This is a genomic window from Curvibacter sp. CHRR-16, assembly GCF_018474005.1.
In the GTDB taxonomy this organism is placed as follows: domain Bacteria; phylum Pseudomonadota; class Gammaproteobacteria; order Burkholderiales; family Burkholderiaceae_C; genus Allorhodoferax.
On the sequence record NZ_JAHCSH010000008.1, the window covers coordinates 1 to 57671 of the forward strand.

General features: G+C 54.4%; 49 protein-coding genes, 4 tRNA genes and 1 pseudogene (1 of these 54 running past the window's edge). 42 read left to right on the forward strand and 12 right to left on the reverse strand.

Features of this window, described 5'->3' with window-relative positions; all coding sequences use genetic code 11:
- The 17 genes from KIK84_RS15395 to rfaH form a co-directional block, all read left to right on the forward strand.
- Window positions 1-127 (forward strand): EF-Tu C-terminal domain-related protein (locus tag KIK84_RS15395; RefSeq protein WP_445683271.1); only part of this gene is annotated, 127 nt, incomplete at its 5' end.
- A gap of 9 nt (window positions 128-136) precedes the next feature.
- A tRNA-Trp gene (locus KIK84_RS15400) sits at window positions 137-212 on the forward strand.
- 74 nt (window positions 213-286) lie between these two features.
- On the forward strand, window positions 287-670 hold the full coding sequence (gene secE / locus KIK84_RS15405) for a preprotein translocase subunit SecE (protein WP_214124012.1): 384 nt from the start codon (window positions 287-289) through the stop codon (window positions 668-670).
- A complete protein-coding gene (gene nusG / locus KIK84_RS15410; RefSeq protein WP_214124014.1) occupies window positions 671-1270 on the forward strand; it encodes a transcription termination/antitermination protein NusG in 600 nt (199 codons plus the stop codon).
- A gap of 105 nt (window positions 1271-1375) precedes the next feature.
- A complete protein-coding gene (gene rplK / locus KIK84_RS15415) occupies window positions 1376-1807 on the forward strand; it encodes a 50S ribosomal protein L11 (RefSeq protein WP_214124016.1) in 432 nt (143 codons plus the stop codon).
- Window position 1808: 1 nt separating this feature from the next.
- Window positions 1809-2504 carry a 50S ribosomal protein L1 gene (gene rplA, locus KIK84_RS15420; protein ID WP_214124018.1) on the forward strand — a complete coding sequence of 232 codons (696 nt, stop codon included), beginning with the start codon at window positions 1809-1811 and terminating at the stop codon, window positions 2502-2504.
- 226 nt (window positions 2505-2730) lie between these two features.
- On the forward strand, window positions 2731-3231 hold the full coding sequence (gene rplJ / locus KIK84_RS15425; RefSeq protein ID WP_214124020.1) for a 50S ribosomal protein L10: 501 nt from the start codon (window positions 2731-2733) through the stop codon (window positions 3229-3231).
- A gap of 42 nt (window positions 3232-3273) precedes the next feature.
- On the forward strand, window positions 3274-3654 hold the full coding sequence (rplL, locus tag KIK84_RS15430; protein ID WP_214124021.1) for a 50S ribosomal protein L7/L12: 381 nt from the start codon (window positions 3274-3276) through the stop codon (window positions 3652-3654).
- A gap of 258 nt (window positions 3655-3912) precedes the next feature.
- Entirely contained in the window at window positions 3913-8025 is a 4113-nt protein-coding gene (rpoB, locus tag KIK84_RS15435; RefSeq protein WP_214124022.1) for a DNA-directed RNA polymerase subunit beta, read from the forward strand.
- Window positions 8026-8048: 23 nt separating this feature from the next.
- Window positions 8049-12260, forward strand: coding sequence for a DNA-directed RNA polymerase subunit beta' (rpoC, locus tag KIK84_RS15440; RefSeq protein ID WP_214124023.1), 4212 nt, complete (start codon window positions 8049-8051; stop codon window positions 12258-12260).
- 145 nt (window positions 12261-12405) lie between these two features.
- Entirely contained in the window at window positions 12406-13716 is a 1311-nt protein-coding gene (gene rsmB / locus KIK84_RS15445; RefSeq protein WP_214124077.1) for a 16S rRNA (cytosine(967)-C(5))-methyltransferase RsmB, read from the forward strand.
- Between the two features lie 19 nt (window positions 13717-13735).
- Window positions 13736-14290, forward strand: coding sequence for a DUF4390 domain-containing protein (locus KIK84_RS15450; protein ID WP_214124024.1), 555 nt, complete (start codon window positions 13736-13738; stop codon window positions 14288-14290).
- 5 nt (window positions 14291-14295) lie between these two features.
- Window positions 14296-16578 (forward strand): sensor histidine kinase, encoded by a 2283-nt coding sequence (locus KIK84_RS15455; RefSeq protein ID WP_214124025.1) that lies wholly within the window; start codon window positions 14296-14298, stop codon window positions 16576-16578.
- A gap of 16 nt (window positions 16579-16594) precedes the next feature.
- On the forward strand, window positions 16595-17275 hold the full coding sequence (locus KIK84_RS15460) for a response regulator (RefSeq protein ID WP_214124026.1): 681 nt from the start codon (window positions 16595-16597) through the stop codon (window positions 17273-17275).
- A gap of 48 nt (window positions 17276-17323) precedes the next feature.
- Window positions 17324-17399, forward strand: a tRNA-Phe gene (locus KIK84_RS15465).
- A gap of 24 nt (window positions 17400-17423) precedes the next feature.
- Window positions 17424-17499: transfer RNA gene (locus KIK84_RS15470), tRNA-Gly, on the forward strand.
- A complete protein-coding gene (rfaH, locus tag KIK84_RS15475) occupies window positions 17499-18122 on the forward strand; it encodes a transcription/translation regulatory transformer protein RfaH (RefSeq protein ID WP_250208032.1) in 624 nt (207 codons plus the stop codon). Before KIK84_RS15470 ends, rfaH begins: the two co-directional genes overlap by 1 nt.
- Window positions 18123-18163: 41 nt before the next feature.
- On the opposite strand, the gene KIK84_RS15480 is transcribed toward rfaH, so the two are convergent.
- Entirely contained in the window at window positions 18164-19900 is a 1737-nt protein-coding gene (locus KIK84_RS15480; protein WP_214124027.1) for a GMC family oxidoreductase, read from the reverse strand.
- Window positions 19901-20024: 124 nt separating this feature from the next.
- On the opposite strand from KIK84_RS15480, the gene KIK84_RS15485 reads away from it, so the two are divergent.
- Both KIK84_RS15485 and KIK84_RS15490 read left to right on the forward strand, forming a co-directional pair.
- Window positions 20025-21002, forward strand: coding sequence for a LysR family transcriptional regulator (locus KIK84_RS15485; RefSeq protein WP_214124028.1), 978 nt, complete (start codon window positions 20025-20027; stop codon window positions 21000-21002).
- A gap of 44 nt (window positions 21003-21046) precedes the next feature.
- Entirely contained in the window at window positions 21047-21535 is a 489-nt protein-coding gene (locus KIK84_RS15490; RefSeq protein WP_214124029.1) for a DUF2721 domain-containing protein, read from the forward strand.
- Between the two features lie 59 nt (window positions 21536-21594).
- Here the strand turns inward: KIK84_RS15490 and KIK84_RS15495 are convergent, their stop codons facing one another.
- From KIK84_RS15495 to KIK84_RS15530, 8 genes are read right to left on the reverse strand one after another with little or no spacing between them, the layout of a single operon-like run.
- Window positions 21595-23730, reverse strand: coding sequence for an ATP-dependent helicase (locus tag KIK84_RS15495; RefSeq protein ID WP_250208033.1), 2136 nt, complete (start codon window positions 23728-23730; stop codon window positions 21595-21597).
- 17 nt (window positions 23731-23747) lie between these two features.
- Window positions 23748-24314, reverse strand: a complete 567-nt coding sequence (locus tag KIK84_RS15500) for an energy transducer TonB (RefSeq protein WP_214124030.1) — start codon at window positions 24312-24314, stop codon at window positions 23748-23750.
- Window positions 24315-24320: 6 nt separating this feature from the next.
- Entirely contained in the window at window positions 24321-28463 is a 4143-nt protein-coding gene (locus tag KIK84_RS15505; protein ID WP_214124031.1) for a pilus assembly protein, read from the reverse strand.
- A gap of 22 nt (window positions 28464-28485) precedes the next feature.
- The gene (locus tag KIK84_RS15510; protein WP_214124032.1) at window positions 28486-29094 is read right to left on the reverse strand and encodes a pilus assembly PilX family protein; all 609 of its coding nucleotides are present in this window, start codon (window positions 29092-29094) and stop codon (window positions 28486-28488) included.
- Complete coding sequence (locus KIK84_RS15515) at window positions 29091-30392, reverse strand: PilW family protein (RefSeq protein ID WP_214124080.1); 1302 nt, start codon at window positions 30390-30392, stop codon at window positions 29091-29093. Before KIK84_RS15515 ends, KIK84_RS15510 begins: the two co-directional genes overlap by 4 nt.
- A complete protein-coding gene (locus KIK84_RS15520) occupies window positions 30389-30814 on the reverse strand; it encodes a type IV pilus modification PilV family protein (RefSeq protein ID WP_214124033.1) in 426 nt (141 codons plus the stop codon). Before KIK84_RS15520 ends, KIK84_RS15515 begins: the two co-directional genes overlap by 4 nt.
- Window positions 30815-30816: 2 nt before the next feature.
- Window positions 30817-31380 (reverse strand): pilus assembly FimT family protein, encoded by a 564-nt coding sequence (locus KIK84_RS15525; RefSeq protein ID WP_214124034.1) that lies wholly within the window; start codon window positions 31378-31380, stop codon window positions 30817-30819.
- Window positions 31381-31409: 29 nt separating this feature from the next.
- Complete coding sequence (locus KIK84_RS15530; RefSeq protein WP_349815947.1) at window positions 31410-31871, reverse strand: type IV pilin protein; 462 nt, start codon at window positions 31869-31871, stop codon at window positions 31410-31412.
- Between the two features lie 167 nt (window positions 31872-32038).
- Between KIK84_RS15530 and KIK84_RS15535 the strand changes: the two genes are divergently transcribed.
- A complete protein-coding gene (locus KIK84_RS15535; protein ID WP_214124035.1) occupies window positions 32039-33703 on the forward strand; it encodes an ATP-binding protein in 1665 nt (554 codons plus the stop codon).
- A 39-nt stretch (window positions 33704-33742) separates the two neighbouring features.
- Complete coding sequence (locus tag KIK84_RS15540; RefSeq protein ID WP_214124037.1) at window positions 33743-34435, forward strand: response regulator; 693 nt, start codon at window positions 33743-33745, stop codon at window positions 34433-34435.
- Window positions 34436-34451: 16 nt separating this feature from the next.
- Here KIK84_RS15540 and priA read toward each other — a convergent pair whose 3' ends face one another.
- Both priA and hemE read right to left on the reverse strand, forming a co-directional pair.
- A complete protein-coding gene (gene priA / locus KIK84_RS15545) occupies window positions 34452-36599 on the reverse strand; it encodes a replication restart helicase PriA (RefSeq protein ID WP_214124082.1) in 2148 nt (715 codons plus the stop codon).
- Between the two features lie 324 nt (window positions 36600-36923).
- Complete coding sequence (hemE, locus tag KIK84_RS15550; RefSeq protein ID WP_214124038.1) at window positions 36924-38078, reverse strand: uroporphyrinogen decarboxylase; 1155 nt, start codon at window positions 38076-38078, stop codon at window positions 36924-36926.
- Between the two features lie 251 nt (window positions 38079-38329).
- On the opposite strand from hemE, the gene gmd reads away from it, so the two are divergent.
- The 21 genes and pseudogenes from gmd (at window position 38330) to KIK84_RS15650 (ending at window position 57579) form a co-directional block, all read left to right on the forward strand.
- Window positions 38330-39457 (forward strand): GDP-mannose 4,6-dehydratase, encoded by a 1128-nt coding sequence (gene gmd / locus KIK84_RS15555; protein WP_214124039.1) that lies wholly within the window; start codon window positions 38330-38332, stop codon window positions 39455-39457.
- Window positions 39458-39459: 2 nt separating this feature from the next.
- Entirely contained in the window at window positions 39460-40425 is a 966-nt protein-coding gene (gene fcl, locus KIK84_RS15560) for a GDP-L-fucose synthase (protein ID WP_214124040.1), read from the forward strand.
- A 9-nt stretch (window positions 40426-40434) separates the two neighbouring features.
- A pseudogene (locus tag KIK84_RS16710) lies at window positions 40435-40614 on the forward strand (UDP-glucose 6-dehydrogenase); the annotation flags it as partial.
- 19 nt (window positions 40615-40633) lie between these two features.
- Window positions 40634-40825, forward strand: coding sequence for a hypothetical protein (locus tag KIK84_RS16715; RefSeq protein WP_250208045.1), 192 nt, complete (start codon window positions 40634-40636; stop codon window positions 40823-40825).
- 7 nt (window positions 40826-40832) lie between these two features.
- The gene (locus tag KIK84_RS15570; protein WP_250208039.1) at window positions 40833-42149 is read left to right on the forward strand and encodes a flippase; all 1317 of its coding nucleotides are present in this window, start codon (window positions 40833-40835) and stop codon (window positions 42147-42149) included.
- Between the two features lie 2 nt (window positions 42150-42151).
- Window positions 42152-43117: a glycosyltransferase family protein gene (locus KIK84_RS15575; protein ID WP_214124042.1), complete on the forward strand. Its 966-nt coding sequence runs from the start codon at window positions 42152-42154 to the stop codon at window positions 43115-43117.
- Window positions 43118-44482 (forward strand): B12-binding domain-containing radical SAM protein, encoded by a 1365-nt coding sequence (locus tag KIK84_RS15580; protein ID WP_214124043.1) that lies wholly within the window; start codon window positions 43118-43120, stop codon window positions 44480-44482.
- The gene (locus tag KIK84_RS15585; protein ID WP_214124044.1) at window positions 44475-45344 is read left to right on the forward strand and encodes an SDR family oxidoreductase; all 870 of its coding nucleotides are present in this window, start codon (window positions 44475-44477) and stop codon (window positions 45342-45344) included. Before KIK84_RS15580 ends, KIK84_RS15585 begins: the two co-directional genes overlap by 8 nt.
- 5 nt (window positions 45345-45349) lie before the next feature.
- A complete protein-coding gene (locus tag KIK84_RS15590) occupies window positions 45350-45739 on the forward strand; it encodes a cupin domain-containing protein (RefSeq protein ID WP_250208040.1) in 390 nt (129 codons plus the stop codon).
- Window positions 45723-46670 (forward strand): UDP-glucuronic acid decarboxylase family protein, encoded by a 948-nt coding sequence (locus tag KIK84_RS15595; RefSeq protein ID WP_214124046.1) that lies wholly within the window; start codon window positions 45723-45725, stop codon window positions 46668-46670. Before KIK84_RS15590 ends, KIK84_RS15595 begins: the two co-directional genes overlap by 17 nt.
- Window positions 46663-47613 (forward strand): glycosyltransferase family 2 protein, encoded by a 951-nt coding sequence (locus tag KIK84_RS15600; RefSeq protein ID WP_214124047.1) that lies wholly within the window; start codon window positions 46663-46665, stop codon window positions 47611-47613. The genes KIK84_RS15595 and KIK84_RS15600 overlap by 8 nt, the downstream gene beginning before the upstream one ends.
- Before the next feature lie 48 nt (window positions 47614-47661).
- A complete protein-coding gene (locus KIK84_RS15605; protein WP_214124048.1) occupies window positions 47662-48768 on the forward strand; it encodes a glycosyltransferase family 4 protein in 1107 nt (368 codons plus the stop codon).
- Complete coding sequence (locus tag KIK84_RS15610; RefSeq protein ID WP_214124049.1) at window positions 48765-49724, forward strand: GDP-mannose 4,6-dehydratase; 960 nt, start codon at window positions 48765-48767, stop codon at window positions 49722-49724. The genes KIK84_RS15605 and KIK84_RS15610 overlap by 4 nt, the downstream gene beginning before the upstream one ends.
- 101 nt (window positions 49725-49825) lie before the next feature.
- Window positions 49826-50224, forward strand: coding sequence for a DapH/DapD/GlmU-related protein (locus KIK84_RS17015; RefSeq protein ID WP_250208041.1), 399 nt, complete (start codon window positions 49826-49828; stop codon window positions 50222-50224).
- Window positions 50221-51402, forward strand: a complete 1182-nt coding sequence (locus KIK84_RS15620; protein WP_214124050.1) for a glycosyltransferase — start codon at window positions 50221-50223, stop codon at window positions 51400-51402. Before KIK84_RS17015 ends, KIK84_RS15620 begins: the two co-directional genes overlap by 4 nt.
- Window positions 51399-52556, forward strand: coding sequence for a glycosyltransferase family 4 protein (locus tag KIK84_RS15625; protein ID WP_214124051.1), 1158 nt, complete (start codon window positions 51399-51401; stop codon window positions 52554-52556). Before KIK84_RS15620 ends, KIK84_RS15625 begins: the two co-directional genes overlap by 4 nt.
- The gene (locus KIK84_RS15630) at window positions 52556-53362 is read left to right on the forward strand and encodes a glycosyltransferase family protein (RefSeq protein WP_214124052.1); all 807 of its coding nucleotides are present in this window, start codon (window positions 52556-52558) and stop codon (window positions 53360-53362) included. The genes KIK84_RS15625 and KIK84_RS15630 overlap by 1 nt, the downstream gene beginning before the upstream one ends.
- 17 nt (window positions 53363-53379) lie before the next feature.
- Window positions 53380-54129: a glycosyltransferase family 2 protein gene (locus KIK84_RS15635; RefSeq protein ID WP_214124053.1), complete on the forward strand. Its 750-nt coding sequence runs from the start codon at window positions 53380-53382 to the stop codon at window positions 54127-54129.
- Window positions 54126-55064, forward strand: a complete 939-nt coding sequence (locus KIK84_RS15640) for a UDP-glucose 4-epimerase family protein (protein WP_214124054.1) — start codon at window positions 54126-54128, stop codon at window positions 55062-55064. Before KIK84_RS15635 ends, KIK84_RS15640 begins: the two co-directional genes overlap by 4 nt.
- Window positions 55061-55621, forward strand: a complete 561-nt coding sequence (locus KIK84_RS15645) for a sugar transferase (RefSeq protein WP_214124055.1) — start codon at window positions 55061-55063, stop codon at window positions 55619-55621. Before KIK84_RS15640 ends, KIK84_RS15645 begins: the two co-directional genes overlap by 4 nt.
- Window positions 55622-55983: 362 nt before the next feature.
- Entirely contained in the window at window positions 55984-57579 is a 1596-nt protein-coding gene (locus tag KIK84_RS15650; protein WP_502757567.1) for a polysaccharide biosynthesis protein, read from the forward strand.
- A gap of 46 nt (window positions 57580-57625) precedes the next feature.
- Here the strand turns inward: KIK84_RS15650 and KIK84_RS15655 are convergent.
- Window positions 57626-57671 (reverse strand) — tRNA-Arg (locus KIK84_RS15655); it runs 29 nt beyond the window's last position.

The following is a 57671-nucleotide window of genomic DNA, read 5'->3' on the forward strand; positions in this document are numbered from 1 at the left end:
TGGTGACAACGTCTCCATCACTGTGAAGCTGATCGCTCCTATCGCTATGGAAGAAGGTCTGCGTTTCGCTATCCGTGAAGGTGGCCGTACCGTGGGCGCTGGCGTGGTCGCCAAAATCATCGCTTAACAAGCTCGTAGGGGTATAGCTCAATTGGCAGAGCGTCGGTCTCCAAAACCGAAGGTTGTAGGTTCGATTCCTACTGCCCCTGCCACCTGGTTTGGCAAGCAATGAAAAGTAGGCCCGCTCAATGTAGCGGGCTTGTGCGTATTGAGAGATAAGCGTTTTATGGCATCAACACAAGTTCAAACAGTACATACCTCTGCAGACAAAGCCAAATTGGCGGCTGCAGTGTTGCTCGTGCTGGCGTCTGTTTTGGGCTTCTATTGGCTACCGCAGCAAGAAGTGTGGGCCAAGTGGGCTGTTTTGTTGGTGGGCCTAGTGTTGGCTGCTGCGGCGTTTTTCTGGACACCACAAGGTGGTGCTTTGATTGGTTTTGGTCGTGAGGCTTGGAAGGAGTTGCAAAAGGTCGTGTGGCCTGAGCGCAAAGAGGCCTTCATGATGACTGCTTATGTGTTCGGTTTTGTATTGTTGATGGCCATTTTTCTGTGGGCGTCTGACAAGACCCTAGAATGGTTGATTTACGACTTGATTCTGGGATGGAAGAAGTAAATGTCCGATCTGCTGAGTAACCAATCTACCGAGGCTGCACCGGCAGCCTCCTTGTCGTCTGTAAAAACTGATTTGCGCTGGTACGTTGTGCACGCCTATTCCGGAATGGAAAAGGCTGTAGAGCGCAATATTGCAGAACGTGTTGCTCGTTCGGGCATGCAAGACAAGTTCGGTCGCATTTTGGTGCCTATTGAAGAAGTTGTTGAAGTAAAGAATGGTCAGCGGCGTACGACTGAGCGCAAATTCTTCCCCGGCTATGTGTTAGTAGAAATGGTGATGGATGATGACACTTGGCACTTGGTGAAAAACACCAGCAAAGTGACGGGTTTTGTCGGTGGAGCCAAAAACCGCCCAGCACCAATTGCTGAATCTGAAGTCATGAAAATCATGAGTCAGATGCAAGAGGGTACGGATAAGCCCAAGCACAAGATTGAGTTTGTGATTGGTGAATTGGTGCGTGTCAAAGAAGGTCCATTCACGGACTTCAATGGCTCTGTAGAAGATGTCAACTACGAAAAAAGCAAGTTGCGCGTTTCGGTGACCATCTTTGGCCGTTCCACCCCTGTTGAGTTGGATTTCAGTCAGGTCGAAAAAACCTGATGCACAACCAGTCGTTTGGCGACTTAATGGGCTGGTTGTTGGTTTCAAAGTCGTAACCCCGGGGAGCTGAGTGTTGCTCAGCGCATGTACCCGCAAGGAGTGAAAATGGCAAAGAAGATTGTCGGCTTTATCAAGCTGCAAGTTCCCGCCGGTAAGGCAAACCCATCGCCACCAATCGGCCCAGCACTGGGCCAACGTGGCTTGAACATCATGGAATTCTGCAAAGCGTTCAACGCGCAGACCCAAGGTGTTGAGCCAGGCTTGCCTTTGCCTGTGGTGATCACTGCATTTGCAGACAAGAGCTTCACATTCGTTATCAAGACCCCCCCAGCAACCGTGCTGATCAAAAAAGCAATCAAGCTGGACAAGGGTTCTTCGCGTCCTCACGCTGAAAAAGTTGGCAAGATCACCCGCGCTCAGCTGGAAGAAATCGCCAAAACCAAGATGAAAGACATGACTGCGGCCGATCTGGATGCAGCAGTCCGTACCATCGCTGGTTCTGCCCGCTCCATGGGCGTGAACGTGGAAGGAGTCTGAGATGGCTAAGCTGACTAAAAAACAAAAAGCCCAACAAGGCAAGGTCGACAGCACCAAGCTGTACGCCCTCAATGAAGCCCTGACTTTGGTCAAAGAGTGCGCCAATGCCAAGTTCGATGAATCCATCGATGTGGCTGTGCAACTTGGTGTGGATGCTAAGAAATCTGACCAAGTGGTACGCGGTGCAGTTGTATTGCCCAACGGTACTGGCAAAACCAAGCGCGTAGCCGTGTTTGCACAAGGTGCTAAGGCAGAAGAAGCCAAGGCTGCTGGTGCAGATGTAGTAGGTATGGATGATTTGGCTGCCCAAGTCAAGGCTGGTGATATGCCTTTTGACATCGTCATCGCCGCTCCTGATGCCATGCGCATTGTGGGTACATTGGGCCAAATCTTGGGCCCACGTGGTCTGATGCCCAACCCCAAGGTTGGTACCGTAACTCCTGATGTGGCGACAGCGGTCAAAAACGCCAAGGCTGGTCAGGTTCAGTTCCGTGTTGACAAAGCCGGTATCGTGCACAGCACTATTGGCCGCCGTTCTTTCGATGCAACTCAGTTACAAGGTAACTTGGCTGCGCTGATTGAAGCTTTGAATAAGGCCAAGCCAGCATCGAGCAAGGGTCAATACCTTCGCAAGGTTGCTGTGTCCTCCACCATGGGTGTGGGCGTGCGTGTGGACGTTCAGTCCATCGGCGCTTAATAGGCACGAAGGCAAAGAATGAGAGGGCGTAAGCCCTCTGTGTGGTGGGCTGGCTGCCCCAAAGTGGCCAGGTCATCCAAGACCGTTGGTGCACGCAAGTGCTTAATCCATTCCAACGCAGATGGCGCACCCGCTGCCAATGGAATGCAAATTCTGTGAACAGTTGGTCGCTGAACATAGGCGCACCGTCTTGTTGAACAAGCGGTGCATTAACTAGGAGTAGAACTTGAGTTTGAATCGCAGTGAGAAAGAAGCGGTCATCAATGAGGTGTCCGGACTCGCCGCAAAAGCTCAAACGCTCGTGATTGCGGAATACCGTGGCATTACGGTGGCCGACATGACCAAGCTGCGCTCTACCGCTCGCAGTCAAGGTGTAAGCTTGAGTGTTCTAAAGAACACTCTGGCGCGCCGTGCTGTGACTGGTACCAGCTTTGACGTGGTGGCAGACCAAATGACCGGTCCGCTGATCTATGGCTTCTCTGAAGATGCGGTGGCTGCAGCTAAGGTTGTGGCTGACTTCGCAAAGACCAACGACAAATTGGTTATTCGCGCAGGCGCATACGGCGGAAAAGCTTTGGATGTGAACGGCGTGAAAGCATTGGCCAGCATTCCTTCCAAGGAAGTGTTGTTGTCCCAATTCTTGGGCTTGTTGCAATCCCCTGTCGCCCGTACCGCACGTGTACTGGCAGCCTTGGCCGAAAAACGCGGCGAGGCAGCTGCTGCCTAATTGGCCGCAGTACAACCATCAAAACAGAGTTAGGAATACAAAATGGCATTCGATAAAGACGCATTCTTGTCCGCTTTGGACACAATGACCGTATTGGAACTCAATGACCTGGTGAAGGCCATTGAAGAGAAATTTGGCGTGAGCGCTGCCGCTATGGCTGCTCCTGCTGCTGGTGGCGCTGCTGCTGGTGGCGCTGCTGCTGCTGAAGAAAAGACCGATTTCAACATCGTTCTGACTGACGCTGGCGCCAACAAGGTTTCCGTGATCAAGGCTGTGCGCGAAATCACCGGTCTGGGCTTGAAAGAAGCCAAGGATCTGGTGGACGGCGCTCCCAAGACCGTTAAGGAAGGCGTGGCCAAGGCTGACGCTGAAGCCGCCAAGAAGAAGCTGGAAGAAGCTGGCGCCAAGGTCGAACTCAAGTAATCGACTTTGTTCCCATGAGGCAGGGTGTCGAAAGGCTCCCTGCCTTTGCTGCTTGAAAGAGCACACCCGTGAGCGAATGGTGTTTCATTCACGAGTGTCTTCTGTCTAAGACTGCGGAAGATGCCTTGGTTCGGGCAAAGTGCAATGCTTTGCTGTCAGCCAGTGGTTGGTAGCGGCCAACCGCCAAGCCAGAGGGGCACACACCCTTCAGTCTGTTGTTCAGGGACCATCAGGGTTACTGTTTTGTCCGGAGATCGCATGGCTTATTCATACACCGAGCGCAAACGAATTCGCAAAAACTTTGGAAGTCGTGACAGCGTGCTAGAGATTCCTTATCTGCTGCAAATGCAGAAGGATGCATACACCACATTCCTGCAGGCAGACGTGCATCCACGCAAGCGCATTGCAGAAGGTTTGCAGGCAGCGTTCGAAGCGGCATTCCCCATCGTCTCGCACAACGGTTTTGTCGAGATGAAGTTTCTCGAATACAACTTGGCCAAGCCAGCGTTTGACGTACGTGAATGCCAAACCCGTGGTTTGACTTTTGCATCGGCGGTGCGTGCCAAGGTGCAGCTGATCATTTATGACCGCGAATCCTCCACCCCCCAAAACAAGGTGGTGAAGGAAGTGAAGGAGCAAGAGGTCTACATGGGCGAAGTGCCTTTGATGACCAACAAGGGCTCATTCATCATCAACGGTACCGAGCGCGTGATCGTGTCCCAGTTGCACCGCTCTCCCGGTGTCTTCTTCGAGCACGACAAGGGCAAGACCCACAGCTCGGGCAAATTGCTGTTTAGCGCCCGCATCATTCCTTACCGTGGCTCTTGGCTCGACTTTGAATTCGACCCCAAAGACCTGCTGTATTTCCGCGTGGATCGCCGTCGCAAGATGCCCGTCACGATTTTGTTGCGCGCCATTGGCCTGAACAACGAATCCATCTTGGCCAATTTCTTTGTCAATGACAATTTCCGCTTGATGGACAGCGGCGCCCAGATGGAGTTCGTGGGTGATCGTTTGCGTGGTGAAGTGGCGCGCTTTGACATCACCGACAAGTCCGGTAAGGTGATTGTTGCCAAAGACAAGCGCATCACAGCGCGTCACACGCGCGAGCTGGAGCAGTCGGGTGCAACCCACATCACAGTTCCCGAAGATTTCTTGATTGGCCGCGTTTTGGCGCGCAATATCGTCGATGGAGATACCGGTGAAATCGTGGCCAAAGCCAACGAGGAGTTGACGGAAGCGCTGCTGAAGAAGTTGCGCAGCGCAGGCATCAAGGAAATTCCTTGCCTGTACACCAACGAGTTGGATCAAGGCGCTTTCATTTCCCAGACGCTGCGTTTGGACGACACGGCTGACGAATTCGCCGCGCGCGTAGCCATCTACCGCATGATGCGTCCCGGTGAACCACCGACAGAAGATGCTGTGCAAGCCCTGTTCCAGCGCTTGTTCTACAACCCTGAGACCTACGATCTGTCGCGAGTTGGACGTATGAAGTTCAACGCCAAGATGGGGCGCACAGAGTCTACGGGCCCCATGGTCTTGACCAACGAAGACATTCTGGATGTGGTCAAGATGCTAGTGGACTTGCGCAATGGTCGCGGTGATGTCGACGATATCGACCACTTGGGTAACCGCCGTGTGCGCTGTGTCGGCGAATTGGCCGAAAACCAATTCCGCACTGGCTTGGCGCGCATCGAAAAGGCTGTGAAGGAACGCTTGGGTCAAGCTGAGCAAGAGCCTTTGATGCCGCATGACCTGATCAACTCCAAGCCCATTTCTGCGGCTTTGAAGGAGTTTTTCGGTGCATCGCAGTTGTCCCAGTTCATGGACCAAACCAACCCGCTGGCCGAAATCACGCACAAGCGCCGTGTATCCGCATTGGGCCCAGGTGGTTTGACCCGCGAGCGTGCTGGCTTTGAAGTGCGTGACGTGCACGTGACCCACTACGGTCGCGTGTGCCCGATCGAAACCCCTGAAGGTCCAAACATTGGTTTGATCAACTCCTTGGCGCTGTACGCCCGCTTGAACGAGTACGGTTTCATCGAAACCCCCTACCGTCGCGTGCTGGATAGCAAGGTGACTGATCAAATTGATTACCTGTCTGCAATCGAAGAAGGCAAGTACGTGATCGCCCAGGCCAACGCGGCTTTGGATGATGCAGGTAAGCTCACCGGCGATTTGGTGTCAGCGCGTGAAAAGGGTGAATCCATTTTGGTTAGCCCAGACCGTATCCAGTACATGGACGTATCACCTGCGCAGATCGTCTCGGTGGCTGCTTCCTTGGTTCCGTTCTTGGAGCATGATGACGCGAACCGTGCGCTGATGGGGGCTAACATGTCCCGTCAAGCGGTGCCAGTACTGCGTCCTGAAAAGCCGATGGTCGGCACTGGCATCGAGCGCGTAGCCGCTGTCGACTCCGGCACTGTGGTAACTGCCTTGCGCGGCGGTATTGTTGACTACGTGGATGCCACCCGTATTGTGGTGCGAGTGAATGATGCTGAGACTGTGGCGGGTGAAGTGGGGGTGGACATCTACAACCTGATCAAGTACCAGCGTTCCAACCAAAACACCAACATCCATCAGCGTCCTATTGTTAAGCGTGGTGACACCTTGGCCAAGGGTGACGTGATTGCCGACGGTGCATCAACCGATTTGGGTGAAATTGCGATTGGTCAGAATATGCTGATCGCCTTCATGCCTTGGAACGGCTACAACTTCGAAGATTCGATTTTGATCAGCGAGCGCGTGGTGGCCGAAGACCGCTACACCTCCATCCACATCGAAGAACTCGTGGTCATGGCGCGTGATACCAAGTTGGGCGCGGAAGAAATCACACGTGACATCCCGAACCTGAGCGAGCAACAGCTCAACCGTTTGGACGAGTCCGGCATCATCTATGTGGGCGCGGAAGTGCAACCCGGTGATACGCTGGTGGGTAAAGTCACCCCTAAAGGTGAAACCACTCTCACACCAGAGGAAAAGCTGCTGCGAGCCATCTTCGGTGAGAAGGCTTCCGATGTGAAGGACACCTCGCTGCGTGTGGATCAAGGTTCACAAGGAACTGTGATCGACGTGCAAGTGTTCACCCGCGAGGGCATCCAGCGCGACAAGCGTGCGCAACAGATCATCGACGATGAACTCAAGCGTTTCCGTCTCGATCTGAATGACCAGCTGCGTATCGTGGAGTCCGATGCGTTTGACCGTATCGAAAAGCTCTTAATCGGTCGTGTGGCCAATGGCGGCCCCAACAAGCTGGCTAAAGGCACCAAGCTTGACAAGGCGTACCTGCAATCCGTGGACAAGTTCCACTGGTTTGACATCCGTCCAGCCGAAGAAGAAGTGGCAACCCAGTTAGAGTCCATCAAGAACTCGCTGGAGCAAACCCGCCACAGCTTCGATTTGGCTTTCGAAGAAAAGCGCAAGAAGCTGACACAGGGCGATGAGCTGCCAGCAGGCGTGCTCAAGATGGTCAAGGTGTACATCGCTGTCAAGCGTCGCCTGCAGCCTGGTGACAAGATGGCAGGTCGCCACGGTAACAAGGGCGTGGTCTCTAAGATCACTCCAGTGGAAGACATGCCTTACTTGGCCGATGGCACGCCTGTGGACATCGTGCTCAACCCGCTGGGTGTGCCGTCTCGTATGAACATCGGACAGGTGCTGGAAGTGCACTTGGGATGGGCTGGTAAAGGTCTGGGCCAACGCATTGGTGACATGCTTCAACGCGAAGCAGCTACTGCAGAGATTCGCTCTTTCATGGAGAAGATCTACAACGGCACCGGCCGCAAGGAAGACCTCAAGCAGTTGTCCGATGATGAAGTCCGCGCCATGGCCCAAGAGTTGACGAATGGCGTGCCATTTGCTTCTCCCGTGTTTGATGGTGCTTCTGAAAAAGAAATCGGTGACATGCTGCAATTGGCGTATCCCGACGATGTTGCCAAGGCCAAGGGCCTGACTGCCACGCGCACCCAAGCGCAGTTGTACGATGGTCGCACTGGCGATGCATTCGAGCGCACAACCACCGTCGGGTACATGCACTACCTGAAACTGCACCACTTGGTGGACGACAAAATGCACGCCCGGTCTACGGGACCCTACAGCTTGGTTACTCAGCAACCGCTGGGTGGTAAGGCGCAGTTCGGTGGTCAGCGTTTCGGGGAAATGGAAGTGTGGGCACTCGAAGCCTACGGCGCTTCCTACATCCTGCAAGAAATGCTCACTGTCAAGTCCGACGACGTTCAAGGCCGTACCAAGGTGTACGAGAGCATCGTCAAGGGTGAGCACTCCATCGAAGCTGGTATGCCAGAGTCGTTTAACGTGTTGGTCAAGGAAATCCGTTCCTTGGGCATCGACATTGAGCTGGATCGCTCTTAATCGTATTGAAGGGAAAGAGTCACATGAAATCTTTGCTCGACCTGTTCAAACAGTTCACTCCCGATGAGCATTTCGATGCCATCAAGATCGGTATGGCTTCGCCCGAGAAGATCCGCAGCTGGTCTTTTGGCGAAGTGAAAAAACCCGAAACCATCAACTACCGTACCTTCAAACCTGAGCGTGACGGTTTGTTCTGCGCCAAGATCTTTGGTCCTATCAAGGACTACGAATGCTTGTGCGGCAAGTACAAACGCCTCAAGCACCGCGGTGTTATCTGCGAGAAGTGCGGTGTGGAGGTGACCCAGACTAAAGTGCGCCGTGAGCGCATGGGTCACATCGATCTGGCTGCTCCATGCGCCCACATCTGGTTCCTGAAGTCGCTGCCAAGCCGTTTGGGTTTGGTGCTGGACATGACTTTGCGTGACATCGAGCGCGTGCTGTACTTTGAAGCATATGTAGTGACCGATCCCGGCATGACTCCGCTCAAGAAGTTCAGCATCATGTCCGAGGACGATTTCGACGCCAAATTCCGCGAATACGGCGACGAATTCCAAGCCAAAATGGGCGCCGAAGGCATCAAGGAGTTGCTGCAAGGCATTGATATCGACTCCGAAATCGAACGCCTGCGCAATGACCTGACAGGCTCTGAGCTCAAGGTCAAGAAAAACAGCAAGCGCCTCAAAGTGCTGGAAGCGTTCAAGAAGTCCGGCATCAAGCCCGAATGGATGATTCTGGACGTACTGCCCGTATTACCACCGGATCTGCGTCCGCTCGTTCCTCTGGATGGTGGTCGCTTCGCCACTTCCGACCTGAACGATCTGTACCGCCGCGTGATCAACCGCAACAGTCGTCTGCGCCGTTTGCTCGAGTTGAAGGCCCCCGAAATCATTGCCCGCAACGAAAAGCGCATGTTGCAAGAAGCCGTGGACAGCTTGCTGGACAACGGCCGTCGCGGCAAGGCCATGACTGGGGCCAACAAGCGTGCGCTCAAGTCTTTGGCTGACATGATCAAGGGCAAGAGCGGTCGTTTCCGTCAGAACTTGCTGGGCAAGCGCGTGGACTACTCCGGTCGTTCCGTGATTACCGTGGGTCCCACACTGAAGCTGCACCAATGCGGTCTGCCCAAGTTGATGGCACTGGAATTGTTCAAGCCCTTCATCTTCGCCAAACTGGAGACTATGGGTATTGCCACCACCATCAAGGCTGCCAAGAAAGAAGTGGAAGCTGGTACACCCGTGGTGTGGGATATTTTGGAAGAGGTCATCAAAGAGCACCCAGTGATGCTCAACCGTGCGCCTACGCTGCACCGTTTGGGCATCCAAGCGTTTGAGCCCATCCTGATTGAAGGCAAGGCTATCCAGTTGCATCCGCTCGTTTGCTCTGCGTTCAACGCCGACTTCGACGGTGACCAGATGGCTGTTCACGTACCTCTGTCTGTGGAAGCGCAGATGGAAGCCCGTGCTCTGATGATGGCCTCCAACAACGTGCTGTTCCCTGCCAACGGCGAGCCCTCCATCGTGCCTTCTCAGGACGTGGTGCTGGGCTTGTACTACGCTACCCGTGAAAAAATCAACGGTAAGGGCGAAGGTTTGGTGTTTGCGGACACTGCTGAGTTGCAACGCGCTCTGGACGCCCGTGAAGTCGAGTTGAACAGTCGCATCAACGTGCGTCTGACCGAGTGGGTTAAGAGTAAAGAAGACGGCGAATTCACGCCGGTGACCAAACTGTGGGAAACCACCGTCGGTCGCGCTTTGTTGTCCGAAATCCTGCCCAAGGGTCTGCCTTTCAGCAACCTGAACAAGGCGCTCAAGAAAAAGGAAATTTCCAAACTGATCAACGTGTCTTTCCGCAAGTGCGGTTTGAAGGCCACGGTGGTGTTTGCGGACAAGCTGCTGCAGTCGGGTTTCCGTTTGGCAACGCGCGCGGGTATCTCTATCTGTATCGACGACATGTTGGTGCCGCAAGAGAAGCAAAACATCATTGAACGCTCGCAAACCGAAGTGAAGGAAATCGAGCAGCAGTACGTTTCCGGTTTGGTGACAGCCGGCGAGCGTTACAACAAGGTGGTGGACATCTGGGGCAAGTCGGCTGACGAAGTGTCCAAGGTGATGATGGCCCGTCTGTCCAAAGAGCCTGTTCTTGATCGCAATGGCAAGGAAGTGCAGCAAGAGTCCTTCAACTCCATCTATATGATGGCTGACTCCGGTGCCCGTGGTTCTGCAGCCCAGATCCGCCAGGTGGCCGGTATGCGCGGTCTGATGGCTAAGCCAGACGGCTCGATTATTGAAACGCCGATTACTGCGAACTTCCGCGAAGGTCTGAACGTGTTGGAGTACTTCATCTCCACACACGGTGCCCGTAAGGGTCTGGCCGATACGGCCTTGAAGACAGCGAACTCCGGTTACCTGACCCGTCGTCTGGTCGATGTGACGCAAGACTTGGTGGTCACGGAGCAAGATTGCGGCACCTCCAATGGCTCGCTGATGCGCGCTATCGTTGAAGGCGGTGAAGTGATCGAGTCTCTGCGCGAACGTATTTTGGGTCGTACAGCCGCTGAAGATGTGCTGCACCCCGAAAACCAAGCGGTATTGGTCAAGGCTGGCGAGATGCTGGAAGAGGACCAAATCGAAGAGCTCGAAGCCGCTGGTGTGGACGAGGTCAAGGTGCGTACATCGCTCACTTGCGACACCCGTTTCGGTATTTGCGCCAAGTGCTATGGCCGCGATTTGGGCCGCGGTGGTTTGATCAACCAAGGCGAAGCCGTGGGTGTGATCGCTGCCCAGTCCATCGGTGAACCTGGTACCCAGCTGACCATGCGTACATTCCACATTGGTGGCGCGGCTTCGCGTGCAGCCATTGCATCCAGTGTGGAAGCCAAGTCCAACGGTGTCATTGGTTTCAACGCCACCATGCGTTATGTGACCAATAGCAAGGGCGAACTGGTGGTGATCTCCCGCTCCGGCGAAGTCATCATCCACGACGAGCATGGTCGTGAGCGTGAACGCCATAAAGTACCTTATGGTGCAGTGCTGACCGTCAAGGCAGATCAAACCATCAAGGCAGGTACCGTGCTGGCCAATTGGGATCCATTGACTCGCCCGATCATCACCGAGTTCGCTGGACAGGTGAAATTCGAGAACGTGGAAGAGGGTTTGACCGTTGCCAAGCAAGTGGACGAAGTTACTGGCTTGTCTACTCTGGTGGTTATCGATCCGAAGCGCCGTGGCTCAGCCAAGGTGGTACGTCCCCAAGTCAAACTGGTGGATGCTTCCGGTCAAGAAGTCAAGATTCCTGGTACGGACCACTCGGTAACCATTGGTTTCCCAATCGGAGCCTTGGTGCAGGTGCGTGATGGCCAAGACGTGGGGCCTGGCGAAGTGCTGGCTCGTATCCCAATCGAAGGCCAGAAGACTCGCGACATTACCGGTGGTCTGCCTCGCGTGGCCGAGCTGTTCGAAGCCCGTTCGCCCAAGGACAAGGGTGTGCTGGCTGAAATGACCGGAACGATTTCGTTTGGCAAGGAAACCAAGGGCAAGATTCGCTTGCAAATCACCGATCCAGAAGGTCGCGTCTGGGAAGAGCTGGTGCCCAAGGAAAAGAACATCTTGGTGCACGAAGGCCAGGTGGTCAACAAGGGTGAGTCCGTGGTGGACGGCCCAGCCGATCCGCAAGACATCTTGCGTTTGCTGGGCATGGAAGAGCTGGCTCGCTACATCGTCGACGAAGTGCAGGACGTGTACCGCTTGCAAGGCGTGAAGATCAACGACAAGCACATTGAAGTGATTGTTCGCCAGATGTTGCGCCGTGTGGTGGTCGAAAACACCGGTGATTCCAACTACATCGCTGGCGAGCAAGTCGAGCGCTCTGAAATCCTCAACACCAACGATGCGTTGCGTGCAGAGGGCAAAACGCCAGCGACTTACTCCAACCTGCTGTTGGGTATTACCAAGGCTTCCTTGTCGACCGACAGCTTCATCAGCGCGGCTTCCTTCCAGGAAACCACCCGCGTGCTGACGGAGGCTGCCATCATGGGCAAGACCGACGAGCTGCGTGGCTTGAAGGAAAACGTGATCGTGGGTCGCTTGATTCCTGCTGGTACCGGTTTGGCTTACCACGATGCCCGTAAGGCGCGTGAGTCCATGGACGATGCAGAGCGCCGTGCCATTGCTGATGCAGAAGCGGCCGAGTTGAGCCACTCAGCAGCCTTGGCTGATGACAGTGACGCGGCTGAGTAAGTACCAATCCACTGGCCTTGGCTAAGGCCAGTGTGAACCAGATCATCCCCAAGTTGTTTGCGCGACTTGGGGATTTTTTTATAAGACGCCCTTTGTTGTCACTATGAACCAGTCCGACATACCAAGCATGCTTACCGTTTCACGCATGCACGCGCCCGCCCTATCCGTGCAATTGAACGTTGTGGTTAATGTGCTATTGCAAGTGCGTGCGGGTACCTCAGGTCGTGAAGCACTTGACGGCGTGTCTGCAGATCTAAGGCCGGGTGTCCAAGCCTTGGTATTTACAGTGTGGCGATATTGGGCACGTGGTCAATTTGTACTGCGTCAGTTGGCAAGTAAGCAACCCAAACCAGCGGTGCGTGCTTTGTTGGAGGCAGTCTTGTCTTTGCTGACTGCCGACGACGGAATGCCATACCCGGCGTTTACCTTGGTGAACCAAGCCGTACTTGCGAGTAAACAGCATCCGCATATGCGGGGAGCCAGCAGTTTTGTGAATGCATGCTTGCGAAACTATTTGCGCCAAGCTGAGGCATTGGAAGACTTGTGGCGTGCGGATGAAGAAGCGTTGTGGAACTTTCCGCGTTGGTGGATTGCTCGGGTGCGCCAAGACCACCCCACGCAGTGGCAGCAAATACTGCAAGCGAGTAATCAGCAAGCACCGCTCACGCTGCGTGTCAACGCACGGTGGGGTACTGCTGCCACTTATGCGCATCAGATGGCCAAGCCCTGCCGTTTGGTGGCGCACAACGGTGTGCAGTTGGATCAGGCCCAAAGTGTTCCCCAACTGCCGGGCTATGCAGCAGGAAGCATTTCAGTACAGGACGCTGCAGCCCAGTTGGCCGCCCCCTTGCTTTGGCAAGCCAGCACACAGAGCGGTGCTCGCCCTGTGCGGGTGCTGGATGCCTGTGCAGCCCCAGGAGGAAAGACGGGGCATTTGCTGGAGTTGGGGGCAACATCCGTGGTGGCTTTAGAAAAAGATGCGAAGCGAGCTCGGCGCATTGGTGAAAATTTGCAGCGCTTGGGCATGCAAGCACAGGTGGTGGTGGCCGATGCAAGCAATCCCGCTGCATGGTGGGATGGACAGTTTTTTGATGCCATCTTATTGGATGCACCATGTTCGGCGGCCGGCATCGTGCGTCGCCACCCGGATATTCGCTGGCTACGCCGAGAAGAAGATATTGCCGCGCTGGCAGAACTGCAGCGTCGCATATTGCACGCGTTGTGGAAAGTTCTCAAACCATCAGGGCATCTGTTGTACGCCACATGCTCTTTATTCCGTCAAGAAGGAGAGGACACCATACAATGGTTCACGCAAGCCATGCCTGATGCGGTGCGACTGCCGGCTCCCGGGCATATGCTGCCGCAGTTGCCAGGCGCTTCTGGTACGTGGAACAACATGGATTTGGGTGCCCATGATGGGTTTTATTACGCACTACTGGCAAAAAATGCGCATTGAGTGGCGGTGTTTTCTTGCCATGGTTCTGTTGACCATGCCGTTCTTGGCTTGGGCTCAAGTGCGTTCGGATGTCACTACTACCGAAGTGCACCGCGATGCCAACGGCATCACGTTGTCTATGACCGTGAGTTTTGACATCCCTAATGCTTTGCAAGAAGCGTTGCAAAAAGGGGTTCCATTGAGTTTTGTCGTGCAGGCTGACTTGGTACGACAGCGTTGGTACTGGTTTGACAAAGTGGTGACCAGCAATGCACGCCAATACCGATTGAGTTATTTGCCCTTAAGCCGTGTTTGGCGTTTGGCCATTGGCAAACCCGGCAGTGCTGCCAATTTGGCATTGAACCAAAATTACCAAGAGCTCGATGAGGCGCTTGCTGCCATACGGCGTATCGCTGGTTGGAGTGTATTTGCTGCCGATGAGTTGGATCCCAATCAGGCATACCGACTCAACGTTCGCTTTGCATTGGATGCAACACAGCTGCCGCGACCTTTTCAAATATCGATTGCTGGAGAGCCTGACTGGAATATCAGCTTTGAGCGCACCTTGGCAATAGAAGCCGAAAAAGCCAAATAAGCGCTATGCAACAAGACGGCCTTTTTTTCTCTGGCAAGGCGCGCTATTTGGCCTACGTGGTGCTGCTGGTGATTGGCAGCTTGTCATTTTTGCTGTTTCTCATGCTGATGGAGGCAACAGGCAATGACAGTTTGTTTGAACGCAATTACCAGTTGCTTTTTGTCGCCAATACCAGCATTGCAGCTTTACTAGGCGGGCTGATTCTGTTCTCTGGGTGGCGGCTCTGGCTGCGCTTGCGCCAAGGTCGCTTTGGCAGCCGATTGCTGTTGAAACTGGCAATGGTGTTTGCGTTGGTGGGGGTTGTGCCAGGACTCATCATTTATGTGGTCTCCTTTCAGTTTGTGTCGCGCTCAATTGAGACGTGGTTTGACGTCAAGGTGGAGCGAGCTTTGGATGCAGGCTTGAATTTGGGGCGTTCTGCATTGGAGGTAGTGCAGCAGCAGGTTGAGGGGCAAGTACGTCAAGCTGTACAAGCACAATTCAACAACTGGGGGGTGGACGATGCACCTTCCACGCTAAGTAAATTGGCCGATCAGTTGGAACTCAGCCAAATGCAGATCATCGCGTCCAATGGGCGTGTGGTTAATAGCGTAGCCAGGGATGCGTTGTCATTGGCACACGGCATATTGCCAAGCAGCGCCCAAATAAAACAGGCACGACGAAACAAGTCCAGCACGTGGTTTGTGGGCTTGGAGGATGCCGCAGATGGTGTGGCTGCATCGCCCCAAGTGGCGGTACTGGTGGCCCTGCCAACCATATCTTGGCAGCTTTCGGCAGAGGAGCGCTATGTTTTGGTGCTAAAGCCGCTACCTAAAAGTTTGGTGACCAATGCACTTGCGGTGGAAGTGGCAAATCGGGAGTATCAAGAAAAAGCGCTAGCACGCAAGGGCTTGCAACGCATGTACATCGGTACTTTGACTTTGAGTCTATTCTTGGCTGTCTTCAGTGCCATCATGTTCGCCATTTTGTTGAGCAACCAAATTGCCAAGCCATTGCTTCTTTTGACAGAGGGTGTCAACCAAGTGGCAGCTGGCGATTTAACGCCCAAGTTGATCCTGCCTGGCAAAGATGAGTTAGGTGGGCTTACCCGAGCATTTGCGTCTATGACGGAGCAATTGGCCGAGGCGCGGGCCACGGTAGAGCAAAGCATTGCTGAACTGGACAAAGAGAAAAACAGCATCCAGACAATCATTGATAGTTTGAGTGCTGGCATCATCGTGTTGGATGAAGCTGGCGTGGTACGCAATATCAATCCCAGTTTGGGTAAAGTTCTGGCCCAAGATGTAACGCATGGCATTGGCCAAACTATGGCGCAAGTACCGGAATTGCAGGTATTGGCAGGCGTGGCTGAAGAAGGCTTTTACGAGTTGTTTGAAATGGGTTCCAGCCCGCGCCAGTATTGGCAGAAAACGTTGGAATCGGATCAGTATGCGGGCGTTGATAAACCGGCCTTTGCCAAGCATGCCACCTTGATGTTGCGTGGTGCGTTTTTGCCAGCGGGGGGGCGATTGTTGGTGGTGGATGACATCACGCAGGTGGTGTCCGCGCAGCGTGCCCAGGCTTGGGGGGAGGTCGCAAGACGGTTGGCACACGAAATCAAGAATCCGCTTACACCTATCCAGTTGTCAGCAGAGCGGCTGGAGCGTAAGCTAACTGGCACGGTTAGTCCCGAACAGCAACAGTTAGTGAGTAAGTCGGTGCGAACCATTGTGGAGCAGGTAGCCGCCATGCAGCGTTTGGTCGATGAGTTTCGTGATTTTTCTCGCATGCCTACAGCTCAGAAAGAGCCAACTGATATCAATCGTTTGGTTTTGGACATCGCTGAGTTCTATGAAAGTAGCCCAGATGTTGGTTTGGTGCTGCAGTTGGATGAAACAAACCCGGTTGTTGCACTCGATTCGGGGCAGATTCGGCAAGTTCTCCACAACTTGATACAAAATGCGCAAGATGCAGTGACGGAGGTCAAACCTGACGATGGTGGTGAAACTACCAAAAAACGAATTTGGGTTACTACTGCCGTCAGTGCATCAGGTAGCAAAGTCCGTTTGCGCATTGGCGATGAAGGACCTGGTTTTCCGGATTTCATTCTGAATCGTGCTTTTGAACCGTATGTCACAACCAAAACCAAGGGAACCGGTTTGGGTTTGGCTGTGGTGAAAAAAATTGCCGATGAGCATGGCGCACGGGTGGAGCTAGGCAATAGGGTGGAAGATGGAAAAGTGATAGGGGCCATGGTCTCCTTGTCCTTTCCACTCCAAGCGGAAGGTGTTGTGGTAAGCCCAGCATAGAGAGAAGAGAATAGCAATGGCAAACATCTTGGTGGTTGATGACGAGCACGGCATTCGCGAGTTGCTCTGGGAGATATTGAACGACGAAGGCCACGCCGTAGAGTTGGCAGAGAATGCGGCCCAAGCGCGTGCTTGCCGAAGTAAAGAGGTGCCGGATTTGGTGTTGCTCGATATATGGATGCCCGACACCGATGGCGTGACATTGCTCAAGGAGTGGGCTAGCAATGGACAGTTGACCATGCCGGTCATCATGATGAGTGGGCATGCCACCATAGAGACAGCGGTAGAAGCTACTAAGATAGGTGCGCTTGGCTTTTTAGAAAAACCGATCACGATGCAAAAGTTGCTCAAAGCGGTTGAGCAGAGTCTGATAAAGGTGGCACCGAAGATAGAAGCCAAGTTTCCCAGTTCGATGGTTACGGCAGTTGCGATGCCTGTTGGGGTAGTGGGTGTAGAAGCCCGCACGTTGATGGCCTCTCAGCCTGCAGGGGAACAGGTTTTTCGTTTTGACAAACCCTTGCGCGATGCGCGTGATGAGTTTGAGAAAGCATATTTTGAATTCCATTTGGCGCGTGAAGCTGGCTCTATGACGCGGGTAGCGGAAAAAACTGGGCTTGAGCGCACCCACTTGTATCGCAAGCTCAAGCAGCTAGGCGTGGATTTGTCGAAATCCAAAAAGACAGCTTTAGAACGGTGATGTTTTCTTAAAAAGCATAAAAACCCGTGCTACAATCTCATTTCTTTAGGCCCGGTAGCTCAGTCGGTAGAGCAGAGGATTGAAAATCCTTGTGTCGGTGGTTCGATTCCGCCCCAGGCCACCAAAGGCTTGCGTAAGCAAGCACCATGCGGGATTAGCTCAGTTGGTAGAGCGATACCTTGCCAAGGTATAGGTCGAGAGTTCGAGCCTCTTATCCCGCTCCATGGATTCGGTCAAAAGGCCCATCGTAAACGATGGGCCTTTTTTTTGGTCAAGTGAATCTAGGTGCGCTAACATTGCGCTCACTATGGGCAGCGATAGCGTTGTTGTCAGCGCAATAGGAGGCGATATGGACTGGTATCTGGTGCAAACTAAACCGCGTCAAGAAAAAGTAGCGCGGCAGAATTTGGAGCGCCAACGGTACGAGTGCTATTTGCCCATGTTCAGTATGCAAAAAATTCGCCGCAATACAGTGACCGATGTGTGCGAGCCATTGTTCCCACGCTATTTGTTCATAAAGTTGGGGGATGGTATGGGGGATAAGGGGTGGTCACCTATTCGTTCCACCCTGGGGGTGAGCAAATTGGTTTGTTTTGGTACCCAACCGGCTAAGGTTACTGCTGCCTTGGTGGATTCCATACGACAGCGTGAGCAACAAGCGGCAGGTAAGGTGGCTACGCTTTTTCAGGCTGGACAGAAAGTGCAAATTACCGACAGCGCTTTTGCAGGGATTGAGGGCATTTTCCAGACAACCGACAGTGAGCGGCGGGTGTTGGTACTCATTGAGATGATGAGTAAACCTGTTGTGGTGGCGCTGGACCCTACAGCTGTGCGCAAGGCCAGCTAATTCGCTAGCAGTGCTGCAATATCGGTACAAGCACGTCAGTGCTAGGCATCGGCCATGATCCATTCAGCGGCTTTTTCGGCGATCATCAAAATAGGGCTGTTGGTATTGCCGCTGGTAATCGTTGGCATGACGCCCCCATCGACCACGCGCAAACCTCGCACCAGTCCACCACGCCCATCGCGAACCCGCAAGCGGGTATCGACGACCGCCATGCTGTCATTCTGTTGCCCCATCTTGGTAGTGCCAACAGGATGAAAGATGGTGGTGCCAATTTCACCAGCCATGCGCAGTAAATCATCCTCTGTTTGGTAGTTTGCGCCAGGCTTGTGCTCCTCGGGTTGGTAGCGCGCCAGAGCTGGTTGCGCAACGATACGGCGCGTCAAGCGCAGGCTATCGATAGCAACTTGGCGATCTGCTGCAGTTTGCAAATAGCACGGTGCAATGGCTGGTGCATCCTCAAAGCGTGGAGTTTTGAGTAGCACCGAACCTCGGCTGCTGGGATTGAGATTGCACACACTGGCGGTAAAAGCTGGGAATCCATGCAGTGGTTGACCAAATGCATCCAGACTCAAAGGTTGCACATGGTACTGGATGTTGGGAAAGGCTTGCTCGGGGCTGCTGCGCGTGAAAGCCCCCAGTTGACTGGGAGCCATGCTCATGGGGCCACTGCGGGTGAGGGCGTATTGCAAGCCCATGCGCGCTTTGCCCCACCAGTGTTGGGTCATCGTGTTGAGCGTGGCTGCTCCCTGCACCTTGAACACCGTCCTAATTTGCAGATGGTCTTGGAGATTGGCACCTACACCGGGTAAGTCCACCACAGGGGTTATGCCTCGGTCATACAAAATACCTGCAGGGCCAATACCCGACAACTGCAAAAGGTGGGGAGAGCCGATGCTGCCTGCGCTCAAAATCACCTCACCCGTTGCGCGAGCCATGACCATTTCTTGGCCTGTCCAGACTTGTACTCCGGTACAGGCATGCTGCCCATCGGACGAACTTTGTAGCAATAAACGCGTCACCTGCGCGTGCGTCCAAAGTTCAAAGTTGGGACGTCCATAGCAGGTGGGACGCAAAAAAGCCTTGGCCGTGTTCCAGCGCCAGCCTTGTTTTTGATTCACTTCGAAATACCCCACGCCCTCGTTATTGCCTTGGTTGAAGTCGCTGCTGTGCGCAATGCCCGCTTGCTGCGCGGCGTGGGCGAACGCATCCAAGATATCCCAGCGCACACGCTGCTGCTCTACGCGCCATTCACCCGTGCTGCCGATGCTGGGGTGGCCGTGCAATTGTTGAAAGCGGGCATCAGCGTTTTGGCCTTTGTCCAGCCGCCAGTGGTTTTCGTGGCGGCGAAAGTAGGGAATCGTGTTGATCCAGCGCCATGAGTCATCACCAGTCATGTGTGCCCACTGGTCGTAATCGCGTGCTTGGCCTCGCATGTAAATCATGCCGTTGATACTGCTGCAGCCCCCCAGCGTTTTGCCACGCGGGTAACGCAGTTGGCGACCATTCAATGCGGGCTCTGGTTCTGTTTTGAACAACCAGTCGGTGCGTGGATTGCCAATGCAATACAGATAGCCAACGGGGATATGAATCCAGTGGTAGTCGTCTTTACGACCTGCCTCAATCAACAGCACCCGTTTGCTCGGATCGGCACTGAGTCGATTGGCCAGCAAAGCACCTGCAGTGCCCGCACCAACGACGATGTAGTCAAAGGTCAAATCGCTGGCGATGCTATCGGGGGGGAATCTACCCGCTGGGGAGGTGCTGTTTGGTGTGGACATGTCTCTTGGCTATAAGATTTATTGATGAATGCCTGCTGGCGCATGCACAGTGTCAAGCAATGTTTTCCACATTTCCAATGATTTTGGCAAAATAAGAATATTAAAAATATAAATATTGGGGTATATGACAGACGCACACAACAACGCAGGCAATGCACTAAGCACTACAGCGGTAGACCACCAAGCCTTGCGCGCTTTGGTGGCCGTAGCCCGGCAGGGCAATGTGTCGCGTGCCGCGCAGCAACTGCATTTATCCCAGCCGGCAGTGAGTCTGCAACTCAAAGGACTGTCCCAAGCCACCGGCTTGCAGCTCTTTACGCGCACCCCACACGGCTTGAGCTTAAGCAGCCATGGGGCGGCACTGTTGCCGCATGCCGAACGTGCGTTGGCCGCCTTGGGTGAATTCACCCAAGCTGCACAACGCTTGCGCAGCACAGTGCAAGGGAGCATGCGCTTGGGCACCATCCTGGATCCAGAGTTCACGCGTTTAGGGGCGTTTTTGGGCGCCTTGGTGGAGGCGGCGCCACAAGTGCAAACCGAACTGCGCCAAGCCATGAGTGGTGATGTCTGGCTGCATGTGGCACGCGACAGTTTGGATGGCGGCTTTTTCCTCGCCGCTCCCGGGCAAGATCTGGCTGCCGCCATGCCCTCCCTAGGCAACGCCGTGGCAACTATGGGTATAGCCAGCATGCCTTTGACGCAGTTCACCTATCGGGTGCTGGCTCCCAAAGGGTGGGCCACGCAGGTACTGGGGCGCAGCTGGGCCGAGCTGGCCGCCTTGCCGTGGTTGGCCACGCCGCCAGCTTCGGTGCACCACCGATTGCAAGCCCAAGTATTTGGTCCCAACTCCAGCACGGGTTTGGAGCCGCGCCGTGTCGCCTTGGTAGACCAAGAGGCATCCATGTTGGATTTGGTGCGATCGGGGGTGTGTTTGAGTTTGGTACGTGACTCGATCGCTATGCGTGAGCAGCAAGAGCGTGGCCTGGTTGTGGCAGATGCCGTGGGTTTGGAGTGCCAATTGCTGTTCATTTGGCAAGCACGCAAGACAGAAGACCCCGTGGTAGCCAGCGCGTTGCAGGCCCTGCGCAGCGTCTGGTTCTAGTGAGGGACTGAAAATTGCTGCACACTTCGCCTAGGAGAGTACCCATGGCATTACCCGTCGACACCGACACCATTTCCCAAGGCATACGGCTGGCCGTTGCCCCTGTTTTCTTTTTGACTGCCGTGGCAGGATTGATTGGCGCCGTGGCCACGCGCTTGGCCCGCATCATCGATCGCGCACGCGTGATCGAAACCCAGTTGCGCCAAGGCACTTACGCCACCACGCGCGAGGAGGGCTTTCAAGAACTGCAAGGACTGCGTGTGCGCGGCTTGCTGGCCAATGGCAGCATCGCCTTGCTCACGCTGTGCGGCTTTCTGATTGGGGTGACCATCGTGCTCATTTTCTTGGGCGAGACGGGTTTTGAATCTGGTGGCCGCTGGGCTATTTTCAGTTTCATGGGGGGCATTGCCAGCTTCTTGCTGGCACTGCTGTCCTTCATGATCGAAACCATATTTGCCACCCGTTTGCTGGACTTTGGCCGCAGGCTGCAGCAAGCGACAGAGTCACAAGCCCAATCACCTCCCCAAGACTGACACCTTGGCTGCGCCTAGCGGTGGCCGTGCGCAGCCAAGCAGTTTGGAGGCAGGTAGTTTTAAGTGTCCAGAGGCTTGTCGGCACTGCTTTGGGCCGCGGCGCGTGCTGCAAATTCGGCCCGCAGAGCGCGCAGTTTTTCGCGTGGGTCTTCGCGGCTTTGGGTCTCGTCCAACTTCATTTCGGCAATAAAGCGGCTGGGCAGCACCGATACAAAGTCGCGCCCCTTTTTGCGCCGCCGCGTCCACAGTACCGTGAGCGTGCGCTGGGCGCGCGTGATGCCCACGTACATCAGACGCCGCTCCTCCTCTAGCCGGGTGGCGTCCGCCTCAGCAGGGCTGCTGTCGGGTATCTCGGCTTGGTCGGTGTTTTGGCGATTGCCACCATCGGCCTCGTTGTAAAACGGTAGCGTGCCTTCGTTGACACCCACCAGCATCACGTGCGGCCACTCCAGCCCTTTGGAGGCGTGCAGGGTTGAGAGGTTGACCACGTCGCGGTCTTTTTCCTTTTCGCTGATGGTGGAGAGCAAGGCCATGCTTTGCGCCACTTCCAGCATGGTGCGGTTGTTGCCCGGCTCGTCGGGCTCGGGTTCGCAGCGCTTGCACAGCCACTGCACAAAGTCCAGCACGCTTTCCCATTTGGATTCGGCCACCTTGGCACTGTCTTCCGAGTCGATCAGGTACTGGCGGTAGCGAATGGTTTCCAGCCACTGCATCAGGAATTCGTTGGCCGCTTTGGCATCGGTGGCGGCACGGGCATCCTCTTGGCAGTGCGTCACGTAGCGGCCAAATTCGTGCAGCCCATCGAGCGCTTTGGCACTCAGCACGCTGGACAAGCTGGATGAGAACAGTGCCGCAAACAGACTCAGTTTGTACTGGCTGGCAAACTGCCCCAGCGCGGCCAGCGTTTGGTGGCCTATGCCGCGTTTGGGCGTGGTGATGGCGCGCACAAAGGCCGGATCATCGTCCTCATTGCTCCACAAGCGAAACCACGCGCACAAATCGCGGATTTCGGAGCGTTCGAAAAAACTCTGCCCGCCCGACACTTTGTAGGGGATAGATGCACGGCGCAACGCCACTTCGATGGGGCGGGCCAAGTGGTTGGCGCGGTAGAGCACGGCAAAGTCGCGGAACTCGGCGCGCTTGCCGTTGCCATCACCCGCCGAGCGCAAGGCTTGGATGCGCGAGACCACGCGCTCGGCTTCCTGCTCTTCGCTCTCGGCTTCGATCAGTTTGACCGGTTCTCCTTCGCCCAGTTCGGAGAACAAGGTCTTGGGAAACAGCTTGGGGTTGAGGGTGATGACGTTGTTGGCCGCTCGCAAAATGGCGGAGGTAGAGCGGTAGTTCTGTTCCAGCTTGATAACGCGCAGCTGCGGATAGTCCTGCGGCAAGCGGCGCAGGTTGTCCAGCGTGGCACCGCGCCAGCCGTAAATGGACTGGTCATCGTCCCCCACCGCGGTGAAGTGGGCGCGCTCACCCACCAAGAGCTTGAGCAGTTCGTACTGGCTGGCGTTGGTGTCTTGGTATTCGTCCACCAGCGCGTGGGCGATGCTGCGCTGCCAGTGCTCACGCACCTCGGTGTGGTGGCGCAGGAGCGATAGGGGCAGGTTGATGAGGTCGTCAAAGTCCACGCTCTGGTAGGCGCTCAGGCGCTCTTCGTAGCGCAGCATGACGCGAGCGATTTGCAACTCTTCTTCGTTCTTCGCCTGCGTGAGTGCTTGATTGCCGTCCCATCCTTCGCCTTTCCACTGGCTGATCTGGTACTGCCATTTTTTTGCAGTCAGCGTGTCGGTGGTGCCGCCTGCATCTTTGAGCAGGTGGGTGACATCGCCCGTATCCAAGATGCTGAAGTGCGGTTTGAGGCCCACGACCGAGCCACTCTCGCGCAGAATGCGCACCCCCAGCGAATGGAAGGTGCTGATGACGATGTGCTTGGCCGGTTTGCCGAGGAGCGCTTTGGCGCGCTCACGCATTTCAGCCGCGGCTTTGTTGGTGAAGGTGATGGCGGTGATCTGCTCAGGCCGAATGCCTGCTTGCAGCAAGTGCCCAATTTTGTGGGTGATGACGCGCGTTTTGCCCGAGCCTGCACCGGCCAACACCAGCGAGGGGCCATAGATGTAATGCACAGCTTCCAGCTGCGCTTGGTTGAGTGAGGGAGCCATGGGGGATAAATGCGGGAGGGGCGTGGGGCTGGCCATGCCAGCGACGCCCAGCGCTAGAGAAAATCCAGACTCAACTCTAACCCAAGCATGGCCTGCACCGATACGCCGTGCTGGTGTGGCGGCATGTAGCGGGTGGTAAAGAACATGTCGCGCAGCGCTTGCAGCGCAGCTTCGTCTTCCGGGATGTGGGGTTGCAGCACCACATCCACCACCGTGCCATCGGCGTTGATGTACAGCGTGATGGCGATGGGCCAGCCCGTAAATCGCTGGCCCCGCAGCATATCGGTATCGGGGGCGGACATGGGCAGCAGTGGTGTGTCCAGTGCAGTGTTCGGTACAAACAGCGGTGGGGTGCTGTCTGTTCTTGCATCGTGCTGCAGGGGAGGTGCTGCAGCGGGCTTGCGCGTATCTGCTGGTGTAGCGGTGTGGGGTACCAATCCACTAGTGGCGGCTGCATGGGGGATCGCTTGCAGTTGCACTTGCAAATACCGCGCCGAAACGGTTCCAGCCCTGATTGGCATCGGCAGCTTGCTGGGCACACAGACCAGTACAGCAGCGTGCAACAGCAGCGACAAGGCTGCTGTTGCGGCTAACGGTGAAATGCGGAGCAGGTGCTGCATGCCACGTCATTGCATGGGCACTTCACGCCAGTTCATGCGGGTTAGGCCTGTGGACGTGCTCAAGGACGATGCGGTCGTAGTGACATTGCCGCTACTGTCACCCGATAGCACCCGTACCGTGCCGTTGACGTTTTGGAACGCTACTTCGGTCACAACGCCACTGCTTGTGGATGAGGAGCTGATCAAGTTGCCGCTGGAGTCATACAGCACTGATTTGCCTGTGCCGATATTGAAGGTCAGCACCTCACCAGTTCCAGAGGGGGAGCACACGCTACCGCTCGGGGTATTTACACCAAATGCGGCCACACCGTTGTAGGCCACCGGATCCACATTGACACGTGCTGCAATCGAGTTGGTACTCGACAAGTCGTAATACCACCCGGTGGACACCGATGGTGAACTGCCTATGCCTGTGAGCAAACTGGTATTGGCTAGCAGCGTGCTGCGGGTCAGTGGCGTGCTAAATGCAATGAAGCCAGCGGCGGCACGGGTGCCGTCGTAGAGTGAGTAGATCGATTGCAGCGAGCTGCTTTTCACATCACTGTCGGCCAGCAGGCGACCAGTGCCCAGCACCACGTAGCGTTTGCCGGTAGTTGGGTTGGCCTCAATAAGCGGGCGGGTCGTGACAGGTTGGCTATCGCCAGCTGCGTTGGTAAGGCGTGCCATGCGGGTAGGCGCGCTGTAGGCACTGCTGGTGGTGGTTAAATCCACGCGCCATACATTGCCTTGCATATCGCCGCCGTACAAGGCATCGGCTGTGAAATCGGTGTGGTTGGGAATATAGGCATCCGCATGGGCAAGGTTGAGTGGCGCCGTGGTGCTGCCTTGTGTGGTTGCTACTGTTTCAAGCAACTCGCCATTGCGGGGGTTCACAAAGAAGAAGTAGCCCTGTCCATCGCTGTTGTTGTAGCCCGAGGTGAATATCACGACCCAGCCGTATTTGGCGGTTTTGACGACAGTAGGCGCGCCATAGCTGTAGCCCATGCGGGCGATGGTGGTGGTGTCTGTTGATTTGGGGAATTCCCACAAAATTTTGGCTGCGATGTTGGCCTCGGATGTCCAAGCCCCATCGGTCAAAGTTTTGGTGACGGTGGTTGTGGTGGTCGTTGAGCCAGAACTGCTGCTGGTTGTCGAGCTGACAAAACCGGGGTTGGTCACGTCGATGGCGTAAAAGCCTTTGCCGCCTTTGCCCAAACCGCCAATCAGCACACTGCGCCAGTCGGGCGTGCTGCTGTTGTACTTGGTGCAAACACTGGTGCTGCCAGCGCTGTTGGCACAGGTGTTGCCAAAGTCCATGTCAAACGCCAACGGCGTTGCATCCACCATAAAGTAGTGCGAGCGTTTTGGGTTGCCCAGTGCAGCCAAGCCATCTTCGGTAGGGGTGCTGTTGGGGCCTTTGTACGCAAAGCTAGGAATAAAGCCAAACAGCTCTTGGCCGCAAAAACTGCAGCTACTGTAGGTCGTAGTGCTTGAGCCGGTGCTAGTCGTGGTGGTGCTGGTATAGCTAGGGGCAGTGCCGTCGAAGGCATGCAACATCCCATCGTTACTGCCGGCATAAAGGACGGTACGGCGCGTGGCATAGGTGCGCTTGAAGCTGCTGTAGCCAGGGTTGTACAGGTCGTAGTAACTGGCATCGGGTGCGCCAACGGCAGTGACTTTGGAGTTGACGATGTCACCGAGTAGATGCTTGCGGTAGCGGTAGTACTTGGTACTGATGCTGGTGCCATCGGAGCTGATCTCGTGGGTGCGATCACCGCGCAGCCATGCCACATAGTTGGCCTGGGTTGAGGCTGAAACGTTCATGACGGTGGCCAAGGATGAATAGCTCAGTCGCGCTGTAGTGGCTGTGGATGTGCAAGCGGACAGTGCCGTACTGGTGAATGCAATACCCGCTGGAGTAGAGGCACTGTCACAGAAAGTGACGATGTTGCGACTGGTGGCAGGGCTGCTGAGCGCGTCCAGAAGGTCACCAGCTGCCCAGACTTGGGTCGGGGTGGCTGTGCCGCTGCTGTCATACGAGACGGTGTACCCGGTCAGTGTTCCAGTCCAAGTGGATGCGTTGTAGGTAGCAGCATAGGCTGTATCACCACTCCTTACGTTGGGCCTTGCCATCGAGTAAGCGCTGCTATTGGCTTCGCCTAGCTCGCTCAGAATCTTGCTGAAAGCCGATGTAAGCCCCGTCTTCATGGTGGTGGGGTTATTGCCAAAATAGTAGTTGTCAGGCCGTTTGTCGTAGTCGTCCGAATAGGTGAATGCAGCCGGTGCAGTTTGGGTAATGCCGCTGATACTGGAGGTGTCGGTATTGGTGTACCACGATGTGGCGGTCAGTGAGCTGGTGCCATTGCTGCTCGAGTAAGGGCTAAAGGAACTAGGTATGGTGAATCCACCGTATTTGGCTGCTAACCAGTATTGGTTTTTGCGGCGATAGGTTTGGCTTTCCAGTACGTCAATCCAGTAGGTGTTGATTGTTTGCGAGCCGCTCATATTGGTGTCTATGTCGGTGCTGCTGCTTGTACTGCGCAGATCTACGGTATGGGCGTCGTAGGCCAAGCCCGCGATGAAGTAAGTATTGCATTGCGCACTCGTAGAGGCGCAGGTGCTCGTACTAGTGGCGGCATAGATGTTGCCCAAATTGGAGTTGCCTTCCATTTGCCCCACCATATTGGTGGCGGTCACTGCGTCAACGGAAGTGACTTGGGTGGGAACCGCGTTGGCTTGATCCAAGCTAGAGTTGCTCCGCAAAGTGCCACTGGCCAAGTTGGCGTCGCGGTGGGTGTTCACATCCCCTATGCCCAGAATAAAGTTTTTCTGGCAGGAGTACTGGATAGGGTCTTCTGAGGTCCAGTTTGTGATTACGGGAAAACCATCGGCCCGTGCTGCTGTGGTGGCACTGGTGTAGTCGCTGTTGTTGGCCAAACCTTTGTAGTAGCGCAGTACCGCGTAGTACAACTCACTGACAGGGTCTTTGGATTTGTAGGACTGCGAGTAATAGCCGAACTTGTTCAGGTAGTTCATCGTGCCGCTTTGGCTGATGCTGATGCCAAAAGTGGAATTGGTGTCGGCTGCATCGGTGTACTGCAGTGGGTTGCTGTACATGACGCCTGTGCTCACATCATCGTATTCCGCGATTGAGCGTGCAGTGCCACTGACGGTTTTGGTATTGCTCACACTGGTAGAGCCCGGAACCGGTTTGGTGCTGCCAATGAAGTTCATGCGCGAACGCATCACACCGCCATCGACTTGTTGGGAGCTATCTCCGTCGTAGTTGAGATAGCCAAAGGCGGAATAGCGCAGTTTGGATGCGTACTTTTGCATCAAACCTTCCGGCTTGTAGGCCGTGGTGCTTGTGCCGTAGGCGACGCAGTTGTCCTCCTTGAGGGTGCTGGAAGTGCAGACGGCGACGTTGATATAAACCCGGTAGTACGGGGATGTCAGTGAGCAGGAGGCACCGATGTCACAGATATTGCTGCTAACCGCTGTATTGGCTTCAAAGGTGGTATCGCTTGCTGAAGAAAACAGCAGCATGGCTGTGCCCATGCGCAAGGTGCGACTGCGAACCAAGGACCAGCTCAGCGGGGTGGCCGTGCTGATGTCGCTGCTCAAGGATTTATTCGGAATGGTGCTGGTACTCGCATCGTCAGATGCGTAGGTTTTGGTCAACACGGTGTACGGTGCCGTACTGCCACTGTCAGGGTGTCCATCTACCGAGCGATTGCCACCGGTCATGATCCAGCGGAACTCATCCAGGGTGTGCATGGATGCCCAGTTCATGTAGTTGCCACTCCAGCGCCCACTGGAGCTGCTGCAACTGTGGCTACTGGCAGAACCGACCGGATAAAAGTAGCTGCTTGAAGGGGTGGTCGCGTTGTAGGAGTAGGCGTAGCACTTCTCGGAATCGAAATAGCCTATATAGGTGGAGCTGGTGCTGTAGCTCGACACATAGGCAGGACTACTGGCTGTGGGCCACTCCACCGATAGTGCCAAGGCCAAGTTGCCAGGCACGGTGACCGTGGAGAACATGGGCGCATCGTTCAGGTCAATTGCTGTGGCTGCAGCGTAGCTTGTGTGGCTGTTGCCTATAGCGCACGCAACGACGGCTGCTAGAGCAAACCAGCGTTGCACCAAAGAATAGGTGGGTAGAGTGAACATGGACTGCTCCTGCTGGGGCGGCTTACAGCCCCACAATCATTTGCTGAAAAATTTGGGTGTTGCGAGGACCGGTGACCCGTACCGTGATGCGATAAGTCGGTACACCACTGGACTGCACGCGTTTGAGCCTGGCAGTCCCGGTGAGTGCGGTACTGCTGTCCGGGACGTAGTACACACAGGTACTCGATGTTGGGGCTCCTGTGCTACTGCATTGCCGATCAATGACGGTGCGGATCGTCACTCCAGCACTGCTATCGCTGAAATCCGTTTGTGCAAAGCCCGCAGTGCTGTAGCTGCTGTCGCTGACTAGGACGCTGGGGATGCCTTGGTCATTGGTGCTGAGCTGCGAGGCGCTGTAGTTGTAGGCTGTCTGGTTGCTTTGGCGCACTGTGGAAGACGCCAAGGAGCCGCTTTGCAGCAAATACACGGCTTGCGCCATGGCGCGTTCGCCTTGGTTGGATAAATCGCTTCGGAACGCAAAGTTGCCCGCTTGAAGCAAGGTGTTGGTACTAGAGCGCGAAAGGGCAATCGATGCAATGAGCATGATGACCAAGCAAATCAGGGTGATGATGAGCACGTCGCCACGTTGGCTGCGCACTCGAAAAGGATGGTTACGAAGGCGGTAGCTCATGGCAGCATCAACGAGTTGCGCAGTGGAATGGTGAATTCCACCGTTTGGTAGCGGTAGTGGCGCTCAAGTCGGGTAGCGTCTTGGGCGTCGGTTTTGAGGGTGCGCGTGTAGGTCAGACTGCTGCCAAGGTCACTGAATAGTGTGATGGGGCCTGTGCTTACCGTATCTTTTTCTGGCAGGCTGGTGCGCATGATCAAACCGACACGGACAGCCAGAATTTTTTGCAGATAGTCGCTCCCCGTTGTGAGGGATGCGCACACTGCTAAACGATCGCTTGCCGATGTAGGGCGGTTATTCGCTTCTTGTTCGGTGCCAGATAGCAAATTTGCCACGCTGTAGGTGGTGTCTGTGGGGCTAACCCATTCCCCGCTGGTGATTGTTCCGCTGCAGTCTTTGTCTATGCCGTACAAGGCATGCATTTCGAATACACCATCTGCGCGCGCGACAGCGGCGCGAGTGCTGTCGCCGTTCGTATTGAGCAAGTCGTAGCTATAGAGTGTGTTGTTGTCCCCTACTCCAATCACTAAAAATTGTGGAGGCCGGTTGCTGTTGACATTGCCAATGACGTTGACGGATGTGTTGTCGGTCAGGCTGCCTAAACCCAGATTACTGCTGTGGTAGCTTCCATCTAGTGTGACGCTGTTGCTGATAACACTCGAAACTTGGGTGAGCAGGCAGTTGGGGGTTGTGGCAGAGGCAAAACCGCTGGTGGTGCTTGTGCTGGTCGTGCCACTGCTGTAGTTGAGTGGGGTTAGGAGCAATAAGTCGTTGCTCTGCATCCCGGTCGTAGTGACCAAGCTAAGCGAGGCAGCGGCAGATTGCCCATTGAACATGATAGGTAGACCACCAGTCCCTGCCGCTCCGGCCATCAACACCAATACATCCGATGTTTGGCCACTGACACTGGGGGTCGTTTGGTTGGGCAATATCACGAGGGGTGCTAAGCGGAAAAGCCCTGTGGTTCCTTCGCTTACGCTGGCAAACGGTGCTGGTAATGCAGCGGTTGCAGGCAGTATTTGGGTATTGCTTTGATATGCCATTAATGGGCAACCAAAAGAGTACGCGGCAGCCTTGCTGAAGCCACTGCCTGCACCGCGAATCCAACTTTCCAAGACATGCTGAGCCAAGTTACCGGCCTGCTGCATGTCATTGCCAGATGTGATCGTGCGTTTGCGTGCTTCGGTGGTGGTTAGCACCGCAAACATGGCCAGCGACAAAATCATGCCGATGGCCAAGGCCACCATCAATTCGATCAAGCTAAAGCCCTGTTGGGAGCGTGTGGAGGGGGGCTGGATCATGGCAATACCAAGCTGGTGAAGTATTGGTGCTGGGTCGTGCTAGAGGGCTCCGTCCAAGCGATGGTGACTGTGATCGTGGTGATGCTGGTGCTGGTGTTTGTTGTTGTGGAAATGCTGCCGCTAGCGTTGGGCAATCCGGCTGTGGTGGCATCGGCTACCCGCGCTTTCCAAGCCGTTACCGTAGTGGGGCTGTTGGTGCCTTGCAGCCACATATCGCTGATGATTTCGTCCGCCAATATGGCGGCGCGTGATCGGTCTTGGGATTGGACAGACAGCGAAGTGGTTTTGGCTTGCATACCCACCATGCCCAAGATGCCAAGCGAAAAAATCAGCAGCGCAACCAATACGCTGATCAAAGTGCTTCCGCTTTGTTCGGCCAGAGTGCTCTGCCCACGCTGGAAAAGAGGTTGGTGGTTTTTCATACTCAGCACCCATCGGGGTTGGTAGTACCCAGCGTCTTGCTGGGATCGCACAGTCGGATTTGTCCGCCTGCGGTGAGCGCCACCCTGAGACTGCGTGTGGCGTTGCTCAGTGTCACGTTGTAGGTTTGGCTATTGGGGCTGCACGAGGCTGCCCCAGACCACAAGGTACTGGCGCTGGCGACCGTTATTTGATTGCCCATGGAACCAAAGCACACCACCGCGGCTGATGCTGTAACAGAGACACTGTTGCGGCTGCCATAGTTGCTGCTCTGCAGCATGGTGCTGGTGGTGCTGCCTGAGCCAGTCAGCGGTAACTCCTGCACATACCAGTTGCCTCCGGTCGTGGCGGGCGTCGCGTTGGCTGCTGGTGTACTGGCAGTGATAACAAACGCCACTGGCAAGCTTTTGCGCAGTGCTTCGCTTTGGGCCATGCGCAAGCCATTGGCCACTTCTTCGGCTGTACTGCGCACTTTGCTGTTGGCAATCCACTCGCTAAAGCTGGGAACAGCCAGCACAGCTAAGAGTGCAATGATGGCCACTGCCACCATCAGCTCAATGATGGTCATGCCCACCTGTTCCTGTGGGGCGGAGGGCCTTAGCATGAGTCGCCTTTTTTCGTCAGCCAGCAGCTGCTTCCAGTGGTGCCGCCCCATTTGCTGGGCAGAGTGGAAGTCTTGGCATCGGCTTGGGTGATGGTGTACACAAAACCCGCCATAGTCCCACTGCCTGTTGCTGTAGCAGTAAATGTGGTGCTGGTAATGCTGGAACACGCAATGGTGTAGGTCGGCTTGCTGTAACTTACCGCTGTTGTGGTGCACGGTGCGGTGGCGCTGCTGGTCGATGCGTAGGTGCGGTTGTCTTGGTAGTAGGTCTCCATCTTGGCGCGCACGGCCAAGAGCTCGTTGGTCATGCTGGCTATGTTGCCTCGCAATACGTAGTCGCTATAGGCTGGCAGAGCTACGGCAGCCAATATGCCAACAATGGCAACCGTGATCATCACTTCAATGAGTGTGAATCCACGCGAGCGGGATGGGGTTGTGGGTGTCTGTGAGTGCACTGCATACTCCGAATAAGTTGCAGACGAGTTTGGGTCTGAAGTTGGGAGCAATCTAGCATGAATCGAGGATTTCCCCCCCTTTTGTCCATTCTCGGTATACGCTTGTCGTTGATTTATCAGAGTGATCAAACGTTTTGTCGCAACAAGTTCCACCAAAGCCCGTGCGCATGGGCCGATTGCATTTTTCGCTGCAGCGCAAGCTCATGCTGGCGTTACTGGGTTTTTCCTTGTCTTTATTGCTAGGCTTTGTAGGGTTCTCTTATTGGGGCCTGCAGCGGGGGCTGAGCTCTTATGTGGCCGATGTGGAGTTGGCGCGGCTGGATTGGCTGGTTTCTCGCTTACAGAATTACTATGCGCAGCACGGCAGTTGGGCGGGCTTGCAGACGGATACCAATGCATGGCGCAGCATGGTGGATCCGCGACAGGTACGCATGGGGCTGGCTAATAGCGGGGCCAGCCGTGATGGCTCTAGCGCCAGTGCGCAAGGTGTTGCCCAAGGTCGAGATCGCGCTCCTCCCGCACCACCGTTCTTTATTGCAATGGAGGATGGAGGGCGCCCCGATCCAGAGCGAAGGCCTCCTAACGCCCCGATGTTGCCGCCACCGAACGACGCCGGATTGAACATGCCGCAGCCGAGTGAGTTGGCTAATAGACCGCCCATGCCGCCGCCTTTTTCCATGGGGGGGCTGGAGAACCGCGATGAACCTATCCACGAACGCATCACTTTGTTGGCTGCCGATGGTGAAACGGTGCTGATCCAAGCGCAAGTACGCCAAGCGGCCGATCACCCGCCGCGCATTGCCTTGCGCCACGATGGAGAGCTGATTGGTTATTTGGCCTTACAGCCTATGACTGGCTTGTCCAAACTGGCGGGGCGCGAGTTTGTACGTGAGCAACTGGTTTTTGTTGGCTGGACAGGTTTGCTGGGGGGCGTGCTGGCGGTTGCGGTATCGTGGTGGTGGGCGCGGCGCTGGTTGATGCCCCTGCGCGACTTGATGGATGCTGCGCAAGCCGTTTCCAATGGCAAGTTGGATGCCCAAGTGCCAGTGCGCGGCAGCGATGAGTTGTCGCATTTGGTGCATACCTTCAACGCCATGACTACCAGCTTGCAGCAAACCCAGCAGCAGCAGCAGCAATGGCTGGCCGATGTTGCGCATGAGTTGCGAACCCCGTTGGCGGCTATGCGCGCCGAAATTGAGGCAATTCAAGAAGGGGTGCGACAGTTCAATGAAGCCACTGCCAATCGCCTGCATAAGCAGGTACTGCGACTGACCGACTTGGTGGAGGACTTGCGCAAAAGCATGCAAGCCAGAGATGTTGTCAGCCCCGTGCAATACGCCCAAGTGCAGCCTTTGGAGTTGCTAGCCGACGTGCTTGAGAGCATGGGTGAGCGCATGCGCCAAGCGCACTGTGAGTGCGATCAACGTGCATTGGATGATTTTTTGCTGCACAAGCAAGCTTTGGTTATGCAGGCTGTACCAGGGCAGTTGCAGCAGGTGTTTTTCAATGTGCTGGAAAACAGCTTGCGGTACACCACAGCGCCAGGGCGCTTGCGCGTGCAGGTTTTTCAACGGCAGAGTGATTGGCTGACGATTTTGATGGAAGATTCCCCTCCAGCGCCCCAGCCACACGAGTTGCCGCAGTTATTCAATCGCCTCTACCGTGGGGAAACTTCGCGCACCCGAGCCCTGGGCGGCGCGGGCTTGGGGCTGTCGATTTGCAAAAATATCGTTAACAACCACCAAGGTACCATCACTGCTGCGTTGAGCGAACTGGGTGGTTTGTGCATTGAGATCGGTTTGCCTGTGCAACAGGTTGACCGCAATGGGTGAGAACCAAGCAAGAGTGGACAAGAGAATAGGAATCGTCTTATGCAATTTCAGAAAAAACGCTGTTTGGTCGTGGAAGATGAGCAAGATATTGCGCAAGTGCTCAGCGAATATATGGCGCACAACGGTTATGACGTGGATATGGTCTATGACGGCCAAGATGCGTTGGACAAAATTGCCGTCGAACGCTATGACATAGTGCTTCTGGATCAGATGCTGCCTACGGTGGATGGGACGGTCGTTCTGAAGAACTTGCAAAAGTTTCGCAGCAGCACCGGCATCATCATGATCACGGCCCGTGTGGAGGAGATTGATCGTTTATTGGCTTTGGAGCTTGGGGCCGATGACTACATCTGCAAACCTTTCTCGCTGCGTGAAGTGCTGGCCCGTGTGAAGGCGGTGATGCGTCGCATTCATCCCGATCCCGCTTTGCCCGTGACAACACGCCATTGGGCTCTGGATGCCAATCGCCACCGCTTACAAATCCGCGGTGCTGATGTCGATCTGACAGTTAAAGAGTTTGACTTGTTCAAAATCCTTTCCAGTAATCCAGGTCGTGTCTATTCACGCCAGCAGCTGTTGGACTTGGCTTACCCTGCAGAGCTAGACGCTAGCGAACGTGCAATCGACAGCCATGTGAAAAATCTGCGTCGCAAATTGGCCGCTGTCGATCCCTCGCGCTTGTGGATTCGCTCGGTGTACGGCGTTGGTTTTGCTTTCGAGGACGAGGCGTAAGTGCTGGCGCACTGGCTTAAATAGCTTGGGGGTCTACATCAATAGCCCAGCGCTGCAGGCCTTTGAGTGTGGCCTTGTGCGCGGGGTCTGTCCGCAATCCATGCAGGGCTTTTTGCCAATGTGTCAGGAAGTGCTGCAGCAACGGACGGGAGGCACATTCCACCAGCATTTGGGCCCGTTCTACCCCAGCGACGCGCTGCATGCTCATGGGCACTGGCGGGTATATGAACAGGCGCTCAAAGCTAGGAGCCCATCCATCCCATTGCGCCATGGTGTCTTGGGCAAAGCTGCGCGCCAGTTGTAAGAAGGCTTGGGCGGTTTCCTGCGTGCGGGCTTCGGCGCGCACCAAGGCTTGGGCGACAAAGGGCGGCATGCCTGCGCCTTCGCGCTCGTGTAGTTGCTGATTGGCAAAAGCGGGGTAGTCATGCGCTTTGAGTGCAGCGTAAAGCGGGTGGCCGGGTTGGCTGGTTTGTAACCACACTTCGCTGCGGCTGCTCAGTGCCGCGTCGCGACCAGCGCGACCGGCTGCCTGCATCAACAGGGCGAACAGACGCTCGGGCGCCCGAAAATCGCTGGAAAACAGTGCGCTATCGGGGTCAATAGCCGCCACCAAAGTAACGCGCCGAAAATCGTGCCCTTTGGCAATCATTTGCGTGCCAATTAGTACGTCCACTTCACCGTCGTGCACGGCTTGCAGTTGTTCTTGCAAGCTGCCTTTGCGCTGGGTGGTATCCGCATCCATGCGGGCTATGCGCAGTGGGCTTCCATCGGGGCGCTGCACATCGGCCAGGGCGTCGGCCAGCAGTTCTTCGATGCGCTCGGTGCCGCGCCCCATGGGCAGTATTTCGGGGTGGTCGCAGTTGGGGCAGTGGCTGGGCACGCGCTGGGTATAGCCGCAGTGGTGGCAGCGCAGGGTGTGGTCTATTTTGTGGAATACCCGGTAGGCGCTGCAGTGCGGGCACTCGCTTTTCCAGCCACATTCGCCGCAGTAGAGCACAGGGGAATAGCCGCGCCGATTGATGAACACAATGCACTGCTCGCCGCGCAGCAGGCGTTCGCGCATGGCATCGAGTAGCTGCTTGGCAAAGACGGTGCGGCGCGGTTGCAGGTTCATATCCACCCGCCGCACCATGGGCAGCTGCTCGCCCGCGCCGATGCGCTGGGGCATTTCCAAGCGACGGTAGCGGCCGCCTTGCTCTGGCGGGCGACTGTGGTACCAGCTCTCCAACGAGGGGGTGGCCGATCCGAGGATGATTTTGGCGCCCAATTGGCGGGCGCGGTAAATGGCCAGATCGCGCGCTGAGTAGCGGGCGCCGTCGGCACTTTTGTAGCTGGGGTCGTGTTCTTCATCGACCACGATCAAGCGCAAGTTCGGCATGCTGGCCATGGCCGCCATGCGCGTTCCCACCACAATGCGGGCGAGGCCTTGGTGCGCAGCCAGCCAGCCTTGCAAGCGCTGTGCGGGCGTCAGGTCGCTGTGCAAGCTAACTACGCCCTCAGCGCCTATGCTGGAGACAAAGCGCTCTTGCACACGCGCCATCAACTGCGGGGTGAGATTGATTTCCGGCACCATCAGGAGCACTTGGGCTTGCGGGTCGGCATCGAGCACGGCCTGCATGCAGCGCAGGTACACCTCGGTTTTGCCACTGCCGGTAGCGCCAAATAACAGAAATGGCCCGCTTTCTTGCTGCACGGCCTCCACCGCACTGGCCTGTTCTGGCGTGAGCGTGGGCAGTTGCACAGGCGCGGATGGAGCGCTGTGCTTGGATTGCGGGGCTGCCTGTTTACTGGCTTGTTTGGCTGCGCGCTGCTGGCGGCGTTCCCATTGCTCCAGCGTCAGGGCCCGCAGCGGTCCGGGCAGAGCGGCCAAGGCCATTTCCCCTATAGAGCGTTGGTAGTACTGAGCCGCAAATTCCAGCAGTTGCAGCCAATCCATCGTCAGCGGGGGCAAGCCAGGCAACACAGCGCTGATGGGTTTTAGTTTATGGATATCCCAATCGCCTGTGGGCGCTTGGTGCCATACCACCCCCACGGTTTGCCGTGCGCCCAGTGGTACGTGTACCAGTGTGCCCGCAGGCAGGGCACAGGGATGCGTGTAGGTGAGCACCGAGCCTAATTGGGCGTAGGCGGGGGTGTGCACCAAAACTGACAGCGTGGCGTCCATCTTCAATGTTTGCTCGTACAACAAGGGCTAAGTGCTTGATTTTCCATGTTTGTGGCACTCATCCAAAGAATCTGTGGATAACTTTGTTGATAGAGTTGGGATGAAGGCCGCCAAGCCTTGCAAATCAAGGCTTTCATTAGCTTGCCTAGAAAATTAGCAAAAAATGAAATCCTTATAAATCAATAACTTAGGCTTGCTATGGCTTTTGTAGCGCATATCCCCCATTTGAGGGATTGCACGCACGCCGCTTACCTTGATTTGTGCATAAGTGAGCATTGTTTGGCCTGTCATGCCCCAAATTTGTGGTAGGCAACATCGCTGTGCTCAGGTCTGGGGCGTTGCGCCTGCGCGTAGCACTCGGGAATGGCTGTGCACGGCTTGCACCAGTGCTGCCACATGCTCTGGCGGGGTGTATTGGCTGATGCCGTGGCCGAGGTTGAATATGTGGGTCGGGCCGCAGCCACTGCCTTGGTAGGGCGAGCCAAAGCTGTCCAATACAGCGCGCACTTGGGTGGCAATCGCCTCGGGCGGAGCAAACAACACATTGGGGTCGATATTGCCTTGCAGCGCTTTGCCGGGGGCGTTTTCCTTGCCACCTACCAATGCGCGGGCGTGGCCCAAGTTCACCGTCCAGTCCAAGCCCAGCACATCGCAGTCCAAGCCCGCCATGTCACCCAACCACAGGCCGCCGCCTTTGGTGAACACAATGCGCGGTATGGTCTCGCCCTGCGGGCCATAGCGTTTGAGTTGGGCTAGCACGCGTTCTGTATAGGCCAAGCTGAATGTTTGGAACGCCCCATCGGCCAGCACACCGCCCCAGCTATCAAACACCATCACCGCTTGGGCTCCGGCGTCTATCTGTGCGTTCAGGTAGGCGGCCACTGCATCGGCATTCACAAGCAAAATGCGATGCATCAGGTCGGGGCGGCTGTAGAGCATGGTTTTCACGTGCCGGTAGTCGTCACTGCCCGCGCCTTCCACCATGTAGCAGGCCAACGTCCAAGGGCTGCCGCTAAATCCAATCAGCGGTACACGGCCTTTGCCATCCACTGTCAATGCCTTGCGGATGCTGCTGACGGCATCAAACACATAGCGCAGCTTGTCCATGTCGGGTACGGCCAGTTCTGCTACGGCGGCCTCATCGCGCACCGATTTGGCAAAACGCGGGCCTTCTCCTTGGGCAAAAGACAGGCCAAGCCCCATTGCATCGGGTACGGTCAGGATGTCGCTGAACAAAATCGCCGCGTCCAGTGGATAGCGTTCTAACGGTTGCAGCGTCACTTCGGTGGCGTAGTCCGGGTTGGTCGCCAAGCCCATAAAGCTGCCCGCTTTGGCCCGTGTGGCGCAGTACTCTGGTAGATAACGCCCCGCTTGCCGCATCAACCACAGGGGGGTGTAAGGCGTGGCTTGGCGCAGACAGGCTTGTAAAAAAGTGGGGTTGTGAAGATTGGCGAAAGTGTTGGGCTTGATCTCGGTCATGCGGGGATTGTCGCAGGGCCATGGGCACAGCGGCAGCCCTAGCGCTGACTTGTTGTCGGAGATCAAGGGCGTAAGTACTTCTGCTGATCTATGGGGTGTGGCAGAATGCTTAGCTACTTGCTAATGGGGTAACACCCCCGACCAATATATTCAAAGAGCTTACTGACTGTGCAACAGCACGGCGGTAGCGTGGGTAAAAGATTTTTTGATAAGGTCGGAAAGTGCATTTAACCCCGCATTAAAAGACTCTCATGCCCAATCAAAAAACTGCTTTGATCACCGGCGTTACCGGTCAAGATGGCTCCTATCTGGCTGAGTTCTTACTAGAAAAGGACTACATAGTGCATGGTATCAAACGCCGTGCGAGCCTTTTCAACACCGCCCGAGTGGATCATCTGTATCAAGATCCCCACATTAATCACCGTAACTTCGTGCTGCATTACGGTGACCTCACTGATACCAGCAACTTGGTGCGAATCCTCCAGCAAGTGCAACCGGATGAGGTCTATAACTTGGGTGCGCAAAGCCACGTGGCCGTAAGCTTCGAGAGCCCTGAGTACACTGCTGATGTGGATGCCATAGGTACGCTTCGCTTACTCGAAGCGATACGCATTCTGGGTTTCGAGAAAAAGACGCGCTTTTACCAAGCTTCGACCAGCGAGCTCTATGGTTTGGTGCAGGAAATTCCGCAGAAAGAGACAACGCCTTTCTATCCACGTAGTCCGTACGGTGTGGCGAAGCTCTACGCCTACTGGATTACGGTGAACTACCGTGAGTCCTACGGCATATACGCTTGCAACGGCATTTTGTTCAACCATGAGAGCCCTCGCCGTGGTGAAACCTTTGTTACACGCAAGATCACGCGCGGCCTGTGCAATATTGCCCAAGGCCTTGAGCAATGTCTCTACATGGGCAATATGGATGCTTTGCGGGACTGGGGGCATGCCAAAGATTATGTGCGGATGCAGTGGATGATGCTGCAGCAGGATGCGCCGAAGGACTATGTGATTGCCACGGGTGTGCAGTACAGCGTACGTCAGTTCATTGAGAAGAGCGCGGCGCAACTCGGTGTGAGTTTGCGCTTTGAGGGGCAAGGAGTGGACGAGTGCGCTGTGGTAGCCGCCATTGCAGGCGATAAGGCACCAGCGCTCAAGGTGGGTGATGTGGTCGTGCGTGTGGATCCACACTACTTTCGTCCGGCAGAAGTTGAGACCCTGCTCGGAGACCCCAGTCTGGCCAAAAAGGATCTGGGCTGGGTGCCGCAGATTACCTTGGATGAGATGGTGCAGGAAATGGTCGCGCATGATTTGGACCGTGCTCAGCAGCACGCACTGCTAAAGCAGCACGGCTACGCTGTCCAGGTAAGTAAGGAAAACTAAGCGTGAAAAACAAAAAAATCTATGTGGCGGGCCATCGCGGTATGGTGGGACGAGCCATTATTCGCGTACTACTAGATCAAGGCGTTGAGCTTTCACAAATCGTTACGCGTACACATTCGGAATTGGATTTGATCGATCAATCCGCTGTTGAGGGCTTTTTTGCTTCTGAGCGACCGGATCAAGTCTATTTGGCGGCGGCCAAAGTCGGTGGCATCCATGCCAACAACACATTTCCCGCCGAATTCATCTACGAGAATTTGATGGTGCAAGCCAACGTGATTCACGCTGCGCATCGTCATAACGTTCAGCAATTGCTGTTTCTCGGGTCCAGTTGTATCTATCCAAAACTGGTTCCTCAGCCGATGGCCGAAACCGCCCTATTGACAGGGCCTCTTGAGCCAACCAACGAGCCATATGCGATTGCCAAGATTGCCGGTATCAAAATTTGCGAGAGTTATAATCGTCAATATGGGCGTGACTACCGTAGCGTTATGCCCACAAATCTTTATGGCCCGGGCGATAACTACCACCCAGAAAACAGCCATGTAGTGCCGGCCTTAATCCGGCGATTTCATGAGGCGAAGGTGTCGGCGGCACCCGAAGTCACGATTTGGGGGAGCGGCTCGCCGCGACGTGAGTTCCTATATGTGGAAGACATGGCCAAAGCGAGTGTCTTCGTCATGAATCTTGCTCCCGAGGTTTATCAAGAGCAGGTTCAACCCCAGCTTAGCCTGATCAATGTCGGTTTTGGTTCCGATGTGACGATTGCTGAGCTTGCACAGACTGTGGCACGTGTCATTGGATACCAAGGACGCATTGTCTTTGATGCCACGAAGCCAGACGGGACTCCGCGTAAGTTGATGGATTCTTCTCGCTTGCTTGCCATGGGGTGGAAGCCTTCTGTCGACTTAGAGCAGGGCTTGGCCTTGGCGTATGAGGACATGCAGCATGGGATGCGCGGGCAATGAAAGTTACCATTGGGGGGGTATGTGGGTCTAATGACGGGTGCTTGTTTGGCTGAATCGGGTAATTTGGTTTTTTTTCTGAGTGTAGACCAGCGCAAGATCGACGTGCTCAATCAAGGCGGCATCCCGATTTTTGAACTAGGCCAGAAGGAGATTGTTGAGCGTAACCACGTTGACGGGCGCTTGCTTTTTTTCAACCGATGTGCGGTCTATGGATGCTCTAAGTGAGGCCGATGGCTTGATCATCATGATCGAATGCACGGCTTATCGTAGCCCTGACTTCCCAGCAATTAAGTCGGTTCTGAGTTCGCCAGTGATTTTTGTTGGGCGCAACCTCTATGACCCATCGGAAATGATGCGTAATGGCTTTACTTACTTCGGCGTCGGTCGTCGAGGTGCTTGAGTCATCTATGGGTAAGCTTAGCCTGCGTGAGTTGAGAGGTTGGCTGGCCGGGCGTGCGGTTGTGCGCAAGTTGGCCTCCAATTCCGGATGGCTATTGGCGGATCAGATGCTACGCATCGGGGTCGGCGCATTACTGAACATTTGGATTGCTCGCCACTTTGGTCCAGAACGTTTGGGTGCCTACAACTATGCGCTTGCATTGGTCGCTTTGGCCGCTCCGCTGGCGTCATGGGGGTTGGATAGTCTGCTGGTTCGCGATCTTGTGAAATCACCCAGCCACTCAGGGCGGCTACTCGTCAGTGCAGGAATCTTGAGACTTGGTACGGGACTTTTGAGTGTTGTTGCGGCTGTGGGGCTAGCCAGTATGGCTAGGCCGGGAGATCATGAGACTTTGACGTTGGCGCTTATTGCCGGTTCGGCAGGGGTTTTCAACGGTTTATCGGTTCTGGAGTTCTGGTTTCAGTCGCAGCTGCGTTCAAAGTTTTCCGTTCTTGCGCGCGATATGGCGTTTCTGATGTCAGCCAGCCTAAAGATATGGTGTGTTTTATCGCAAGGTAGTGTGGAACTTCTGAGTTGGGCGGTGCTGACGGAGGCCGCGATTTACGGTTTGACGCTTGGCGCCTTCTTTAATCGGATGAGCAGTGGCGGATTGCGATTGGGCGATCTTGAGTGGCGTGCGGTTCGGAACTATTTGTTCGAGGGCCGAAGCTTGGTTTTAACTGGCCTATTGATTGCCGTGTATATGCGGGTCGATCGTGTTGTGATTGGCTCACTCCTAGACAATCATGCGGTGGGTGTCTATAGCATTGCGGTGCAGTTGTGTGAGATTTTTTATGTCCTTCCTAACGTCGCAACAGCATCGCTTTACCCGGTATTTGTCGGTTTGTACGAAAAAGACGTCATGCTGTATGAGCGTCGGCTGATCCAAATCATGCGGTTTTTCTTCTATGGGGGGGGGCTAGTGGCCCTCGCTTTTGTGTTGCTTGGAGACTGGGCAATTCCTCTTGTTTTTGGGCCTCAGTATCAAGAGGCTGTTCCGGTTGCCAAGGTATATATTTTTCTTCTTCCTTTTGTTGGCATGAGTCTCGTATTCAGCCATCGCTATATTCTCAATAAGACACCGCGCTATTCTTTGCTTGGCGTGGTGGTCGGCGGCGTGATGACTTTGGGGCTGCATATGATCGTGGTGCCTCGGTTCGGGTTGCTTGGCGCGGCAAGTGTTGCTCTGGTTTCTCAAATACTGCCGTCTTTGGCGGTGACCCTTTTTGTCGACCGTAGTGTTGGACGAATATTTATCAAGGCAATGCAGCCCAAGTGGTGGTGACAATGAAGAAAATCGGATTTAGTCTGACTTGGGATTTGGGGAGTTTGGAGCGAAAAGTCGGTAATGTTCTGGGTGACGAACTCTATGCGCGGAGTTTGGTCAAGGCCATGAAACAGGTCGACCCAACACTTGAGGTTGATGTGTATGCGCCAAATCGCCAGCCAGCGGAGAAGTTAGACGTCATGATTTACATGAACGACAACGCTCCCCGATCTGACTGGGCTGTGAAGTCAGTGCTTTACCTGCAGAACGCGTATGGCGAGGGTGCTGACCGCAAGCTTGCAGCATTGCGCGAGAACGGCTACGACGGCTATGCATTCATTTCACGCAAGTTGCTGGACATGCATCAGGCCGAGGGATATTCCGGTATCTTTTTGCCTTTTGGTGTTGATACCTCTACTTTTTATCCGCGCAAGCCTACGTCTGAATTGGCCTTTGATGTTGCCTATGTCGGAAACGACGTTAAGGGTACGGAGCGCAGTGAGGCGTATTTGGAGCCTGCAGCGGATTTCAATTTCGGCTTGTACGGCAATTGGAGAATTCTGCGTGCCCGCTTCCGAGTCTGGAGGAATTGGGGCTTGCCGAAATATAAGAGGCGGTTTGAGCGTCTGAGTCGGGGGAAGATTCCTCAGGAACAGGTGCCGATACTCTATAGCAGCAGCAAGATTAATCTGAACTGCACCATCCAAGATTGCGTCGACTGGGATGTAATTACCCTTCGAACTTTAGAGGTATTGGCTTGTGATGGCTTTTTGATTTCGGACAGGGTTCCATCTGCCGAAAAACTATTAGGCGACTTTGTAGTGTTTACCGATGGCCACGATGATCTCAGGGGGAAGATCCGCCGTTACATTTCGGATGACGCAGGGCGGGTGGAAAAGGCGCGTGCTGGAGGAAAATACGTGAGGGATCATTTTTCCATTCAGGCGACAGCCGCTAATTTGCTGAACTATTTGCAGGAGATTTAAATGCGAGTTTTATTTGTTAACCCACCGGCTATTCGGTCGGATAAATCGACCCCTGAGAATAGCTTTGAACTTGGCGGTATCCCTTTTTTTCCTTGGCTGAGGAAGATTCCGGGAGCAGGTCGCTTGTGGAGGGGCTTGGGTCTGGGTAAAGGTATTCGTTACGGGGTTCGTGCGGGTTCGCGTTGGCCATGGACTATGGATATGCCACATGAAGGACCGCCTTATCCCTTTTTTATGGGGTATGCGGCATCGCTTGTCGCGGCTGACGGTCATGAGGTCAATATCATTGACTCTGTGGCCGATGAGGAATACAGCTATGTACGCTTTCTTGAGCACGTGAGACAGTGGGCACCGGACTTGATTATCCAAGAATGTGCAACGCCAACCATCGATATTGATTTGTGGATTGCGTCACAGCTCACAAAAATTGCTGACCTAGCTGTCGCAGGGCCTCATTTTACAACCGACGAGATTGTTGGTGAGGTGCAAACAACGCATCCCGAAATCAAATACATTTTACGAGGTGAGTACATTTATGGTGCCCAGCAGTTGGTGCGTGAAATGCGACCGGGTGTGTATGAAGCGAATGTAGTTACTGATGTGGATTCGATTCCGTTCCCATTTAGGAATTATCCGGCGGCGGTTAAGTACTATGACCCGACAATGCCAACACCCAAGCCGCAATTGCAAATCTATGGCAGTAAAGGCTGTCCGTTTAAATGCACGTTCTGCGTTTGGCCTCAAGCCATGTTTCAGAAAAAAGTGTCTTTGCGTGACCCGGAGAAGATTGCTGCGGAAATTCGTGAGGCTGTGGCGCTCAATGGGTATCGCAGTATCTTCTTTGATGATGACACCTTTAATATGGGCACCGAGCGCATCAGTCGATTGTGTGAGTTGTTGAAGGAAATTGGTTTGCCCTGGACCATGATGGGGCGTCTCGATATCTCTCCAGACTGGCTGTACGAGAAAATGGTCGATTCAGGATGTGTGGGTATGCGATTCGGGATCGAGACATTTGATCTGGGTGTACTTGCCAAGGTCAAAAAGGGGATTGAGCGTAAAGATTTCCGAGGAACGTTGGAGCGTTTGAGCACCAACTATCCTAAACTGATGATGCACATTACGATGATGCGCGACATGCCTGGGCAAACTGAGGAGGCCCATCAGCTGGATATGAAGATCATCCACGATATGGGTTTTACGACAGACGATATGCGGCGTAGTTACCAGCTGTCGCGTTGTGCGCCCTTCCCTGGGACGGAGTTGTACGAACAGCTCAAAACCCAAGGTAATGAAAACGTCTTGCAGGATTTTCGTAAGTACGACGGCGGCCAAGAGACAGTGATGAAGGCGATTAATGGCTGATCGCGTTCTGATCCTCGGGGCCAGCGGTTTCATTGGTAGCTATTTGCGGGAGAGTCTGGGCCAAGTTAAACAACGAGTACTCACTGGCACGTATCACAGCCATGAGACTCCGGGCCTAGTTCCGCTGAATGTGCTGGATGTGCATGCAATGCGCGAGCTCATCGGTGAGTCGCAACCTCAGTTTGTCGTGTTCTTGGCTGGCACCAAGGATGTGGAACGGTGTGAGAAGATGCCTGCTTATGCATTGGATCTGAATGTCCAGGCAGTGCGCAACTATGTTGAAGCGTGTCTCTCTCTCAAGGTGCGACCCGTAACGCTGTTCTTTTCAACAGATTATGTGTTTGATGGCTTTGATGGTCATTACAGTCGGAGCAGTTGCGTAGGGCCGCGCACGGTCTATGGGTTAACCAACTTGTTGGCTGAGAGAATCTTGGGGCGATCTAATTTGCCGGGCGTAATTCTGCGCGTCTCGGCCGTGATGGGGAGGCGTGGTGGATTCTTCCGCTGGCTTGAGACGAGTTTGATTGCGGAAGAGTCGATTTCCTTATTCGACAACACCTATTTTTCGCCGACATCCGTTGGGCGACTCTGCCGTTTCGTGGAGAATTGTGCGGCAGGGAGTGGTGGTTTGGGACTTGACGCTGGAATGCGGATAGTGCACTTGAGTGATGCTTATCGTTTGACGCGGTATCAGTTTGGCTGTGCCGTGGCTGGGAAGTTGGGTAAACCTTTGACATTGCTGCAACCTAGCTTGGCAGATTTGAGTACTACAACTTTTCAGTCAGATCTTTCTTTGCTGCCCGATGGGGTGAAGGCTTTTCGGCCTTCGCATCAGTGGGATGAACTGGGGGAAATTTTTTGAGTGATATGTACCGTATTCTTCCGCGCTATTTCGAACACAAGGATGCCCGTGGATCCATTGCAGGCTTGTTGAATGTCGGTGTCTGGCGGGAAATGAATCTTATCGCTTCAGACGCTGGGGCGACGAGGGGGCATCATTACCATAAGGAAACACAAGAGTGTTTTGTCGTCCTTGTGGGGAAAATTCATGTCGTTTTTCGGAGGCCGTTGGCAGGCAGTGGGTGGGAACAGAAAGAGCGCATTTTCGTCGCAGGTGAAGTGTTCATTGTTGAACCAACGGTGGAGCATACCTTTCATATCCTTGAGGCTTCGCAATGGATCAATCTATTGAGCAAGCCGGTGGATACAGACCAGCCCGATTTCCATAAATATGCAGGCGATGAGGCAAACACATAAAGTTTTGGTCACGGGTGGTGCTGGTTTCTTGGGCTCGCATCTCTGTGATCGCTTGCTCGAGCGAGGTGAAGATGTGCTCTGTGTCGATAACTTCTTTACTGGCAGCAAGCGCAACATTGAGCACTTACTGGGGAACTCTCGTTTTGAGTTGATGCGTCACGATGTGACCTTTCCGCTTTATGTAGAGGTGGAGAGAATATTTAACCTCGCTTGTCCTGCCTCTCCGGTTCACTATCAGTTTGATCCGGTTCAGACAACCAAGACCAGCGTTCATGGCGCGATCAACGTGTTGGGTTTAGCTAAACGAGTCAGGGCTCGTGTCTTACAGGCCTCTACAAGCGAGGTCTATGGTGATCCGGAAATCCATCCACAGCCGGAGAGCTATTGGGGTAGGGTGAACCCGATAGGGGTTCGTAGCTGTTACGACGAAGGCAAGCGCTGTGCGGAGACACTCTTTTTTGACTATCACCGCCAGCATGCTTTGGAGATCAAGGTAATGCGAATTTTTAATACCTATGGCCCGCGTATGCATCCCCAAGATGGACGAGTTGTGAGCAACTTCATAGTCCAAGCTCTTCGAGGTGAAGACATTACGATTTATGGCGATGGTCAGCAGACGCGCAGCTTTTGTTATGTTGATGATTTGATTGACGGCATGTTGCGGTTCATGGACAGTCCTGCCGATTTCACGGGGCCAGTAAATATAGGTAACCCTAGTGAGTTCACCATGCTGGAGTTGGCTGAAAAGGTGCTTCGTCTTGTGGGTGGAGCATCCAAATTGGTGTATTTACCCTTGCCATCCGACGATCCCAAGCAGCGTCAGCCGGAGATCGCATTAGCTAAGTCCCAATTGGGGTGGCAGCCCAAGGTTTGCCTACACGATGGTCTCAAAGAGACGATTTCTTATTTCAGGAAATTACTGAGTGAATGATTTCATGCTGACGACGCCAGTCGCCTTCATCATTTTTAATCGACCCGATACAACGGCTCGTGTGTTTGCGGAGATTGCCAAGGCTCGCCCTCCTAGATTGCTTGTGGTAGGTGATGGCGCGCGGGCCAATCGTCCTGATGAAGCAGAGCGCGTAGCGGCTACCCGCGCCATCATTAATGCAGTGGATTGGCCCTGTACTGTGGAGACCAATTTTTCAGAAACTAATTTGGGGTGTAAGCAGCGCGTTTCAAGTGGAATTGATTGGGTTTTTGAGCGCGTCGAAGAAGCGATCATTCTTGAAGATGATTGTTTGCCTGAACCGTCTTTCTTTCGGTTTTGCCAGGAGATGCTGGAGCGCTATCGCGCCGATAAGCGAATCGGCATGATCAGTGGTGACAACTTTCAGGATGGGCACCAAAGAAATGGAGACAGCTACTACTTCTCGAGGTACTCCCATATTTGGGGGTGGGCATCTTGGCGAGACCGCTGGCAAGATTCTTATGATGTGAATCTGACTATCTGGCCGTTGTTACGCGATCAGGGGTGGCTGAAGGATGCTCTGGGGTCGGCGATCGAAGCTAAGGTGTGGAGCAGCTTATTTGATCGGATGCATGCTGGACAGATTGATACTTGGGATTTTCAATGGGTGTGCGCTAATTTTGTGCATAGTCGCTTGGTAATTCTGCCGAATGTCAACTTGATCAGCAATATAGGATTTGGTGATGGGGCTACGCATACAACGCATGTCTCCGAGTTGGCGAATATGCCTGTCACCCCAATGAATTTCCCTCTGACTCATCCGCGCGTGATGGTTCGAGATGCACGGGCTGATTTGCGTACTTTCCATTCCCAGTTTCATGTGCCGTTTCATCTCAAGGTGTTTCGGAAACTACGCAAATTGCTAGGGGGTATGTCCTTTCGAACCTCGACCAAATCGGTGTAGTGACAATACAGTCTGTTTGTTCAAGGGGCCTAGAGTTACACGGCAAAAATGAACGTTATCTTCGATTACCAGATCTTTGCCGAGCATGAGTACGGTGGCATTTCGAGGTATTTCCGAGCTCTGGCAGAGGAGTTGTGCGCGCTGCCCTCAATCCGTGCGAAGATACTTTCCCCTTTATATGTCAATCGTTATGTCCGCAGCGCTCCAGCAGACTTAATTGCTGGCGCTTATGTTCGTCCTGGGCGTGGGCGGCGGCGCCTGATCTTGGCCACGAGCGGATTGGCATTTAGGGCCTCGTTGCCCTTCTTTCGACCTGATATTGTTCACGAGACCTACTACGCAGGTCGCCCTGCTACTTATCCCAGTAGGGTCAGGAGAGTGTTAACTGTTTTTGACATGATCCACGAGCGCTGCGCTCAAGATTTCGACTCGGCGGAGCAGTTTTCGGCCGCCAAAGCAAAAGCTATTCAGCGTGCGGATCATTTATTCTGCATCTCGGAATGCACGAAGCGAGACTTGATGGATATCTTGGGAGTACCTGCCTCCAAGATTACGGTGACCTATCTCGCAGCTGATCCCCTGCCGCTCCCCCAATATGCGGCTTCAGAGTTAACGGGTGTTTCACCATACCTTTTATATGTGGGGGGGCGAGGCGGATACAAAAACTTTGACAACCTGTTGAAGGCCTATGCAGCATCGTCTTGGTTGCATGAGAACTTCCGGCTGGTTTGTTTTGGTGGGGGGAGATTTAGTCAGGAAGAATTGCAGGCTTTCGTAGATTTGGGACTAAGCGCAGGCCAAGTGGTTCATGTAGGCGGAGAAGATGAGGTAGCTGCAGCCCTCTATCGAGGGGCCGCAGCATTTATTTACCCTTCGCGCTACGAAGGCTTTGGCATTCCTCTACTGGAAGCGATGTCACTGGATTGCCCTGTCATCTGCAGTAGTGCAGCGTCGATTCCTGAAGTGGTTGGTACTGCCGGTGCGTACTTTGATTCGCACCAAGTAGATTCCATCCGGGATGTACTGGAGAGTACTTTGCAATCTCGGGATACTTTGACAAAACTGGTTGAAACGGGGCGAAGGCAGCGAACCCTCTTTTCTTGGTCGCGATGTGCTGCGGAAACGCATAAGATCTATCAGGAATTGATGAAATGAGAGCATTGATCTGCGGCATAGCAGGGCAGGACGGCGCTTATCTCGCGCAGCTATTGCTACGCAAAGGTTACGAAGTCTGGGGAACATCACGGGATGCCCAAATTTCGACGTTCGGCAACCTCAAGACTTTGGGCGTTGCAGACAAAATTCATCTTTGCTCGATGGCTCCAACAGATTTTCGAAGTGTCTTAAATGCCATGGTCCGCTCAACGCCGAACGAGGTTTACTTGTTGAGTGGTCAGAGTTCGGTGGGGTTGTCCTTTGAGCAGCCTGTGGAAACACTTGAGAGTATTTCTGTCGCAACGCTTAATCTCCTTGAGGCGATTAGATTCTTGGGGGGGGAAATCAAGCTATATAACGCCAGTTCGAGTGAATGCTTTGGGGATGTGGGGCGGGAGGCTGCGAATGAAATGACTCCGTTTAGACCTCGCAGTCCGTACGCGGTAGCCAAGGCATCGGCGCACTGGATGGTTGCAAACTATAGGGAATCGTATGGGCTGTTTGCAGTGAACGGGATTCTGTTTAATCACGAATCACCTCTTAGACACCCACGCTTTGTCACCAGAAAGATTGTTGAAGCAGCGTTGCGAATTGCGGCGGGCTCTCACGAGCAGCTTCGGTTGGGGCGGTTGGATATCGTGCGCGACTGGGGGTGGGCTCCTGAATATGTGGATGCAATGTGGCGCATGTTGCAGCAAGATTCACCTGAGGACTATGTGATTGCGACGGGAGTACCTACTGCACTGAAGGAGTTTGTGCGAGTTGTCTTTGATGTGGTTGGGTTAGACGCTGAAAAATATGTAGTATCAGACCCATCGTTTTTTCGCCCCTCGGATATCGACTGGAGTTTTGGGGATCCTCAGCGTGCGGAACGGCAGCTTGGTTGGCGAGCTGATGTTAGGATGCCCGATATCGCAGCACGATTGGTTGAAGATCTTCAAAAGAAGCAGGTATGAAAGCTTGGATTCGCCATTGCTGCAATCTACTTATGATTCCATTGCCGCCTACGCGTTTGTTTTTCTTGCGCAGGATGCTATTGAGGCTCGCGGGGATTGAAATGCACACTTCGGCCAATTTTTGCGGTCGTGCATGGATATATGGGCGTGGTCAACTGAGTATCGGGGCAAACTCATGGATCAGTCCCGGGGGGATTATCCACACGCACCCAGACGCACAAATCGTCATTGGGGCGCGCTGTGACATCGGTCCTGGCGTGGAGATTCATCCCGGTAGCCATGAAATTGGTACGGGTGAGCGGCGAGCCGGTGCCGGTACCGCCGCGCCTGTGATTGTCGAAGACGGTTGCTGGATTGGGGCGCGCACCTTAATTTTGGGCGGAGTCACTATAGGAACAGGATCGATAGTGGCTGCCGGCTCTGTGGTGGTGTCCGATGTCCCGCCTCACACATTGGTTGCGGGGGTGCCAGCAAAAGTTAAGCGTTCCTTGTCACGATGACGCCGCGTTTGCTGATCTTGTGCAATGCTTTCGATGATGCAACTCGTATCGAAAGAGGGGTCACAACAGATAGCCCCGCGGGCTCACGTAAAGTGTTGCTCTTAGCGCAGGCGCTGAGAAAAGGTGCAGTTAGCCCTTGGGTCTTGAGCTTGGGGCGTGGACGTGCTGGCGGCAAAGCTAAGTTTTATCGAGCTTGTGTGCGTCGCATTGGCGGAGTTCCCGTCGTTTATGCGCCTTTCGTGACGGTGCCGGTGTTGTCCGAGTTTGTTTCGTTGGTCGCGATGATCCCAATTGTGCTCCGCCTGCGTAAGGCGCGCATCAAAGGAGCCCTTTTTTACAACCGATTGACGGCGTACCTTCCTTCGCTGTTCGTAGCAGCGGCGTGCGGGTACCGTCGCTTTCTCGACCTTGAGGATGGCGAGGTGCGTGCGGGCCAGCCTTCGTTACGCGCCCGTGCGCGTGCCGTTGTCGGGCGCATCTACGATAGGATGTGCCCGGATGGTGCTCTATTGGCATGCAGTGCTTTAAACGACTGGACCAAAATTCGTCCGACCCTGTGCTACTATGGTACGGCAGTAGGGGATGCATCAGTGCAGCGATTTACCAGTGGGCGCCTGCACATACTGATGGGAGGTGCCCTACTGCCAGAAACGGGAGCCGATCTGCTTATCGACGCGATTGGTCAGTTGCGGGTTGCGCAAGCTCCATGGGCTCAAAACATACAGTTTGAAGTCACTGGTCAAGGTGTGAGTCTCGCCCGTTTTCGTGAACTAGAGGTTGACCAACGATTCCCGCTCGTTCGTGTTCATGGCCGCACTACCGACAAGGTATATCGCCAAATCTTGGCGAGTTGCGATGTGGGATTGGCCCTGAAGCTGAACGAGGGTGCTTTAGCGCACACCACTTTCCCTTCCAAGGTAATTGAGTTTGCTGCCGCAGGGTTGCTGGTTTTGAGTACAGATATCAGTGATGTGCGCAAGGTCATGGGCGAAGACGGCGCGGTATATCTTCGCAAAGACGATGCAGGCGCATTGAATGAACTTTTTGAGTTGCTGCTGATGGCGCCAGACCGCGCAAAGGCGATTGCTCAAAACGGCTTCATGCGTGCCCAAGAGCAGTGCGATCCTCTGCGCGCGGGACAGACCATAGCTCGGTTCTTGTTTGGGGAGCAGCTGTGAAGTCAACTCCGGGCTTCATCACGTGGCAGCCGGTTTTGACTGACCACCAAGCGTACACATATCTTGCGCTTCAGGAGCGATCGGGGCGGCCCGTCGTTTCTTATGTGACCGCAAGGGAAGACGAGGTGCGCCGTGCACAGGGCTGGGCAGAGACTCGCGTAGATACTGTCGCGAGAGTGCTGGTGCCCAAGCGGGGGTTTTTGAAGTTTTTCTGGCATGCACTGCGTGACCATCGCGAGCAAGTTCATGTCTTCGCAAGCCCGTTCCAACAGCCCAAGTTGATGCTCGTTTTGTTCCTAGCCGTCTTTATGCGGCTGGATGTTTATCTCATTTCGGAGCCGTATTCACCCATCAGCGACGGCTACTATGCCGACCATCAACGATGGCGTGCACGCTTCAAGTCCAAGCTGAGGCCTATTCTCTATCGCTTATATGCCTTGTTGCTCGGGCGTCGTATCCAAGGGATTTTTGTTATATCGCAGCTGGCCGCGACGCAGTACCAAAGGGCCGGCATCCCGGCCGACAAGCTTCTGCCGTTTGGCTACTTTGTTCCGAAGACTGCGCCTGTCCCGAATTCGTCTTTTGCAGGGAACGAGCGCGTAAGGTGCATTTTTGTTGGAAGTCTTATTCGCCGCAAAGGTATTGACCTTCTGTTGACTGCGATGGCCGAGTTGCACCGCAGAGGGGTGCCGTGTGAGATGGACGTATATGGCCCAGGCGATGCCAGATTGCTGCAGGGCTGTCTTGGCGTTCGGTACTGCGGATCAATCCCGTTTGGTCATGCCCAAGCTGTAATAGCGCAATACGATCTTTTCGTTTTGCCCAGCCGGCACGATGGTTGGGGTGTAGTCGTCAATGAGGCCATTTGCGCGGGTGTGCCTGTTTTGTGTAGTGATCGTACAGGCGCGGGGGATATGGCGGTTGCCTTGGGCGCAGCACGGCTTTTCGTGAGCGAGGATCTGGATTCCTTGGTACGAGAGATGGAGGTATTAGTCACCCGCCGAGATGTACTGGCTGCACTAAAGCAGGCCACTGTGGCGGCTGCGAGCCAACTGCAACCGGAAGTGGCCGCCGACTATTTCCTTGCGTGTGTGCGTGCGCCGCAAAATGCACGAGCGCGGTTGCCGTCGCCTTGGTATGGAACTGCAAAGTAATGCGATATTTCCCTTCCTTCAAGGCATTTGGTGATCTGGTGATTGCATGTCACCACCTGCGCCATCTAGATGTCAAGGACGATGTTTTACTGTGCGCAAATCATTTGCGCCCTTTGCTCTATGCTTTGAACTACTCACGACCCGTCAAGTGGCTAGACGATCAGTTGGAAGGAGTCCCAGCCTTGTTTGACATACGCAAGCGAGGTGCGTACGCGGCGATCCAGAGTGCTTGGTTTTTGCGGTGGGCTGTGCGGGATGCGACATCTCCCGGCGATGTCGTGGTTTTCGATCGAAGCGGTTGGCGCCAGCAATGGGTTTGCGCTGGGCGACAGATTGAGCAGATTGCTTCAGGTGAGGCAAATATTTATCTGGATTATGCAAAGTATTTCGGACTAAAGGTGCCACTCGTTGAGTCCCCAGTCATGGTGCATAACTTGCAACGCATAGGCATATTCCCCGACAGTCGCGTGGCGACCAAACAGATCCCCGAAGCCGTGGTTGCGCAGATGGTGGATGCACTCAAAACATTGGATGTTGAGGTATGTGTGGTGCGCGCAGGACCGCACAGCGAAATCAATACTTTTGAGGATCTGGTTTCAACCGTGCAGACGATGGACGCAGTCGTTTCCGCTGACAGCTTGCCTGCGCATCTTGCTGAATATTGGGGACTCCCCGTGTTTGTAGTGACGCCTCAGCCGAATCTGTACTGGTTGCCCCAATCCGCATTCCTGAAGGGGGCCTATGCGCTCTTTCCCACCTCTGTTGCAGCCGTTACGTCTTGGGTCGATCCTAGGCTGTCTAATTAGGTATAAGCCTTATCGCCATGAAAATTACCGTTATCACGGTTTGCTACAACAGCGCCGCAACTATTGTCGACACACTGCAATCTGTCGCTTCGCAGGAGACGGCTGATATCGAGCACATCATTGTTGATGGAGGGTCGACGGACGGAACGCAGGCGTTGGTTCACCAGCATGCTCGGGAGGGCTACCGCATGCTGTCAGAGCCTGATCAAGGAATATACGATGCCATGAATAAAGGTGTTTCCATGGCGAGCGGGGATGTAATCGCTTTTTTGAATGCGGATGACGTGTATGTTGGGTCACACGCGCTGATGCAGGTCGGCGACTACATGTCAAAGACAAATGTAGATGCTTTGTATGGAGATACGGAGTTTGTACGTCCTGATAATTTGAACAAACCTATACGTCGATATCGCTCCGATCATTTCAGTCCTTCCAAGATAGCCTGGGGTTGGATGCCGGCCCATCCAGCACTATTTCTGAGGCGAGAAATTTTTGAGCGATACGGCAATTTTTGTGTCGACTACCGGATTGCGGGTGATTTTGAATTAGTGGCACGCATATTCCATAAAGGTGATGTGACTTATAAGCATATCCCGCAAGTGATGGTTCGAATGCGTACTGGCGGGGTTAGTACGCGTGGCTTGCGAAGCATATTTCTACTGAATCAAGAAGTGCTGCGGGCCTGTAAATCCAATGGGATACACACGAATTGGTTCATGATTTTGTCAAAGTATCCAGCCAAGTTGATTGAGTTCTTGCACCGATGAACATACTTGTGACTGGTGCCCGTGGCTTTATTGGCACGGCACTTAGATCCAGACTGGGTGATATGCCTTACCAGGTGCTCTCCGTGGTTCGAGGGGGGGGCGGACATGGGGCGGCAAGTTCAATTGCGAGCATTGATGCAATAACAGATTGGTCGAAATTGCTCAAAGGGCAAGAGGCTGTTGTGCATCTTGCTGCAAGAGTGCATGTGATGCACGATCAAAGCGCCAGTCCCTTGACTGAATTTCGGCGCGTTAACACTGAGGGTACGATCAATCTTGCTCGTCAAGCTGCACAGGCGAATGTCAAGCGATTTATTTTTATCAGTTCAGTCAAAGTCAATGGCGAGTTCACCGTATTTGGTAAACCATTTACTGCAGATGACATCCCAGCACCATTAGATCCTTATGGTGTGTCAAAGTACGAAGCGGAACAGCAGCTACGCCAAATCGCTACTGAGACGGGTATGGAGGTGGTGATTATTCGCCCCCCCCTGGTTTACGGACCTGGAGTGAAGGCCAATTTCGCATCGATGATGCGCTACGTTTCACAAGGTTGGCCTCTACCATTGGGAGCTGTTACCGACAATAGGCGTAGCTTTGTTGGTTTGGATAATCTAGTTGATTTGATCGTCACATGTCTTCACCATCCTGCAGCAGCGAACCAAACCTTCATGGTCAGCGATGGCGAGGATTTGTCGACAGCAGATTTATTGATGCGCATAGGTGGGGCTATGGGTAAATCTCCCCGTTTACTCAAAGTGCCCATTCCTTGCTTAAGCTTGGCATCCACGATTTTGATGCGACGTAACATTTATCAGCGTCTGTGTGCATCTTTGCAGGTCGATATCCGAAAGACACAGCAAATCTTGAGCTGGACCCCGCCAGTCTCTGTGGATGACGGGCTGCGTAGCACCGTCAAAGGACTAAGCCCATGAAACGTGCGCTCGATTTATTCTTGGCCTTGTTGCTCACGGGGTGTCTAGTTGTTCCAGTAGTGGTGCTGGCACTTGCCGTGCGGCTTACTTCCCCCGGCCCAGTCTTGTACTGGAGTGACCGAGTTGGCCGCAACAACCGCATTTTCAAAATGCCCAAATTCCGCAGCATGCGGATCAACACTCCGGCGGTAGCGACTCATTTGCTGAGCAACCCCGAACAGTGGCTGACACCGATTGGCTCTTTTTTACGCAAGTCAAGTTTGGATGAGTTGCCGCAACTCTGGAGCATTCTCAAAGGTGACATGAGCTTTGTGGGGCCTCGCCCAGCGCTGTTCAACCAAGATGATCTGATTGCACTCCGAACTGAGAAAGGGGTGCACAAGTTGGTACCAGGGCTGACTGGGTGGGCGCAGGTCAATGGGCGTGATGAACTTCCAATACCTCAGAAAGTGCAGTTGGATGCTGAGTATTTGCGCAAACAAAGCCTGTTGCTGGATTTGAAAATACTGTGGATGACGGCCGTTAAGGTGTTGTACAGAGATGGAGTCTCGCATTGATACGACATCTCAAAAAGCTGGCTACCCCGGTTTTGGCATTACCAAGGGCGGGGAAAAGATTCGTCGCTTTAACAGTTGATTTGAGCCTGTGTGTACTAACGGTATGGATGGCTTATTACCTGCGCTTGGGTGATTTCATCAGTTTTACGCATCCCAGTGAATGGTCTCAAGGCCTTCTTAAGGCAATTGCAGTAGCTGTTTGCACAGCACTTCCCATCTTCATCACTTCTGGTCTCTACCGAGCCATTTTTCGCTATAGCGGATGGCCAGCTCTGCTAGCGGTTGCTCGCGCGGTGGGTGTTTATGGCCTGTTATACGCATCGATTTTTACGGCCATTGGCGTTGCGGGCGTACCGCGAACCGTGGGCATTATTCAACCGATATTGCTTCTGCTCTTTGTGGGCGCATCACGGGCCTTGGCGCGGGTATGGTTGGGGGATCAATACATCGGAATCCTGAAGCAAGCCTCTCGGCCCAAGGTATTGGTTTATGGCGCAGGCACCACAGGTAGGCAGTTGGTGGCCGCCATGGCCAATAGCCACGAAATGCAAGTGGTGGGTTTCTTGGATGACGATGACCGTTTGCATGGTCATGTACTCAACGGACAACCCATCTACAACCCCAGCGATTTGGTCAATTTAGCCAGCACACTCCACGTCAGCGACGTGCTCTTGGCCATGCCCAGCATAGGTCGCAAACGCCGCAATGAAATACTGGCCCAAATGCGCACGGCCCGAGTCAGTGTGCGCACGTTGCCCAGCATGACGGATTTGGCCAAGGGCAAGGTAAGCATTTCCGATGTGCGAGAACTCGATATTGACGACTTGCTGGGGCGCGAGCCGGTGATGCCCAACCACATTTTGTTGTCGAAAAATGTCGTCGGTAAAGTGGTGTTGGTTACCGGCGCGGGCGGTTCTATCGGCAGTGAGCTTTGTCGGCAAATTTTGGCGGTGGGCCCAGCCAAATTGTTGCTGATCGAGCAAAGTGAGTTCGCCTTGTATGCCATCCATCAGGAGTTGGAGGAGAAGAGCGCTGAAGGCCATACAGTATTGGTGCCTTTGCTGGCTTCTGTACAGGATGAGGATCGCATGCGCGAGATCATGTCCACTTGGCGTCCAGAAACGGTGTACCACGCAGCTGCTTACAAGCATGTCCCGCTCGTAGAGCACAATCCCGCGGCAGGTATTAAAAACAATGTGTTGGGGACACTACGTACCGCCCAAGCAGCCGTCGACAGTGGCGTGACGGACTTTGTCCTCATCAGCACCGATAAGGCTGTTCGTCCAACCAACATCATGGGTGCTAGCAAGCGTTTGGCCGAGATGGTTCTGCAAGCCTTGGCGGCCACTAGCTCGCAGACCAAATTCAGCATGGTGCGTTTTGGCAATGTATTGGGGTCTTCGGGTTCCGTGGTGCCCCGCTTCAGGCAGCAGATTCGCGATGGTGGCCCCATTACCCTGACACATCCCGACATCACCCGCTACTTCATGACCATTCCCGAGGCATCGCAGCTAGTCATCCAAGCCGGTGCTATGGCTCAGGGAGGGGATGTGTTTGTGCTCGATATGGGACAGTCCGTCAAAATTATGGACTTGGCACGTCGTATGGTGGAGCTTTCTGGTCTGACGGTGAAAGACGAGCATAACCCCGAAGGGGATATTGCTATTGAAATCACTGGCTTGCGTCCTGGTGAAAAACTCTACGAAGAGCTTTTGATCGGTGACAACCCCAAACCCACCTTGCACAGCCGCATCATGAAAGCCCATGAGGAGTTCATACCTTGGGAAAAGTTGGAAAGTCGCCTACACGCATTGGAAATCGCACTTAATGCGAACGATGTGACCGTGATACGCATCATGCTGTCGGAGCTGGTGACAGGCTACCAACCCAATCAAGACATCGTGGACTGGGTTTATTTGGAGCAAGAGGCTGGGCAGACCGTGTCTGCCAACCTGTAAGCCAAAGCTGCTGAACCTACAAACACCGCCGCTATCATGCTAGATATGGTGCCCCCGACAGGAATCGAACCTGTATCTGCCCCTTAGGAGGG

Bases quoted from the DNA above. Each gene is read 5' to 3' on its own strand.
- rsmB (WP_214124077.1), top strand. From the start codon at position 12,406: ATGCACGCGCCCGCCCTATCCGTGCAATTGAACGTTGTGGTTAATGTG.
- KIK84_RS15595 (WP_214124046.1), top strand. From the start codon at position 45,723: ATGAGGCAAACACATAAAGTTTTGGTCACGGGTGGTGCTGGTTTCTTG.
- rplL (WP_214124021.1), top strand. From the start codon at position 3,274: ATGGCATTCGATAAAGACGCATTCTTGTCCGCTTTGGACACAATGACC.
- KIK84_RS15450 (WP_214124024.1), top strand. From the start codon at position 13,736: ATGGTTCTGTTGACCATGCCGTTCTTGGCTTGGGCTCAAGTGCGTTCG.
- rplK (WP_214124016.1), top strand. From the start codon at position 1,376: ATGGCAAAGAAGATTGTCGGCTTTATCAAGCTGCAAGTTCCCGCCGGT.
- rpoB (WP_214124022.1), top strand. From the start codon at position 3,913: ATGGCTTATTCATACACCGAGCGCAAACGAATTCGCAAAAACTTTGGA.
- gmd (WP_214124039.1), top strand. From the start codon at position 38,330: ATGCCCAATCAAAAAACTGCTTTGATCACCGGCGTTACCGGTCAAGAT.
- KIK84_RS15500 (WP_214124030.1), bottom strand. From the start codon at position 24,314: ATGCAGCACCTGCTCCGCATTTCACCGTTAGCCGCAACAGCAGCCTTG.
- KIK84_RS16715 (WP_250208045.1), top strand. From the start codon at position 40,634: ATGGATGCTCTAAGTGAGGCCGATGGCTTGATCATCATGATCGAATGC.
- KIK84_RS15605 (WP_214124048.1), top strand. From the start codon at position 47,662: ATGAACGTTATCTTCGATTACCAGATCTTTGCCGAGCATGAGTACGGT.
- KIK84_RS15570 (WP_250208039.1), top strand. From the start codon at position 40,833: ATGGGTAAGCTTAGCCTGCGTGAGTTGAGAGGTTGGCTGGCCGGGCGT.
- KIK84_RS15585 (WP_214124044.1), top strand. From the start codon at position 44,475: ATGGCTGATCGCGTTCTGATCCTCGGGGCCAGCGGTTTCATTGGTAGC.
- KIK84_RS15510 (WP_214124032.1), bottom strand. From the start codon at position 29,094: ATGAGCTACCGCCTTCGTAACCATCCTTTTCGAGTGCGCAGCCAACGT.
- KIK84_RS15635 (WP_214124053.1), top strand. From the start codon at position 53,380: ATGAAAATTACCGTTATCACGGTTTGCTACAACAGCGCCGCAACTATT.
- KIK84_RS15495 (WP_250208033.1), bottom strand. From the start codon at position 23,730: ATGGCCAGCCCCACGCCCCTCCCGCATTTATCCCCCATGGCTCCCTCA.
- priA (WP_214124082.1), bottom strand. From the start codon at position 36,599: ATGGACGCCACGCTGTCAGTTTTGGTGCACACCCCCGCCTACGCCCAA.
- KIK84_RS15525 (WP_214124034.1), bottom strand. From the start codon at position 31,380: ATGACCATCATTGAGCTGATGGTGGCAGTGGCCATCATTGCACTCTTA.
- KIK84_RS15455 (WP_214124025.1), top strand. From the start codon at position 14,296: ATGCAACAAGACGGCCTTTTTTTCTCTGGCAAGGCGCGCTATTTGGCC.
- KIK84_RS17015 (WP_250208041.1), top strand. From the start codon at position 49,826: ATGCACACTTCGGCCAATTTTTGCGGTCGTGCATGGATATATGGGCGT.
- KIK84_RS15515 (WP_214124080.1), bottom strand. From the start codon at position 30,392: ATGATCCAGCCCCCCTCCACACGCTCCCAACAGGGCTTTAGCTTGATC.
- secE (WP_214124012.1), top strand. From the start codon at position 287: ATGGCATCAACACAAGTTCAAACAGTACATACCTCTGCAGACAAAGCC.
- KIK84_RS15460 (WP_214124026.1), top strand. From the start codon at position 16,595: ATGGCAAACATCTTGGTGGTTGATGACGAGCACGGCATTCGCGAGTTG.
- hemE (WP_214124038.1), bottom strand. From the start codon at position 38,078: ATGACCGAGATCAAGCCCAACACTTTCGCCAATCTTCACAACCCCACT.
- KIK84_RS15480 (WP_214124027.1), bottom strand. From the start codon at position 19,900: ATGTCCACACCAAACAGCACCTCCCCAGCGGGTAGATTCCCCCCCGAT.
- KIK84_RS15590 (WP_250208040.1), top strand. From the start codon at position 45,350: ATGTACCGTATTCTTCCGCGCTATTTCGAACACAAGGATGCCCGTGGA.
- KIK84_RS15490 (WP_214124029.1), top strand. From the start codon at position 21,047: ATGGCATTACCCGTCGACACCGACACCATTTCCCAAGGCATACGGCTG.
- KIK84_RS15620 (WP_214124050.1), top strand. From the start codon at position 50,221: ATGACGCCGCGTTTGCTGATCTTGTGCAATGCTTTCGATGATGCAACT.
- KIK84_RS15520 (WP_214124033.1), bottom strand. From the start codon at position 30,814: ATGAAAAACCACCAACCTCTTTTCCAGCGTGGGCAGAGCACTCTGGCC.
- KIK84_RS15640 (WP_214124054.1), top strand. From the start codon at position 54,126: ATGAACATACTTGTGACTGGTGCCCGTGGCTTTATTGGCACGGCACTT.
- KIK84_RS15485 (WP_214124028.1), top strand. From the start codon at position 20,025: ATGACAGACGCACACAACAACGCAGGCAATGCACTAAGCACTACAGCG.
- rplA (WP_214124018.1), top strand. From the start codon at position 1,809: ATGGCTAAGCTGACTAAAAAACAAAAAGCCCAACAAGGCAAGGTCGAC.
- nusG (WP_214124014.1), top strand. From the start codon at position 671: ATGTCCGATCTGCTGAGTAACCAATCTACCGAGGCTGCACCGGCAGCC.
- KIK84_RS15535 (WP_214124035.1), top strand. From the start codon at position 32,039: ATGGGCCGATTGCATTTTTCGCTGCAGCGCAAGCTCATGCTGGCGTTA.
- KIK84_RS15610 (WP_214124049.1), top strand. From the start codon at position 48,765: ATGAGAGCATTGATCTGCGGCATAGCAGGGCAGGACGGCGCTTATCTC.
- KIK84_RS15540 (WP_214124037.1), top strand. From the start codon at position 33,743: ATGCAATTTCAGAAAAAACGCTGTTTGGTCGTGGAAGATGAGCAAGAT.
- KIK84_RS15505 (WP_214124031.1), bottom strand. From the start codon at position 28,463: ATGTTCACTCTACCCACCTATTCTTTGGTGCAACGCTGGTTTGCTCTA.
- KIK84_RS15645 (WP_214124055.1), top strand. From the start codon at position 55,061: ATGAAACGTGCGCTCGATTTATTCTTGGCCTTGTTGCTCACGGGGTGT.
- KIK84_RS15580 (WP_214124043.1), top strand. From the start codon at position 43,118: ATGCGAGTTTTATTTGTTAACCCACCGGCTATTCGGTCGGATAAATCG.
- rpoC (WP_214124023.1), top strand. From the start codon at position 8,049: ATGAAATCTTTGCTCGACCTGTTCAAACAGTTCACTCCCGATGAGCAT.
- rfaH (WP_250208032.1), top strand. From the start codon at position 17,499: ATGGATTCGGTCAAAAGGCCCATCGTAAACGATGGGCCTTTTTTTTGG.
- KIK84_RS15575 (WP_214124042.1), top strand. From the start codon at position 42,152: ATGAAGAAAATCGGATTTAGTCTGACTTGGGATTTGGGGAGTTTGGAG.
- KIK84_RS15630 (WP_214124052.1), top strand. From the start codon at position 52,556: ATGCGATATTTCCCTTCCTTCAAGGCATTTGGTGATCTGGTGATTGCA.